Genomic DNA, 57,671 nt, shown 5'->3' on the forward strand with positions numbered 1-57,671 from the left:
AAAAATAAAATAGAAGCTTTTAAAAACAAGATTTTTTTCAAATGTTCTCCTCCCTTCATAAGTCTGAATATTTTTATTATAATACCCTAATTTAAATGTAAAGTAAACACATTTATTAAATTTAAAAAATTATTATCCTGGTTAAGTATATACCATTCCATCCATCTTTTCATCTCTTTTTTCTTAAAGACCTATTTGTTATGATATGCACGCATTCCTTATAACGTGACAACATTTTTCAGGCTGTATAATAAAAAACGGGGCATGACAGCAAAAGATGTGATGAAGAAACCGAAACATTTTCTTAAAAAAACTTCTCAACCACTGTTGTTGTGATATAATAATACCCGTTGTGTTAAAAGATCTAACATATACAGCAAAAATGACAGTAAAAGATATGTAAAAGGGAGGTTAAACATGGAGGCTTTCATCAGTGAAATCATAAATGTTCCAAATGATTTTATTTGGAAGTATCTTGTTTATATTTTAGTCGGGATCGGATTGTACTTTACGTTCCGTTTTCGCTTTATTCAATTCCAGTACTTTTTTGAAATGTTCAGAATCGTCGGGGAGAAGCCGCAAGGAAATAAAGGAGTGTCTTCAATGCAGGCATTCTTTATCTCAGCAGCTTCTCGTGTCGGAACCGGAAACTTGACCGGCGTCGCGCTGGCGATTGCAACAGGCGGTCCCGGCGCAGTATTTTGGATGTGGATCGTAGCGATTGTCGGTATGGCTTCCAGCTTTGTGGAAAGCACCTTGGCGCAGCTGTATAAAGTGCGTTCCGGTGACGAATTCCGCGGCGGTCCGGCATATTACATGGCAAAGGGACTGGGCGCCCGCTGGCTCGGTATTTTATTCGCCGTATTGATTACCGTTTCTTTCGGACTTATCTTTAACGCGGTGCAGTCAAATACGATTTCTGTGGCGTTTGACGAAGCATTCCATGTGAATAAAACAGTTATCGCAATCATTTTAGCTGTATTAACGGCTTTCATTATATTCGGCGGTCTGAAGCGTGTTGTTTCCGTCTCGCAATTAATCGTTCCGGTTATGGCGGGAATGTATATTCTGATCGCGCTGTATGTCGTGATTGTAAATATTACGGCGGTACCTGAGCTGCTTGTTACGATTGTGAAAAATGCGTTCGGTCTTGAGCAGATCGTCGGCGGAAGCTTAGGAAGCATCATTATTATCGGAGCGCAGCGCGGCCTGTTTTCAAACGAAGCGGGAATGGGAAGCGCGCCGAATGCCGCAGCAGCTGCACATGTGTCGCATCCGGCTAAGCAGGGATTAATTCAGACCCTCGGCGTGTTCTTTGATACGTTTATCGTTTGTACATCGACTGCTTTTATCATTTTATTGTACAGCGTTACGCCTAAAGGCGACGGCATCCAAGTGACGCAAGCCGCACTGCAGCACCATCTCGGCGGATGGGCGCCGACATTTATTGCGATTGCGATGTTTTTATTCGCATTCAGCTCAGTCGTCGGCAACTATTACTATGGTGAAACGAATATTGAATTTATTAAAACAAGCAAAACATGGCTTAATATTTACCGCGTATTCGTCGTAGTGATGGTGGTATACGGATGTTTGGCTGACTTCCAGATTGTCTGGGACATGGCAAACTTGTTTATGGGACTCTTGGCTCTCATTAACTTAGTGGCAATCTTACTGCTGAGTAATGTAGCCTACAAGATCTATAAGGATTATGCCGCTCAGCGCAAAAAAGGTCTTGATCCTGTATTCAAAGCCGAGAATACTCCGGAGCTCAAGCATATTGAAACATGGGCGGAAGAAGAAGGTACAAGCCCTGAACGTAAGACTGCTAACTGAGGAAACATGCATACAATTTTCAAAAAACCCCTTACATTTTGTTGTGAGGGGTTTTTTATGTGAAAAACCGGGTTATTTTTACTGAAAACAGATTTTTTTGAATTTATTGTATTTTTCTCTTGTATATGTAAGGGCTTTCATATAAAGTTTAACTAAACCGGTTTACCAAACCGATTTAGTCTTAAAGGAAAGGAGTATTGATGTGGCTTCTGATTATGGCATTTTTACGATCGGTGATGCGATGATCACCTTAAATCCCGCAAGCACAGGACCTTTGCGTTTTGTTACCCATTTTGAACGAAAAGCAGGAGGAGCTGAACTGAATTTTGCGATTGCATGCGCCAGATTGAACCTGCACTCAAAGTGGGTCAGCAGACTGGGGAAGGATGAGTTCGGCAGAGTGATTTATCAGTTTGCCAAAGGAGAAGGAATTGATGTGACTGACGTCTCCTTTGTTGAAGGCTTTCCTACATCTTTGAATGTCAAAGAGATCAGAAATGACGGTTCAGGCAAGACGTTTTATTATCGTTTCAATTCACCAATTCTGACTCTTGCACCGGAAGATATAACTGAGAATATGTTTGACGGCATTCACATCGTTCATCTTACCGGTGTGTTCCTCGCGCTTGATAAGAAAAATCTTGAAATTGCTGAAAGGGTGCTTTCTATCGCCAAAGCAAGAAAGATTCCCGTATCTTTTGATCCGAATATCAGGCTGAAGCTGTGGACGATTGAGGAGGCACGTGCGGCATTTCATCAAATCTTTCCGCATACTGATATTCTTCTGGCGGGCCGGGACGAAATGAAACAGCTGACAGGTATAGGAGAAAATGAAGCATTAGCCCGGTTTGCAGAGAGCTATTCAATCAGTCAGCTTGTCATAAAAGACGGTGAAGCGGGTTCTGCGCTGTATCATGATCATAAGTGGGTTCACAAAGAGGCTTTCCCGGTTGCGCCTGTCGACACGGTAGGAGCGGGTGACGGCTTTAATGCCGGCTACCTGTACAGTTATCTACATGGTTTTGAACCGGAAAAACGTCTGGAGTTTGCAAATGCGGTCGGTGCGCTCGTCACCACAGTTTCCGGTGACAATGAAGGGCTTCCCTGCCTAGAAGAGGTTCTGTCATTTGTAAACAAAGAGACTGTGATTGAACGGTAGCAAGCACAACTTAAAAAGCGGGTGAAAAAATGAAAGCGGTTCAAGTACGGAAAGCATATGATCTGATGGTGACGGAATGTGAGAAACCGTCTGTTGTCCACGCGGATGATGTTCTTGTCAAGGTGAAGCGGGTCGGAATTTGCGGATCAGATTTGCATATTTATCATGGGACAAATCCGTTAGCGTCCCTGCCGAGAGTAATCGGACATGAAGTCACAGGGGAAGTCGCAAAGGCCGGTTCTCATGTCCGGCGTTTCAAGCCGGGTGACCGGGTAGTGATTGAACCGATATCTTATTGCGGAACATGCTATGCCTGCCGGAAAGGACGTCCGAACGTCTGCAAAGCGCTTTCGGTGTTCGGCGTTCATGAAGATGGCGGGATGCGGGAATATATCGTGCTTCCGGAAAAGCAGCTGTATGCTGTTTCGCCCGATCTACCCTGGGAGGAAGCGGTCATGGCAGAACCATATACGATCGGCGCCCAGGCCGTTTGGAGAGGCCGTGTCGAGAAGGAAGATACCGTTTTGATTCAAGGAGCGGGGCCGATCGGAATCTGCATATTAAAAATGGCAAAGTTCAAAGGCGCTTCCGTCATGATAACCGACTTGAATGATGAACGCTTGGCCTTCGCTGAAAAAAACGGTGCGGATGTTACCGTCAACGCGCAAAAAGAAGATCCCGTTTTGCGGGTGAACGAATGGACAAAAAATGAAGGCGCTAATGTCGTCATTGATGCCGTCTGTCTCCCCTCAACGTTTGAAACGTCAATTGACGCAGTGTCTCCGGCCGGTCATGTGGTTGTGCTTGGTTTTGATGAGAGGACTGCCGGCATTTCTCAGCTTCCGATCACAAAAAAGGAAGTCACGATCACCGGTTCAAGATTGCAGACGAATCAGTTTCCGTACATTACAGACTTACTGAATAAAGGCCTGTTAACGCACGGCGGTCTTATTACACATACATTTTCAGCAGATGACGTCCATCAAGCATTTCAGTTGATCGAACAGCACCCGGGCAAGGTGGGAAAAGCAATCATTACGTTTGATTAAAGGAGGAGCGAGAATGCTGCCTAAGTACGCTATTTACGAAAAACTTCTGCATGCACAAGTGGTGGCTGTCATAAGGGGACAAAACAGCCAAGAGGCGCTTGAAGTTTCAAAAGCGGCCATTTCAGGAGGTATCAGCGCTATTGAGCTTACATACACAACTCCTGAAGTGGAAGATGTCTTTAAGGAACTCCGGCATCAAGATATTCTTCTTGGAGCCGGTTCTGTAATGGATACCGAAACAGCGAGACACGCCATTTTATCAGGCGCCTCATTTATCGTCAGCTCTCATTTTGTAAAAGAGATAGCATCTCTATGCAACCAGTACAGCGTACCGTATCTGCCGGGATGCATGAGCGTGTCTGATATGGCTTTGGCGCTCGAAGCCGGATGTGATGTGGTAAAGCTGTTCCCCGCTAATTCGTTTAATCCCTCATTTATCAAGTCGGTCAACGGACCTCTGCCGAATGTCCGCATTATGCCGACCGGGGGTATCTCATTAAACAGCATGAATGACTGGCTTTCTGCCGGAGCGGTCGCGGTCGGAGTGGGAAGCGACTTGACAAAAGCATATCAAAAGGGCGGCTATGAAGCTGCCGTATCCCTCAGCAAAGAATACGTCTGCCGAAAAAACGAATATACGGGGGTGTAACATGAATATCACGTTTCGCTGGTACGGCCAAGGTAATGATACGGTGACGCTTGAACATGTCAGACAAATTCCCGGGGTCAAAGGCATCGTCTGGGCTCTTCACCAGAAGCCCGCGGGCGAAGTATGGGAAAAGGAGGACATTGAAGCCGAAGTCAGATTCATTCAATCCTATGGGTTTCATGCAGAGGTCGTGGAAAGCGTGAATGTTCATGAAGCCATTAAACTCGGCCATGAAGAACGCGGACAATATATTGAGCACTATAAACAGACCATTCGCAATCTGTCCGAATTCGGCGTGAAAGTCATCTGTTACAATTTCATGCCGATTTTTGACTGGACGCGTACTGATATGTTCCGCGCACTGGAGGATGGGTCAACTGCTTTGTTTTTTGAAAAAGCGAAAGTGGAAAGTCTCCCTCCGGAGGAACTGATCCGCACGGTTGAAGAATCTTCTGATTTGACGCTTCCCGGGTGGGAGCCGGAGAAAATGGCCCGGATCAAGGAACTGTTTGAAGCCTATCAAACGGTCGGTGAAAAACAGCTTTGGGCCAATCTAGAATTCTTTTTACATGAAATCCTTCCTGTAGCGGAGGAACACGGCATTCAAATGGCCATTCATCCGGATGATCCGCCTTGGTCAATTTTTGGCCTGCCCCGTATTATCACCGGTGAGAAAAGTTATGAAAAGCTGCGAGAGATTTCAGATTCACCCGCCAACTGTATTACGTTGTGCACGGGTTCGATGGGAGCGGATCCCGCCAATGATATGGTGAAGATCGCCAAACACTATGCGGGAGCTGCGCCGTTTGCCCATATACGAAATGTGAAAATCTGCGATAACGGTGATTTTACGGAAACTTCGCATCTTACCAGTGATGGGTCCATTGATATTACCGGTGTGGTAAAAGAATTGCACGGCCAAGGCTACAAAGGATATGTACGGCCTGATCACGGCCGTCATATCTGGGGCGAACAATGCCGACCGGGCTATGGTTTATATGATCGTGCCTTAGGAATTATGTACTTGAGCGGACTGTGGGATGCGTTCTCGTCTCATGAGAAAGAGGTGAAGAGATGAGACCGATTCATGAACGTTTATCAGGAAGAACCGCTGTCATAACAGGCGGGAGCGGTGTTCTCTGTTCAGCAATGGCAAAGGAGCTTTCACGGCAGGGGATGAAAATTGCGATCGTCAGCCGGAATGCTGATAAAGCAGAGCGTGCGGCGGGCGAGATTGCTGATGCTGGAGGAACCGCGGTTTCTGTACCGGCTGATGTTTCAGCCCGTGATTCGCTCGAAAAGGCAAAAGACGAGATTATCAGCCGGTTCGGTTCTGTCAATCTTTTAATTAACGGAGCCGGGGGAAACCACGCTGATGCGATCACTGCCAATGAGACGTATGAAGAGGATGAGCAGGGCCCATCATTTTTTGATATGGACGAAACGGGGTTTTCCAGCGTATTTTCAAGCAACTTTACCGGTGCATTTCTGGCATCGCAAGTGTTTGGAAAAGACCTTTTGAAGGCGGAATGTCCCGCGATTATTAATATTTCTTCTATGAGCGCGTATACACCGATGACAAAGGTGCCTGCCTACAGCGCGGCTAAGGCGGCGGTTCAGAATTTTACGATGTGGATGGCTGTTCATTTCGCGAAAAAAGGGCTGCGGGTGAATGCCATCGCTCCGGGTTTCTTTTTGACTGCGCAAAACCGTGAGTTGTTATTACAGGAAGATGGAAGTCTGACAGACCGATCCAATAAGATTATGGCACATACACCGATGAAACGTTTCGGGAAACCGGAAGACCTTCTGGGAACGCTCCTGTGGCTATCGGATGATTCATGCTCAGGCTTTATCACCGGGGTCACCGTTCCCGTCGACGGAGGTTTTATGGCTTATTCGGGAGTGTGACAGAATCCAGTTCCCTGTCAGATTGTAAACTATTTACTTCTGACTTATACTAGTGAAAAATGAAGACAGACGGGGATGAGTCTATGAAAACCATTACAATTTCTGATGTGGCGAGATATGCAAACGTATCTAAAAGCACCGTATCTCAATTTTTAAATCAGCGCTATGACTATATGAGCGAGAAAACGAAACAAAAAATAGAAGCGGCCATTCATGAGCTGAACTATCAGCCGAATTTCGTCGCCCGCAGCTTAAAACAGAAATCAACATTTACGGTAGGTGTGGTGGTGGCTAATATTCTTCACACCTTTTCCACTCAGGTCATCAGGGCGGTGGAAGACTATTTTCATGAACAAGGATTTCATATTATTGTCTGCAATGCGGATGATGAACCGGAAAAAGAAAAGAAATATATTGAAATGCTCAGGGCCAAGCAGGTGGACGGAATTATTATTTTTCCGACGGGCGAAAATCTCTCCTTATATGAAAAGATGAAACGCGATACGTTTCCGGTCGTGTTTATGGACAGAACCATTGAAGAACTCGGGATTCCGACAGTAATGCTTGATAACCATCATGCAGCCGGTCTTGCCGTTGACCGGTTTATCGAGAGCGGCATTAAGAGAATCGCGATTATTACGACGTCCATTATTCGGGAAATCAGTCCGAGGGTAGAACGGATTGAAGGGTATAAAAAGGCGCTTGACCGCCACGGAATGATGGTGCGGAACGAATATATCAAAACAGCCGATGCGGCTGATATTTCTAATGTTTTGTCAGAGCTGTTCTCACTTCAGGAGCCTCCGAAAGCGATATTGGCGGCAAACGATATCGTTCTTGTTGAGGTGCTGAAGTATATGAAGGAGCATGATATGACAATCCCGGGTAAGGCAGCCGTCATCGGAATTGATGAAGTTCCTTTTGCGGGTTTTTTTACTCCTCCGATTACGACGATCGTCCAGCCTGCGGCAGAAATGGCGCGAAAAGCGGGAAGCCTTCTTCTTTGCCAGATACAAGAAAAAGATAGCGGTGAAAAACGGATTCACCGCTATAAACCGGCGCTTCTGGCAAGGCAATCCGGATAACCGGTTTCATTACATAAACCGGTTTACTCCGGCAATTTAAATTATGAAATAAGAGGGAGGGATTTTATGTTCTCAAAGGATAGATTCCCTATTATTCTTCTTTTATTTTCAGCCGGGGTGATTAACTATTTAGACCGTTCAGCGCTGTCTATTGCGGCGCCGTTCATACAGCAGGATCTCACATTGTCTGCAACCCAAATGGGGCTGATTTTCAGCAGTTTTTCTGTCGGATACGCTGTGTGTAACTTCCTTGGCGGTGTTGCATCTGACCGGTACGGGGCTAAATTGACATTGTGTACGGCGATGATCGTTTGGTCTCTTTTCAGCGGGGCGGTTGCGCTTGCTTTCGGATTTGTAAGTCTTTTGATTATCCGTGTTTTATTCGGTATGGGCGAGGGGCCGCTGTCGGCTGCCATAAGCAAAATGGTCAACAATTGGTTTCCTCCGTCTCAGCGCGCCACGGTCATCGGCCTGACAAACAGCGGCACGCCGCTCGGCGGAGCGATTTCCGGCCCGATTGTCGGGATGATTGCTGTGGCATTCAGCTGGAAGGTTTCCTTTGTCCTGATCATGATCGTCGGTTTAGTCTGGGCGTTTATCTGGTTTAAATTTGTCAAAGAACGGCCGGCACAGACGGAAGACACCCCGGCAATGAAAGCGGCGGTTCAATCGCATGAGCAGCATATCCCGATGACCTTTTATTTAAAACAAAAAACGGTTCTCTTCACGGCTTTTGCCTTTTTCGCCTACAATTACATCTTATTTTTCTTCTTAACATGGTTTCCGAGCTATCTGGTGAAAGAACGCGGATTAAGTATTGAATTTATGAGCGTGGTGACTGTTATCCCCTGGATTCTTGGATTTATCGGTTTGGCGGCAGGCGGAATGATTTCTGATTATGTATACAAAAAAACCGCCGGAAAAGGGGTTTTGTTCTCACGGAAAGTCATTCTTGTCACTTGCCTGTTCGCTTCCGCTGTACTGATCGGATTTGCCGGACTTGTTACCACTGCCGTAAGTGCCGTTATTCTCGTTGCTTTATCAGTCTTCTTTTTATATATAACGGGCTCTATCTATTGGGCGGTGATTCACGATGTGGTTGATCAAAGGAATGTCGGGTCAGTCGGCGGCTTTATGCATTTTCTTGCAAACACGGCCGGTATAATCGGGCCTGCTTTAACCGGCTTTATCGCGGATAAAAGCGGATCATTCTCGGGGGCGTTTTTGCTTGCAGGCGGATTAGCTGTTTTGGCCTCGGCTGCGGTAATCCGTTTTGTGCGTCCGATTATCATTCAAACAGTCTCTGAAGATAAAAAAGACACGATACCTTATTCATAAGTCATCAAAGCCACTGAGGCTGTCCTGCCGATAACGGGATGGCCTTTTCGTTCTCCCGCTTGATCTGTTCCTATGATAATATAGGAATTGTTTACAAAAGAAGGGAAGAGGAGGGAGCATGAAACAGAAGCCGATATATGTCGAAATCAATATTGCATCTGATATAGAAACGCTTTGGGAATATACGCAAAACCCGCATCTTCATAAAGAATGGGATCTGCGTTTTTCTGACATTACATATCTTCATAGGCTGCCAGATGAACCGCAGAGATTTCTATATGAAACACGAATCGGTTTTGGGCTGAAGGTATCCGGCACAGGCGAATCAATAGGTGACATAAGGCCTCGCTTGTCAGAAAGAGTGTCTTCGCTCGCTTTTGCCTCTGATCATCCGCTGTCACTTATAAAAGAAGGCAGGGGCTACTGGAAGTATATAGAGCGGGATAACGGACAAACCTCATTTTTGACTCAATATCAATATGAAACGGCCCGCGGTCTGCCGAGAAGTTGGATAGACCGGTTTTTATTTCGTCCTCTGCTAAGCTGGGCTACCGCATGGAGCTTTGATGCGTTGCGGCTTTGGATAGAACAAAACAGACATCCGAAGATATCGGTCCGTTTCGGATTTGTCTATGTCTGTATGTGCCTCGTATTCAGTCTGTATTGGTTTTTTCAAGGCTTTCATGATGGCTGTGCCGATGCAGAGATCGTGAGGGGAGCCTTGGAGACAGGGTTAGGGGTATTATGGCTGCTTCCCATGCGGAGAAAGTGGCTGATTCACGCCGGGCAGTCAGTCTTCTTTTGTGTAACGGCACTGTTATATTCCGGCGGCGGATTCTTGATCTCATTAGGAGTCCTTACGATAGCCGGTATGATTCTTAAGCTCAAGCTGCCGAGCGCCTGGCATACAAAACGAAAGAGAGAAGTGAAATGACGGATTCAATGTATGAAAAAACGATTACTCATTATCAATCACTGCACCCGATGCTGCAGAAACGGTACAGATTTGACGGATCACGCACGTTTTGCGGAGAAGGCGTTATGTCAGAAATAAAGGGAGGTTCTTTTCTTGTCAGAATGCTTTTAAAGACCGGTGTTTTTTTTAGATGTTTTTTCTCAGAGAGGGGAAACGATATCCCTTTTACTATCGAAAACAAAAACAGGCAAAATGGCGTGGAATGGAATCGTACCTTTTTCTTTAAAGGCAAAACGCGTTTTTTTGATGCGGTCATGGAATATGATGAGCGGGAAAACAGAATTCTTGATTACTTCGGCAAACCTCACATCCTACTGTCTGAACTGCATTTAGAAGCGTCTTCAGACGGAGGGCTTGTTATTACATCCGGAAGGCAGTGGCTCCTGATAGGCGGAAAGAAAATCCCGCTTCCGGCATGGCTGTGCGGGAATTCAACCGTTTATGAGGCTTATGATGAGGAAATGAATTGCTTCAGCATAAAGGTTCATGTGAAAAACCGGATACTCGGCACGCTTTTCTCTTACCGGGGGACTTTCCGGGAAACAGAGGGAGAAACATGCTGAAGCGTCACCTCATGGTAAGCGTTGTTTGCTTTTTGGGATTTGCGGCGGCTGAAGCTCCGCATATATCAGCGGCTGAGACGTTTGTTTTATTTTCCGTGCTTTTTTTCGTTCCCGCTGTATTCTGCTTTGCTTTTCGGCCGTCAAAGACCTTAGAGAATGTGTGGTTACGGAGTTATCCTGTTGCCGCTATATGTGCGGCGCTTGCGCTTGTCACAGGCTTCAGCTTTTTTGCCTTTGTGTGGTTCATTTATACGCTTGGACTGGCACTGTATGCTGTCCGCCGGCTGATGAAAACAAATATTCACAGAACAGAAGAGATGTCAGTTATGGCGGGTTTCATTTATTTGGCCGGGGGCGGATTCTGGTTCTTCGCATATGTCCTTGAGATTCCCGTCCTGAATTTCGGCCCGCTTATCGTTCTGCTGACGGCGGTGCACTTTCACTATTCCGCTTTTCTCATTCCGATCTTTAACGGATTGCTCGGCAGGATCATACGGGAGAAACGCGGACTTTACCGGTGGAGCACAGTCATTATTTTGATTTCGCCGGTCCTAATTGCCTTGGGGATTACATTTTCAAAGACACTTGATGTGATTGCTGTCGCTCTGTATCTTGCGGGTCTGTATGTAAATGCATATCTCGTCTTTAAGGCGCCGTTTGTTACGAAAACAGGCAGGATCTTGATCAGGAGTTCTTCGGCTGTGTTAATGATCACAATTGCTTTTTCTTTGATATATTCGTACGGTGTCTACCGCGCAGAGGCAACGCTCACGATCAGCCAGATGATTTGGATTCATGGGGCCGTCAATGCATTCGGCGTTATCCTGCCGGCTTTGGCGGGGTGGAGAATAGAAAATCCTAGACCGTTCGATGAGAACAGTGAAAGAACGTTCAGCAGAATTTACGGGAAGGGAACGATAGGCAAAGATTTTTTGACTGACATTCATGCAGCAAATGACATCCATTATACCGGCCTTCAGGATCAGCTGAGAGAACTGCATTCTGAAGACTTTTCAACTGAAAAGCTGGCGCCGGCCGTTATTTCCTTTTATGAAAAGACAATTGATTATGACATCATGGCGAAAGTAACGTGGAGCGGTTGGTTTCGTCCGTTCGCGCGCGTGTACGAGCCGTTCAGCAGAAGAGCGGGGCAGATTCATCTGTCCATGAATCCGGATTGGTATATCATGCACAGTGATATTATAGGAGTTGACTCTGACAAAGACGGCAGAAAAAATGTCCGTGCGTGGATCAGAACAAATGAAAAGCAGGAAACCGTTTTTACTGCGCTGTATTCAGCGTACAGGGCAAAAGGGGAAGGATACATGAATATCGCTCTTCCGCTGCCGTACGGCCAAATGACGGGCATTTTAAAGCCTTATGCGCGTAAGCAGAATCTTGTTTTGACAAGCAGACGGCGAAAAAGCGGAGCGGGAGATGAAGGGATTTATCTGCAGACGAAATGGGGGACGTGTCATCTTCCGCTGGCAGAGACATTTCTTATTTCAGCCCAGAGCGAAACAAGCCTGAAGGCCGTTCATCATATGTGGCTGTTCGGACTGAAATTTTTAACTGTGCATTATCGGATCACTCATGCTTCCGCAGGTAACCGAAGCAAATAATAAGCTGCAGAGCCGTCTGTTTATCAGGCGGCTTTTTCTCATGCAAAGATTCCTACATTGAGCGGCATGATGAAGGCAGCCGGGCAGATGTCCCTGCTGAAAATCTTGTTTTTGTCCATTTTAGCCCATAGCATGATTTTTACGACAATGTTTGGCTTCACGACGGCATATTGGAATGTCGATTGAGTCTGTTCTGGCGGGCATGAGAGCAACATCGATGGGGCATACCAGGCGCTTTATGCACTCGGTATTTTCGGGGGACCTTGGTTGCGGGATTTTTTTAAAAATGATTGGCTGGGCTCACAGCCGGATTTTATTTCGTGGCAGTGCTTTGGCTGGCGGCTGTTCAAGCTTGCTTTTGCGTTAGGTTTTTCAGCTGAATCAAAACTAGCGCTGTAAACATTTTTATACGTGTAACGCAATAACTGCAATAACACAATGTGCGATTATTGCAGTTATAAATTTCTCTTCTTTGTCTCAATAACTAAAGTATACTTGGTTCATGAGACTTATAATTCATTTCTCATTATAACTTCCTAGAATATATATTATGTAAACTAGAAATTGTGAAGAGAATATAAAAGTGGATCCATATATTCTAACAGCTTCCCCTTTTTGTAAGGTAATATTAAAAAACCTCTACGTCCTTAATTGGTTATAAAGGTTTTTCAGTTTGAGTATTTTCATCGGTTATGTCACTTGTTGCTGGTCTTCTTGATCAAGTCCACGCCATCGTATGCCAGACTTTCCACACCTGCAGCTTTCTGCAGGATGTAATGATCAAAAAAGTTCTTCGTATAGTCTGTAACAAGATTTCGCATCTCCGTGGCATTCCGTTCGCCTCTAAGTTCCTCATTCACACTGGTAAACACGATGTCGCAGTAATCTAAATGCGCAGCACGATCAACAGAGAAATAATCTGTCCTTAAAGATGGAATTCAGCTCTCCAGAGTCCAGTTTGACAAGATAATCGGCTGCATACCTTACATCTTCCGCCTGCAATTCACAATACTTTGTTAACTTGCCAAGAATCGGCAGTGTAAACACGTTATGGCACATCTCAATGGCAGTTTCATCGTCAGGACGCATCGCCATCTTACCAGCCAACGCCATCATCTCCGGATCTTCAGAAAACGCCATAATAACATCCGAAAAATCCTTTGATACATTAAACAGGCGCCCATCTTTACGCTTATACATCGTGCTATTCTGATGGCCGATGCTTACCACAACATATCCCACGCTTGCCAAGTCTGTACAGATCACTGTGCCCCATTCTGAAGAACCGCCCCCGCCGCAAACATAGAATAACACCGGATAGCGTTTTTCCTTCCCGGAGAGAGCAAGGCCGTCGTAACATTGGGTCTTGATATCTATAGAGTAAGCATTCTTCCGCGCAGTGAGAAGCGGCTGCTCATCAAGCATTTCGCAGACTTCAGGAAACATGTACGTTGATGTAGTCTTCCCTTCGCTGCTGTCGGACGGATAGTACACAAACGCCGTCAGTTCTCTTTTTGTATGATCTGATGCCGTGTACTCAAAATCAGTTGGGTGCGGCCGACAGTATAGCCGCCGATTGGCTCTGGAAATGCGTCATACCTTTTCATTCTCTTGTTCCTCCTTAAGTAATAAAAGTGGCGGATGTGAAATACATACATTGCGCTATAAACACTTTTCAAAACTGTAAAACGATTACATTATATGTTGAGTGAATCATATCTACTCCTTCACGTAAACCTCCATGTATTGCTGTTTAAGATAATAAAAGCGGACATCGTTGCTGATGTCCGCCTAAAGCTTAACTAATTGGGTTCTGTTCCCCAAATCAGTTTTCCTTGATGATATAATGTAATTTTTTTCGTTGTTTTAAACGTATTTGATTGAAAAAAGGAATAATCGCCGCTTTGTGCATAATTACTCCAGTCATCATTGTGAAGACGAAGCTGAATATTCCCTGTGCTTGCTCCCGGTGACAGCGTTCCTGTTTTAAAACCAAGTTCCAGATAGGTATCTGCACCTTGCTTAGGTTTATGCAGCGTCACAAATTTGTGGGTCAGATTGCCGCATCCAATCTGCGCGTAGTCACAGTCAAAGTTTTGGCCCTTGTTTTTCGCGTTATACCAGTAACGGGCAGTGACATCTTTTAAATCAACCGTCGCATTGCCGTTATTTTTTATGTGAAGCTGCGGGCGGATTTGGTTGCTGTTCACACCCCCATCCCCTGCTTTGTATTGTACAGAAATGCCGTTTTCCTGTGCGGGGTTATCTTGTGCTGGCGTTTCAGGGCGTTCTTTCGTTGAATCTTTGTTGCCGCGAATGTTTTCTCTTACGAATGTTCCTGAAGCAGTTAAATCTGTAAGCGGCCAGCCGCCTGTTTTAGATGCTCCCGGCTTTAACGCTGAGGATGATTCCTGCTTATCAGAAAGATTCCAGTTCACCCAGCTGATGTTCTTGCTGTCGAGATAATTCAGCCATTCCCGCGACTGGTCAAGGAATACACCGCCATTTCCAGACGCGTCGCTTGTTCCCCATTCCGTCACGAAAATAGGCGCTCCTTTACTGAGTGCATAGTTTGCTTTATCCCGTATAGATTGGCCGTGTGTGCCGGCATAAAAATGAAGCGCGTACATGACGTTTGCATCTTTTAGCTGATCATCGGCTGCATCATTCACATCTTGGCTCCATGTACCGGTTCCGACAATGATGATGTTGTCTGGATCATTTTTGCGGATAACGGAAATCACTTCTTCCGCATACGGTTTAATATCACGCTTCCAGTTCACGTCACCGTTTGGTTCGTTTGCAATTTCATAAATGACGTTTGGCGTGTTTCCGTAAAGACTTGACATTTCCTTAAAAAAATCTTTTGCCTTCTCTTTATTTTGGTTTGGGTTGCCATCATTTAAGATATGCCAGTCAATGATGACATATATCCCAAGTTCTTTTGCCGCTTCAACCGCTTCTTTTACTTTATTTTTCACGGACGGATTATCAATATAACCGCCATCTGCCGTATACATCGCCGCGCGGAAAACGGTTATGCCCCAATCGTCTCTCAGCCATTTTAAGCTGTCTTTATTGACAAAATCGCCATACCATTGCAATCCATGTGAACTGATCCCTTTCAATTGTACCGCTTTGCCGTCCCGGTTTACGAGCTGTGTTCCTTTTATGCTAAGCTGCCCATTCTTGGCTACTGGGGTTTTTGTCCCTGCTGCAGATGCCGGCGAAGCCTGCAAGCCGCCCATTGTCAATACCGTAATCAATAAACACGTAATAAAAATAGAAATTGACCGTTTCATATCTGATCTTTTCCTCCTTCGCATCATTTTTGGCTCTTCACTTCTTATGAGCTCGAACTCATTGTAAAAATCTTTCTCATGATTGTCTATCAACCTAATTTCTTGTTTTTGGGAGGTTTAAAAGCCTGTCAATTTGCTCTAACTCTATTGAATAAGACACACCTGACACATATAGAACAAAGAAAACTGGACTGAATCGGGACTTTACACGTTATTTTTCAATCGAATCGAAAAATTAAATGTATTTCCGACGTAGACGCGCTAAATGTGATGAGTCTCAATATGGCATTGAATCTTATGATTGTAATAAGACGAGCCCTTGCCCGTCCTTGTTAATTTAAGGTTGATGTAAGGTTCGGATTAATACGGGTTAAGGTTGGAGTTGTACAATAAGATTGTACTTCAGTGTGGGATTCAGCCAGAAGAATTCCCCCTTCAATAAATCATAGAGGTGAAAAGGTTTGAGAGAAAATAAAATTTTGTCTTCATTATGTTACTTCAGTATATTTTTTGCGCCGTTTCTGTTTCCGATTATCGTCTATTTCTTAAGCCAGGACGATGTGAAAGATCATGCGAAAAAATCTTTGTGGACGCATCTGATTCCTTATTTGATTTTTGGAATTGGCATCATCGCTTCAGGTTTACTTGGTATGAATGATATCAGACATGCCGGGCCTTTCCTGCTTGCGACTTATGCTGTTACATTCCTTGTGGCGATCTATTTTTTCATTTGGAACATTGTCAAAGGAATCAAAGTGTTTTCGGAACAATAGGAAAAAACGGTTCTGTTATTAATCAGCAGAACCGTTTTTTTTGTATAGCCATTATGATAATTGTATATCTATCGTTGTCCCTTCTCCCGCGGTGCTGTGAATGGTGATGTCCCCTCCGTGCTTTTGGATAATATCCTTTGCTATGGCCATTCCAAGACCAGAGCCTGCATGCGTCGTTCCTGTATTTGTCCCCCTGTAATAGCGATCAAACACTTTTTCCAGCTCCTCTTCTTCTATCCCTTTGCCGTTGTCCTTAATTGTCACATGAGTTCGTTCTTTTTGTTCAAGCTGTACAACGATCTTCACATCGGGATCATTGTGAACGAGGGCATTTAAAATGAGATTCGTGACCGCTCTCCGAATCAATATCGCATCAAGGTTCAGCATCAGTTTTTCCAGGTTCGTTTGAAGCTCAATGGACTTATCCGCATATCTCGAATCGTTTAAAATATCAATTAACGTTTCCCGCAGCAGCGATACAAGGTTTACCCGTTCTTTATTTAACATCACATCGTTGTTTTTCAGCCTTGTCGTTAAATTTAAATCTTCCATCACATCTTTCATATAGAGCGATTTACTCACAATGATCCGGGCGTAATCTCTGATCTGTTCGACTGTGAGATGATAATTCGGATCTTTGATGATTTCTGCATAGCCTTGAATAGATGCTAATGGTGTTTTAATGTCATGAGAAATATGACTGATCCACTCTTCACGCATTTGCTCTAATTTATCTTTTTCTTTTTTGCTTAAAGATAGTTGTTCCGATAAGTGATTGACATTATAGAACACATCTTTATAAATGCCTTTGGATTTCATTTTGATCGTATAATCTCCATTAGCTAACCGCTGGATTCCTTGAATGACACGGCCGAGCGGTTTTGTGAGCTGCCGGCTGAATAGATAGCCAATGAGTAACGCGATCAATGCATCTATTGATAATAATATGATGGTTCCTGTATTGAACTTCGTCACAAATTCCTTGGTATCATATGAGAGGACAAATTTTCCGAGAGAGGGATTTTTAAACCCTATAAAGTAACTGTACTCCTTGCCGTTTACTTTTTTTCCGCCGGCGTAAATGGTTGATAATAATTGTTCATCCTTATATTTATGTAAATTTACAATTTCAATAGGCGTATATTTTTTCTTCAGTCCTTTAGGTTCTCTATCATGATAAACATCCTGTCCGTTTTCATCTAATATTTGAATCCATGCATTCTGCTCTTTTAAAGCTTTTTGGCCCTCTTTGTTTACTGCGATACCATTGTTCGATAACGTGACATATTGTCCGAATGATCTTGTGAAAGTTTCCGGTGTACTTTCTTCGTCATGTTGGCTGTTCGCCTGTAAAACGAGCCAAAACATAAAAATAAATAAATTAATGAAGACTGTAATGATGGTCACTATGATGACAGATACCATGTATCTGCCTGTTAATCGCCAATTCATCCTTACGCATCCTTTACAACAAATTTGTAGCCTAACCCTTTCACAGTGACGAGAAAGTCTGGTTTTGATGGGATGTTTTCTATTTTCTCACGGAGCCTGCGTATATGAACCATCACCGTATTGTCAGAACCGAAAAAGTCTTCTCCCCATACAGCTTGATAGAGTGTTTCTTTACTGATCACCCGATTGGGATGCTGCAGAAAATAGGCCATAAGCATAAGTTCTTTAGGTGTTAGCTCAATAGCCGCTCCATTTTTGGTGAGCTCGGCTTGTTGTTGGTTTAATTCAAATGGCCCTTTTTTTATCACGGTTCCGGTTTGAGAAGGCTGTAAGTAAGAGACCCGTCTCAGCTGCGCTTTGACCCGGTATGCGACTTCTTTCGGGCTGAAAGGTTTTGTAATGTAGTCGTCCCCGCCGATGGCAAGTCCTACAATTTTATCCGTTTCCTCCCCCTTTGCAGACAAAAAGATAATAGGAATGTGTGAAATGTCCCTTATTTGCTTGCAGATATCATAGCCTTCACCGTCTGGCAGCATGATATCCAATATCACAAGATCGGGATTTTCTTGATGAAATTGAGCCAATCCGTCACGGGCAGTTGAAGCGGTCACTACGCGATCAATGCCTTCTCTTATTAATACGGTTTTGATCAGTTCCGAAATTTCTTTTTCATCGTCTATGATTAATATTTTGCTGTGAAGCCGTGACATATATTGATCACTCCTTGAAGTCATTGTCATTATTATACCCAATGTCCGTGTATCGTTAAAAAATCAACATTCTCTCCCACAGAAAATAAGCCAATTTTCTTTTCCGAGTAAGAAAATTGGCTTAATGCAATGCTGATGCCTTTAACGTTTTACAACAAATGTTGTCACGCTTTGAGCCGGCAGATGGGCCCAAAAATGATTATCCGTTACTTTGAGATCCGTTCCAGGTTGAAGATTGCTGCTGCTGCTCGTGATCCATCTGGATACTTGCGAAGCAGATCCATTCTGCAACACGAAGTTTTGGTTGACCCCTGTGTTATTTTTATTAATGGCAACAATCACAACTTTATTGTCTCCTTTATAGGCTGACACATAAACATTCGGCTCAGGATTTTTCGTTGCATCAATCCTTACATAGCCAGGGCGCACAAATTTTGAGAAATGAGCCATATTGTATCCGCGTTTGCTGATCGTCCCATCTTCTTTCATCGGGCCGTATGATCTGCGGATGTACCACCACACATAAGCTTGAAAATCTCCCTCTACCATTGAATGATGAATATGCTCTGAAACACCTAAAGCCTCAGGCCATCGATCCGCCGAGTTGTTATCACTGTTCGGATAGTATACTTCCGTCATCCAAAGGTCCTTCCCCGCTCCTTTTTGTTTGAAAAGAGGATAAGGAAACTGACTGACCTGAGTGCCGTACAGGTGGGTTCCGAGGATATCCATATTCCTAAGCGCCTGCGGATCGTTCAAAATGGGGTCCGATATATTTTTCAGGTATTGAAATGATTCCGGCGCAATCACACGGGCATTAATGGAACCGACATTCTCTCTCATGAAACGCAGGATTTCTTGAGGCGTCCACCATGTCCATTCGTGAGCGTAATCAGGCTCGTTCTGCATAGAAATCGCATACAGATTCACACCATTACTCTTCATGAAATTAACGAAATCGTTAAGATGCTGTGCGTATGCGGCGTACTTATCGTATCTCAGCCGCTTAGCTGATGTGTCACCATTATGATTGAAAGTCTCAACCATATCGTTTGGCGGATTCCAAGGGGAAGCAAAAACGATTGCTCCGTGTTTGATCGCACTCTTTGCAGTCTCCACTTCCTTGTACCAATTATTTCTATTCTCATCTACATGAATTCTTAAGACCGAAAAACCTAACTGATTCTGTCCATTGCCAAAAGCGGTCTCCCGTTGAGCCGCAGTCAAGTCTCCAATCCAAGCCGGGTGATTCATTCCTCCAAAACCGCGAATCACTTGTCTTTCTGCAGATATATTAACTGTTGCATCACTTGCTGCTGAAACTTCAGTAACTCCCGGTCCTAACAGCATGACGGACAGCATTGTGAAACATACCAATAATACACAAAATGGTTTTTTTACGCTCGACATCATTTTTTCCTCCCCTTCATTTATCTTTTATAGACTTAGAAAACGTACCTTTGCTTATCTTTGTGTAAACTGCCAGTAATCAACATTAAACAAGTTTCCTGTACCAGTTCCGGTAAATACAAAGAATACGTTGTGAACACCGGATGCGCCGCTTACCGCAGTTTCTATTTCTCTCCAGGATTGCGTTCCGCCTGTGGAAGGGACATTCAAGGTTCCGACAAGCTTACCGTTTGCACTGTCTAGTCGCACTTCTATTTTTCCGCCGAGAGCGGACGCTACATTTGCTTTAAACGTCCTGGCACCGCCTGACCCGAAATCTGCATTTCCTACAGCAATCCAGTCTCCGTTATGAATGTTTGTGACATGTTGATTATTGACCGGCCCGCCGGGTGCTGAGGATGCCTCTGTCAAAATCCGTCCGTTCCAGGCAAACGTTTCCGCTTCTACCCGGTTATATGGATTCAAGTTGGATAGCTGTTTGACACCTGCAAAATTTGCCGCTACCTCTTGCAGGGAGCCATCTGGATTATGCACAAGCTTATTTATATGGGGAGAACGGTATCCTTTGCCGGCCCCGTAAAGAGCGGAGCTGACAGTTTGAGTATGATACACCACATACCACTCGTTTTTAAAATTGAAAACAGCATGGTGATTGTTCCCGCCGCCTCCGAAAAATGCTCCCGGATTTTTCAGAAAGTGCCCTCTATACGAAAAAGAATTCATAGGACTTGAGCTGGTCATATAACCGATCTCACCTGGAGGTTTATCGGCCGGGTGCGCGCCCCCGAAATTGATACAATAGGAATAGTAATATTTTCCGTTATACTTATGCATTCCCGAATCTTCAAACATAAAAGGCGCATCAATCGTAGATGCACTTCCGGCAACACTGGTCATATCAGGCCCTAATTTCATGACTCTTGCTGTTTTAGGATTGGCCCATTGTCCCTGCGTTGGATTTGAACCGCCCGGAACGCCTCCGCCGGCATATAGGTAACCGGTACCGTCATCATCTACGAATACTGCCGGATCAAAAAGCCATACAACACCGGACATTCCTGGTGTACTTGGCGTCACCAGCGGTTTTCCGATCGGATCTGTCCACGGACCGGTCGGGCTGTCTGCGGTGAGAACCCCGATACCTCCGCCGCCGTTTGCGAAATAAAGGAAAAATTTATCCTTACCGTTGATCTTTTTCACCGCGGCTGACGGGGCCCATGATGCTCCTGCCCATTTGGCAATCCCCCGGCCGCCATTCACCCCATTGGCACCCGCTGCGGGAATCGCTCCGTGATCTGTCCAGTTCACCATATCCGCTGAAGATATGACGGATATTTTATTCAAATTGGCAAATGAATTATCCTTAATCGTGCCGTCGCTATTATATTCATAGTCATCGCTTGACATATAGATGTAGACTCTTCCGTTATAGGTCAGCGCAAACGGATCCGCGCCCAGATGATGGTCGATAAGCGGATTTGAATTCCCAACATGTTTTGCAATTGGAGTGCTGGCAGCATACGCAGACTTCCCAGTGAAGCAACTCAATAATAAAGCAAGGACCCATAGGCATACGCAACATTTTTTACACATAACTTAACGCTCCTCCTTTTTCTTTAAATTCGGGGAACTTTTACCATTTGAGAACAAATTGCAGTACCGGCAGTAAAAAGCAGACTCCGCAGTTAAGAAACTCAATAATAGAGCTAGTACCCATAAACATACGCTACACTTTTTTCTAATAACTTGACATCCTTCTTTTTCCTTAAAATGTATGATGATTTTTTTACCATTTGATGACAACCGGTCATGGAGAACGGCTCTGGAGTAAGCCTTGCGAACACAGGAGTATGACTCTCGCCTTTTTAATAAAAAACGCCGCTGAGTGCCAGGCCAGCGGCGTTTTACACTTGATCATTTACATTTTGTCAAACTTCGTGTCGCCAGCAAACGATCCTATTGACAGTTGTTCTTCAAGAACAAGTCCGTGATGATGCCGTTCTTCAATCCGTTTAATAATAGATCGAATTGCATCCGTATTTTCTTCGATATTGTGAGGTTCAAAGATCGTCACGTGATCTCCTTTTAATTTGTACTCAAGATAATGCTGTGCTGTTGATTGTGTCCAGCCCCTATCATCGGTTACATCGCCGCATAGCAAATGATGGATGTTGGCGTTAACGGCGCCGGAATTGATCAGTTCATTGTGATACGCAAGATAGCCTCTGATTTTATCCTTAATCGAAGGAATGGTTAATATTTCTCTGTAGTAGTCCGGAATAATGTCCATATTCAGATGGACGATCTCTTGGATTTCCTCTTCCGATAAATGAGTTACCGAATCGGTGATTTTAGAATCCAGCATAATCACATCAGATACGGTGCGCCCCCGCTTTTCTAAGGCTTTGGCAACCTCAAAAGCCAAATTCGATCCGGAAGAGTAACCAAGCAGAACAAAAGGCCCTTGTTCTTGAATGCTTATCATGCTCTCTGCATACCGGTCAACGATCTCTTTCCCATGAGACGGATCTTCTAAGAAATCAGCGGCATAGATGGTGCTGACGCCGTCAAGTCTTTTCGCCATTTCATTATAAACGAGTCCATACCCGATTAAAGGCGGGAAACAGAACACAGGGATTGAATCTTCCTGATTCAGCTTGACGAATACGTTATCCGTCTCGGATTCGAAAACGGCCGCTTGAATGGCGCGTGCCATTGTTTCGATGGTAGGAAAATCGTATACGGCTTGATAATGCATGTTGATTCCCATACTGGCGTTAATTTGATGAATGAGCTGCAATACTTTAAGTGAATGGCCGCCAACGTCAAAGAAGTGATCTTTAATCCCGGGGTCAGGCAGAGCTAAAATATCCTTCCATATATCGGCCAGCTGCTTTTCAATTAACGTTCCTGGCGCTGCGTATTCGGTTCCGGTAAGCCTATTTCCCTCAGGAGCCGGCAACGCTTTTCGATCGATTTTTCCATTAGCGGTTATCGGCATCTTCTCTACTTGTACAAAATAAGCCGGAATCATATACGTGGGCAGATTGTTCAGCAAATGACGCTTCAGCTGCGCCGTATTTAATGACTCGTCTCCTGACAAGTAAGCGCACAGCTGTTTTGAGCCCTCTTTTTCAATCGCGATGACGACCGCTTCTTTGACAGCATCGAGTTGTAGTAAAGATGCTTCGATCTCGCCGAGTTCTATCCGGTAGCCTCGGATTTTCACTTGATGATCAATTCTTCCCAAATACTCGATATTGCCGTCAGGCAGCCATCTTGCCAAGTCGCCTGTACGGTACATCAGCTTCCCTGCTTCATATGGGTGAGCTGCAAACTTCTCAGCCGTCAGCTCCGGGCGGTTCAAATAGCCCCGTGCGAGCCCGTCTCCGGCGATACACAGCTCTCCTGCCACACCGAGCGGTTGAAAATATTCCGATTCGGGGTGTACGATATACAATTGAATGTTGGAAATCGGTTTACCTATCGGAACTGAGTTAAGCGTTTCTCCCGCTTCGCATTCAAAATACGATACATCGATCGTCGCTTCGGTCGGCCCGTATAAATTGATGATTTGAGCCTCACCCGCCGGTGTGATCAAGCGATGAAACCCGGCAACGTGCGCAGGCGTCAAAGCCTCGCCGCTTGCAAATACATATTTTAATGACGCCAGCTTTCTCTTTAATTCCTCTTCGAATTTCTGCTCCATGGACTCAAGAAAAGCATGCAGCATCGCAGGCACAAAATGCATAACGGTGACATTTTTCTGCGCAATCGTATCTAAGATGACGTCAGGGTTCTTTTCTCCTCCGTTTGGAAGCAATACTGCTTTAGAACCAGTCATCGACCACCAGAACAATTCCCACACCGATACATCAAAGGTGATTGGGGTTTTTTGCAGAATGACATCCTGCTTATCCAGCGGGTAATGTTTCTGCATCCAAACGAGACGGTTGATTACGGATCGGTGTTCCACCATAACCCCTTTCGGTCGGCCTGTTGATCCCGAAGTATAGATAACATAAGCTAAGTGATTCGGTCCGGCCGTCTGTTTCAAGTTTGAACCATCTTCCCAAGAGAATCGCGGATCTTCCAGGTCAAGCACTTTTCCCGTAAAAGGCACGCTTTTCCTCAAGTGACTCTGTACTAACAACAGCTTCGTATCCGAATCCTCCAATATATAGTGAATCCGTTCTTCCGGATAGCTCGGATCGATCGGCACATACGCGCCGCCGGCTTTTAAGATTCCGAAGAGTCCTACGATCATTTCCAAGGAACGTTCGGCCATAATCCCGACCGGCTGATCCGGCTGCACGCCTTCTGATTGCAATGTCCGGGCAAGTTGATTGGCTCTTTCATTCAGTTCCCGGTATGTCAGCTGGCTTTCCCCGTATACGACAGCCGTTTGATCAGGCGTACGCTGTGCTTGTTCCTCAAACAATTTATGAAGCGTCTTTTCCTTTGGATAATCTGCTTCCGTATCATTAAATGCCTCTATAAGGAGCAAACGTTCATCCCCCGTAAGTATATCCAAGTCTTGGACGCGAATCGCCTGATTGTTCACCATCTGCTTAATGATTTGCATAAAATGCTCTTCCATCCGCTTGACACTTGCATGATCATAGACGTTGCTATTGTATACAAAATGAATGTCGATTTCTCCCGCGGGCATGACAATGAAATTGAAATCGTAATGGGTATGCTCTTCCATATGGAAATTGATAATGTCCAGCGCGTCACGATTCGGTTTCATATGCTCCATTTGTTTCTCGACCGGATAATTTTCAAATACCATGATATGACTGATCAGCTGCTGCTTTTGTTCGGTTTGAGCCTGAATTTCATATAACGGAAATGTATCATACCCTTGAGAAGCCAATGCCTGCTCCTGGCTCATTTTCAACACTTGTTCCACAGTCATTCCAGGCTGAGCGGTAATACGGACGGGAATGGTGTTGATAAATAAGCCGACCATGGACTCGATACCCGGAATTTCTGCCGGGCGGCCGGATACAACCGACCCGAAAACGACATCCTGACTGTTGTTGTACCTTTGCAGCAATAGTCCCCACGCACTTTGAATGAACGTATTCACGGTGACGTGATGCTTGCTTGCAGTCTGTCTGATTTCTTCTGACAGCTGTTTTCCGAGCCGGCATGCAAGCCTTTGTTTTTGATATCCCTTGGCTTGGTTTGAGACAGGTTCTTTCAGTAAAACAGTTTGTCCTTCATAACCGTCCAAATATTTTTGCCAATAGGCTGAAGCGTGCTTATGATCCTGGTCTTCCAGCCATTCGATATATCGGCTGTACGGGGTGACGACTTCCCGCTCCGCTTTTCTTCTATCAAGAATCGCATAATAGGTTTCAAATACTTCATTCGTAATAAGAGGCAGACACCAGCCATCCATTAAAATATGATGGAAGCTCCATATCAATCGGACTTGGTCATCCTCTGTACGAAGGATTGATACGCGCATTAATGCATCTTGGGTAAGGTCGAATCCTCTTGCCTTATCTTTTTGTACAAAGCCGGCAATGAACTCGTTTCGTTGTTTATTCTTCATGCTTCGAATATCTTCAACAGTTATTTCGATCGGTTTTTTTCGGAATACGATCTGCAAAGGCTGATCTTTCCATTCCGTATAAAAATGAGTCCGGAGAATCTCATGTCTTTCCGCCAGCTGCGACAAACTCATTGTAAATGCCTCGATATCCAAGTCGCCTTTGAGATCAAAAACGGCTTGTTCAAAGTAAGCTCTGGAAGCCGAATCGATTAAACTATGGAACAGCATACCTTTCTGCATGGGAGTTAATGGATATATATTTTCAATCTCGCCGATATGCTGTGTTTGCTGAACAAATTGATCTAATTCCTCGATTGTTATGTCCTTCAGTGAGATATCGCTTGGCGTCAGGTGAATGTCTTCTTGAGCTGCGCAATGTTCGATGACTTCTTTTAGGCTGTTCTTTAAGAGAGCTGCACATGTTTCCATCGTTTCTCTTCGATATTGTTTACCGCTGTAACTGATGGCCAATGACAGCCGGCCGTCTGAGATCATGCCGTTAATGTCAAGCGTATAGGCAATGGGATGTCTGTCGCTTGCAATTTTCCCTCCGGAGTAAGGAGATACTTCGATTCCTCCATTTTCGAAATCTTGATCAAATTGTCCGAGGTAATTGAAGCTGATTTCCGGATGTCCGGTCCATTCTGATGCCTTCGGATGATCGGACGAATATTTCATCAGGCCATATCCTATTCCTTTTTGGGGAATCTGACGCAGCTGTTCTTTCACCGTCCTAATCCGCTGGGAGATGTCCCGGTCTGCCTGGATTTGAAAAGAAACCGGGTATTGGGTTGTGAACCAGCCCACTGTACGTGAAATATCAACGTCTTGAAAAATAGATTCCCTGCCGTGTCCTTCCAGATGAACATGAATTTCTTCATGCCCCGTCCAGCGATGAACAGCCATTCCGAGTCCGGTCAGCAATAAATCATTAATGTCAGTCGTATAGGCCCGGTTCGATTTTTTTAATAAATGCTCGGTTTCTTCCTCTGTCCATTGGACGATGATTGTTTCCCGGTCTTCGGCCAGACCGGTCTCCTGCTCATTATCCTTTGGCAATTTGTGTTGCGAGATATGTTTCTGCTCAAGCCAATATTGATTTTCTGCTTCAAATTCCGGAGTTTCTGCATAATGTTTCAATCGTTCAGCCCATAACAGATAGGAATCCGTCTTCTTAGGGAGCGTGAGCGCTTCTCCGTTTTGGAGCTGCTCATAAGCTGACGTTATATCCTCAAGTAAAATCCTCCACGATACGCCATCTACAACCAGATGATGAATCGCAATCAGCAAATGATCGCCATCCTGACATTGAAACAATCCCAGTTTCATGAGCGGTCCATCGGCTAAATGGATGGATTGCTGAATGTCATTTGCTATCGTTTCTATCGTTTCGGCAGGGTTGTTTTCTTCGAGTAAAGAGAACACGTCGAGGCTGAATAATTCTCCTTCACTGATCCCGCGGGTTCTGGCTTCGTATTCATGATCTCCCTGAACATAGACCATGCGCAAAGCATCGTGATGCTCGGCAATCTTCTTCATGACTTTCTGAAGCTTCGATTCGTCCAAACCCCCTTTAAAATAAAGCATGACAGATTGATTATAATGATGCGGATCAGGGTATTGCCGGGCGAAAAACCAATGCTGAATCGGCGTCAATAAGGTACGGCCTTTGATCTCCCCTTGTTCTGCGATTCGGGTAACGGGCTCAATAAAAGGAGCAAGCCCGGAGATCGTCGGGTGTTTGAACAAGTGTTTGATGTCAAGCTTATACCCGGCTTGATATAAGCTTGAGGTCACCTGAATCGACTTAATCGAATCTCCTCCTAGCTCAAAGAAATGATCATCGATTCCGACCTGTTCTGCGCCTAATACCGATTCCCACACCCCGGCCAGTATTTTTTCCAGTTCTGTCCGCGGAGCTGTATAAGGATTTCCAGTGAGATTTCCCGTTGGAGCAGGCAGAGCCTGACGATCTATTTTTCCGTTGGAAGTAAGCGGCATCGCTGCCAGCTGTACAAAATAAGCAGGGATCATATAGGACGGAAGTTGCCGGGACAGGCGCTCCCGAATTTCGCCTGCGGTTAAAGAATGCTGTGCGGTATAATAGGCGCACAAGGATGTTTCCCCGTTGGTTTCTTGTGCCGTAACGAGAGCTTCTTGAATCGGCGGTATTTGGAAAAATGCGGATTCGACTTCCCCGATTTCAATGCGGTAACCGCGGATTTTCACCTGGTGGTCGATCCGGCCTAAATATTCAATATTTCCATCCGGGAGCCGCCTTGCTAAATCTCCCGTCCGGTACATTTTCACCTCTGGCACAAAGGGGTGCTGCAAAAATCTTTCTGCTGTTAATTCCGCTCTGTTCAAGTATCCTCTGGCGATGCCGTCCCCGCTGATATAGATTTCTCCCGGAACGCCGGCCGGCACCGGCTTCATGCTCTTATCCAGCACGAAAATGTTCATGTTGTCCGCGGCGGTTCCGATCGGCACTGATTCCCGTCTGTCGTTTTGCGGATCAAAGGAATAAATCATACAGCCGACGACTGTCTCTGTAGGCCCATATTCGTTAAAAATTTCGATTTTTCCGCCGAATTTCCCGCTGATGCTACGGGCGAGCCGCGTGCTTAAATTGTCACCGCCGACAATCAATTTCCGAATGGTGCACTCAGCAGGGATATTCATCTCTTTCAATAACTGCAAGTGCGCCGGGGTCAGCTTGATAATATCCGTCCTTGAATCCTGAATAATGCAATCAAGCAAGGCAGCACTGTTTTCTCCTCCGTAGACAATAATGGAATTTCCTGTAATGAGCGGAGTGAAAACAGACGTTATCGTCAGATCAAAAGCGATGGACGAATATAGGGGAAAGTTGGTTTTTTCCCCTTTGACATAGACCCGGCGGGCCCACCAAATATAATTGGTTAAGCCCTGATGCTCAATTGCCACTCCTTTAGGCTTGCCTGTGGAGCCTGACGTATAAATGACATAAGCCAAATCCTTCGTACTGCTGATCGGTTCCAGGTCAGAGCCGTCTTCGTGGTAAGAGCTTTCCTGATCGAGGAAAACCATTGTGCCCGCAAGTTCCAACTGTTTTTGAAGATGGCTCTGCGTCAGGATGATATCAGCTTGGGAGTCTTCTACTATATACTGTATGCGATGCTTCGGATAATCCGGATCAATTGGCACATAGGCCCCTCCCGCTTTTAAAACGGCCAGTATTCCCACGACCAGTTCGATCTCATGCTCGCAAATAATTGCAGTGAGCCGGTCCGTCTTTACCCACTTTTTCCTTAACGTTCGGGCTAATTGATTGGCACGTTCATTGAGCTGACGATATGTGAATTGCTTTTCTCCGTAAATAACGGCTGCTTGATCCGGTGTTCGTTTCATCTGTTCTTCGAATAACTGATAAACCGTCTTATCCCGCGGATATTCAGTTTTCGCAGTTTGAATGTCAACGAGAAGTGTATGTGTCTCCGATTCTGGCAAAATATCCACTTGGCCGAGGGGGAGGTCAGGCTGAAATAATATGACAGAAAATAGCCGGTTTAAATGTCCGAGCACCTGCATCATATACTGACGGTCATAGACTTGTTCATTAAAACATAATTTTAGGTCAATCAAGTCTTCACCCATAGCAAACTGAAATAAAGCATCTGCAGCAGCCGTTTCTATGAAACCATCAGAATGAATTTGCTCTAGTGAAACAACTGTATGGATGATCGGCAAATGATTTGCATTGTAGTTCAGCCTCAGCTGTCCGGCCATTTTATCAAAGGGAACGTCCTGATATAAGATCGCTTCGTCCAACGTATGTTTCAATTCATGGAAAATTGATTTAAACGTACTGCCGGAATTGATATGCTGTTTGATTAACATGAGCTGGTCTGAACGAAGATCTTCATCAGTTTCGTCTTCAAAGGTTGGAACCCCTGTAATCACTCCCTCATCCCCCGTGTATTTGTATAAAAGGGATTCAATTCCGACCAGGAGAACCAGATAGACGGCCATTGGCGTTTGGTTCGTCATGGTCAGGATGCGCCGTGATACCTCCGCACTCAATGAACTGTGAATACAGTCAGATCCGCTTGTTATATCACGCTTTACTGTTGAGTCGGACACTTGAAACGAAGGGAATGCACCGGGACGGTCTTCCGTGTGAAACATTCGGCCCCAGAACAACTCCTGTTGTTTGAATTCTGACATTCATATCCCTCCAGTTGGTTTCATTCCTGTTTTCAGGCAGCTGGCGGCAGCCGCGGCATTCATGCCGGGACAGCCGCTGCCCCCGTGATTAGAAATCCAATTCGATTGTGCTTGCGAGATGTTTACTTTTGTTTACTTTTTCGCTTAATTGAATGTCTTTTAAAGGAATGGATGGGTTTCTCATAATCGCCGAAAGGATCATGACGTAATCCTTGGCCAATACAGCAATGGTTTTCTTTTTAAACAGTTTTGTACAGTAATCAAAACTGCCCTGAATCTCATCTTGATCTATTAAGAAGTTCAGCTGTAAATCAAACTTGGCTGCCGTCTCTGTTTGTTCATAAGGCCTGACTGCGAGAGAGTCCACTTCAATATCCGTTTGTTCCGTATTTTGCAGGACAAACATCGTATCAAACAATGGATTGCGGCTTAAGTCCCGTTTTACACCCAGTTTTTCAACTAATTCTTCAAAAGGATACTCTTGATGTTCAAAAGCCTTCAGCATGGTTTCTTTCGTTTCCGTTATATAATCCAAAAATGTCTTTTCCGCCATCGGAGCGGTGCGGATGGCTAATGTATTGACAAACATTCCGATAATAGGTTCCAAATCCGCATGCGGTCTCCCCGCAATAGGTGTGCCGACGACGATATCACCCTGACCGCTGTATTTAGCCAGCAGTATGGAATAGGCCGAGAACAAAATCATGTAAGCGGTCGTTCCGGTCAATTCTTCCAGCTGCTTTATCCCTTGGGTGACAGTCTTATCGAGCGTAAAATTGTGCCTTTTCCCATCAAAGCTTCTAACCGGCGGTCTCGCAAAATCTTTCGGCAGCTCAAATGAAGGCAGCTCTTCATGAAATACACCAAGCCAATACCCTTCCTGCTTCTTGATTCGTTCTCTTTGCTCTTTTTGATGTTTCCATTCCGTAAAGTCTTTGTACTGAATACGGAGCGGAGCTAACTCTTTGCCGTCATACAATTGAATCAGTTCTTCGACAAAAATATTCATGGAGGCGCCGTCCGTGATGATGTGGTGCATGTCAAACATGAAAATATGCAGGTCTTGTTCTAACTCGATGAGTCCGGCCCTGAGTAATGGAGCCTGGCTGAGATCGAACGGCCGCACGAAGGTGCGGAAACATTCCTCAACCTCGTCAGCTGTTGCCTTGTATCTTTCCATCGAAAACTCCGCTTGCGGTTTGATCACCTGCACCGGTTCTCCGCGGACCAGCTCAAAACCGGTACGCAGTGATTCATGACGCTGGATCAGTCTTTGGAAAGCGGTTTGCAAGCGATTTATGTCGAGTTTTCCTTCTAATGTAAGGATTCCCGGCATATTGTAGCTCAGTTCTCCGCCTTCTATTTGTGTTGACAGGTAAACCATCTTCTGCACGGAAGATACAGGATAGACATCTTTTGCTTTGGCTTTCGGAATGTAATCCGGCCCGTTGGTTTCAGCTCCTGCAATTGCCTTTGCCATTTCCTCAACTGTCGGACATTGAAAGACCTCTCTTAATGAAATGTTTTTGCTGAATTGCTTATGAATTTTGGCGATGAGCGTCATCCCCCGCAACGAGTGGCCGCCCAAATCGAAAAAGTTATCTTTTACACCTATTTCTTTTACCTTCAAAACGTCTTGCCAGATGCATATCAGCTGCTCTTCCATATTCGTCCGCGGAGCAACGTAGTCGGTTCCCGTTTGTAAACCTGCTTCAGGCATCGGTAATGCTCTTCGATTTACTTTTCCATTGCCGGTTAGCGGCAGTTTCTCAAGCTGGATGAAGTATGAAGGGATCATGTATCCCGGTATTTGGCCAGCAAGTTTTTCTTTCAGCTGACTGATCGAGAGTGATTGCTCCGCTGTAAAATAGGCATATAAATCGATTTGGCCATCGGTATTTTCTTTTGATAGGACAACTGCTTCCTGTACGTGCTTGAGAAGAGCGGCCTCCACCTCACCGAGTTCAATCCGGTAACCGCGGATTTTGACCTGGTGGTCTCTCCTTCCCGCATATTCAATGTTTCCGTCAGGAAGGTAACGGGCCAGATCGCCTGTTTTATACATCCGCTGATTCGAGTCATATGGGTGCGGAACAAAAGTTTCGAGTGTCAAAGGCTCCCTGTTATGATAGCCTCTGGCAAGGCTCGCTCCTGAAATACAAAGTTCACCGACGATTCCGACAGGCTGAAGCGTTCCGGCTTCATTCAAAATGAAAATCTCCGTATTTGAAATCGGTTTGCCGATCGGCTGAAGCTCCTGATCTGTATCAGGATCGACGGTATACATGGTCACAACATGCGTCTCCGACGGGCCATAATGATTATGCAATGTGACTTGATGGCGTGCCAGCATGTCACGCAGCATACTTGTTACGATGAGCTGTTCTCCCGCAGCGATGATGTGATCCACGCACGCGGCAAACGGTTCGAAATATTGTTTCTCTGAGGCAAGGAGCTTAAGGAACGCTGTCGGGAGGAATGCTGTTTGTATCCCGTGCGTTCTGACAAAATCATTGAGCTGACGTATGTCACGTTTTGCCTCATTGCCGATGATAAAGAGTGTTCCTCCGCTTGAAAGCGCGGAGAACATTTCTTGATAGCAGACATCAAAGCTCATCGCGGCAAATTGCAGCACTCTGTCAAAGCGAAGCTGCGTATGATCCTGCTCATAAGCGAGCAGATTCGTCATCGTCTTGTGCTCCAGCTGAACTCCTTTCGGCTGCCCCGTTGTGCCTGACGTGTAAATAACATACATTAAATCATTTTCCGAGCAGGAAAGATTAAGATTGTCTGCTCTGCCTTGATATATCATCGGATCATCAAGCTGAAGCGCTTCTCCTTCAAAGCGCGGCGGAATAGCGTGGCCTGCACAAGTCAAAAGCACACCGGCACCGCTGTCTTTCAGCATAAAAGCCCGCCGTTTTTCGGGAAGCTCCGGATCAATAGGAAGAAATGCTGCGCCGGCCTTTAATATGGCTAAAATGCCGATGATCATATGTGGTGAGCGATCCGTGAGAACGGCAACAACCTGATCAGTGCAGGCCCCCTTATCTTGAAGGATGCGCGCCAGCTGATTGGAACGCTCATTCAGCTGACGATAAGTCAGTGTCTGAATTCCAAACATGACGGCTTCATGATCCGGGTTAAGCTCAGCCTGCTGCTCAAAAAGCTGATGAATCGTTGTCGGAATTCGTTTTTCCGCAACTGCAGTATCGTTAAAGAGTTGCTGAATGTCTCCTTCCTCTTCCTTGGTCATCATATTCAAACGAGCCAGCTCGGCATCAGGCTGTTTAATAATCGAATCAATCAGCTGCACAAAATGCCCCATCATGCGTTCGATCGTTTCCGGTTTAAACAGAGCCGTCAAGTATTCCATTGTGAACTGAATACCCGACTCTTCTTCCACAGCCGTTAAGGTTAAATCAAATTTAGCCATCGTATGTTCGCTTGGATATGGTTTGAAAGTGACGTCATTTATCTCTAACTGTTCCTGCTCCGTGTTTTGAAGCACAAACATGGTGTCAAACAATGGATTACGGCTCAAGTCTCTGGCGATATTCAGTTGATCGATCAGCGCTTCGAACGGATAATCTTGATGCTCATAAGCTTTTAATGCATTCTCCTTTACCTCGGACAGATACTGAGAGAACGTCTTCCCTTTTTCAGGGTAATTTCTCATGGCCAATGTATTCACAAACATTCCGATAATCGGTTCCAAATCGGCGTGCGGTCTTCCCGCTATAGGACTGCCGACAATTATGTCTTCCTGGCCGCTGTATTTTGAAAGCAATAATGTATAAGACGCAAGGAGCACCATATATAAAGTCGATTCAGTTTGGGATGCCAGCTGCTTTAACCCGGCGCTTTTTTGCTTATCAAGCGTAAACTGCATTGTGGCTCCCGCAAAATCCCGTGCCGACGGCCGGATATAATCGGTCGGCAGATGAAGGACAGGAACGTCGCCGCTGTACAGCTCTAACCAATAGGCTTCTTGATTTTGGATCTGTTTTAACCGCGCTTCGCCGGTCTGCCATACTGCGTAGTCCTTGTACTGGATGCGCAAAGGCGGTAATGTTTCTCCTTCATAAATGCGGATAAATTCTTTAATCAATACACTCATGGATGTTCCGTCAGAAATAATATGGTGCATATCAAACATCAGAATTCCGCGGTCAGGTTGAAGTTCAATCAGCCCCACGCGAAGCAGCGGCGGCTCATCCAGATGAAATGGACGAATAAATTTGCGGATATAAAGGTCCGCATCATTTTCTTCTGCCTGATACCACTCTGCTTCGAACTTTGCGTGATCTAAGACATACTGAACGGGTTCTCCGTCAGCCATTTTAAAACCGGTGCGCAAAGATTCATGGCGCAAAATCAGCGTGCGGAAGGCTTGCTGCAGCTTGTCGCGGTCAAGCTTGCCTTCGACAGCCATCAGTCCCAGCATGTTGTAACTGAGTTCTCCGCCTTCCAAGTGATTCAGGATGTACAACCGTTTTTGTGCTGAGGATACCGGATAATAAGGTCTTTTTTCAATTGCAGGAATCGCAGCATATCCGGTCAGCTCCGTCTTCGTGATCGTCTGTGCGAGCTGTTCAATGGTTGGGAGACGGAAGACGTCCCGCAAAGGAATTTGGACATGCAATTGCTTTTGTATTTTTGCAATCAGCGCCGTTGCCCGCAGGGAGTGTCCGCCGATCTCAAAAAAGTGATCTCTGATCCCCACCTGCTCTAATCCGAGGACATCTTCCCAAATTGCTGTCAGCTGGATTTCTTCCGAAGTTTGCGGCGGGACGTACTCTATGCCGCCGTCACGCTTTTTGACCGGAGCCGGCAATAACTGACGATTCAACTTCCCGTTTGGCGTCAGCGGCATCTTATCCAGCTGCACAAATTGAGCCGGGATCATATATCCCGGTAAATGCCGGGCCATTCTTTCGCGAAGTTCACTGATCTGTATTGTCTTATCCGCAGCAAAGTATCCGCACAAGTAATATTCATCATCTGCATCTTTAAGGGCAGCTGCGGCGGCTTCTTGAATATCAGGAACGTTAAGCATCACCGATTCGATTTCACCGAGTTCAATCCGAAAACCTTGAATTTTCACCTGATGATCAATCCGGCCGATATATTCAATATTTCCATCCGGCAGAAGGCGGGCCAGATCACCGGTTCTGTACATTCGGTCCTCCGGTACAAACGGATCGGCAACAAATTTTTCGTCCGTCAGTTCCGGCAGGTTCAAGTAACCCCGCCCGACACCGTCCCCTGCAATATACAGCTCGCCTTGGACGCCCGCCGGCTGCAGCCGTTTTTTTGAATCAAGAATGTACATGCGGTTTCTGCCTAACGGCTTGCCTATAGGGACATAGTTTTGGCTGCGTGCCCACGCATTGGAAGAACATTCAATGTTGAACAGAGACGCGTCTACGCAAGTCTCCGTAGGCCCGTATACATTGGTAATCCCAGGTGAAGCGCCATGATCGCCGAATAATTGCATGAGCTTATTTACCGTCGTTTTGGAAAGAGCCTCTCCTCCGATTAAAAGATGCTGAAGCGGAACTCCCTGCAAATCACCTGCAGCTATCAAAAGCTTTAAGTGGGCAGGTGTTCCGTCGGTGATGTCAATCGAATGCTGCCGATAATAACGGCATAAGGCAGCACCGTCTGACACAATCTCTTTCGGAACAATAAACAAGGTATGTCCTGACAGCAAGGAAGCATACATTTGCTGAACAGAAGCATCGAAATAATATGGAGCGAGCATGGCTACATTCAGCTCCGCATCGTAGGCAGAGTAAATTTGGCGTCGAAGTCCTTCAATCAGGTGAATGACCTGGCGATGTTCAATTAACGTGCCTTTAGGCTTGCCTGTCGTACCGGAAGTATAAATGGCATAGGCCAGTTGACTGGACTGATAAGAGAGTGCAAGACTGCTGTCTTTTTCGTGATAGAAATGTTCCTCCATGAGATCGATACATGTTCCTGAGAAGCCGATGTCATCCTGCAGCTTCCCGCGGTAAAGCAATACGCTGATGCTTGAATCATTTAAAATATAACTGATGCGTTCAGACGGAGAATCAGGATCTATCGGCAAATATGCGCCGCCCGCTTTTAAAACTCCCAAGATGCCTACAATCATCTCAAGCGAGCGTTCAGTCATAATACCGACAAGCTTATCGTTCCGCACACCTTTTGCCTGCAAGGTTCGCGCAAGCTGATTGGCACGCCGGTTCAGTTCTCCGTAGGTGAGTTGTGTACCCTCGAATACAACCGCTGTATTGTCTGGAGTACGATGCGCCTGTTCCTCAAACAGCTCATGTATCGTTTGTTCAAGCGGGTAATGCATGTCATTAGACTGAAAGCGGCTGAGCAAATGTTCTTTTTCTTGCCGAGAGAGAAGCTCCAATTCTTCTATTTTGACAGACGGCTGCTGTAATACTTGCTGCATGAGCTGTTCAAAATGTCCGCAGATCCGCTCCACTTCTGATTTTTCATATTCGTTTTCATTAAAACCGAAATGAACGGCCAGCTGTTTGCCAGGTATGACAACTACATTCAAATCATAGTGGGAGTGTTCCAGCATATGAAAATTCGTAATGTTCAGCTCCGTACTATGATGTCCCGTCTCTTCGACCTGCTGACCGATCGGATAGTTTTCAAAAATCATGATATGGTCAATCAGGTTCTGCTTTTGTTCCGTTTGGGTCTGAATTTCGTATAAAGGATAGGTATCGTATGATTGGGAAGCCAGAGCGTTTTGTTGAACCATTTGCACCGTATCAGCAAAAGTGCTGTCCTCATCGCAGCGGATGCGAACCGGAATGGTATTGATGAACAGGCCGATCATCTGTTCTGCATCAGGAATTTCCGCCGGTCTTCCCGACACGACACTGCCGAAGACAACGTCTGCGGACCCGCTGTATTTCTGTAATAAAACTCCCCATAACGTTTGGATCAACGTATTTAATGTAACCTGATGCTGATTTGCGATCTGCTGTAATTGTTTTGTCTGTTCGTGATCAAATCGGCAGATCACATTGGCATAGGCGTATTCTTTTTGTTCATGCTGCTCTATTTTATGAAGAAGCGTGGTTTCACCTTTATATCCTTCGAGATACCCGCTCCAGTACCGCTTTGCCGCTCCCTGATCTTGGCGGTCAAGCCACTCGATATAGTTGCTGTAAGGAGCTGCCGATGACGGTTCTGGTTCCCTGCCTTCTTGTAAGGCGCGATAATGATCAAACACTTCCTTCGTGATAAGAGACAGGCACCAGCCATCCATCACAATATGATGGAAGCTCCAAATCAAATGATATTTGCGGTCTTCCATACGGAAAATCGCTATGCGCATCAGCGGATCCCGAGCCAAGTCAAATCCTTTTGCCTTATCTTCTCTTTGATAGGCTGCGATTGCATCCTCTCTCAGGTGCTCCTCTATATCACGCAAATCTGCAAAATGAATTTGCGGTGTTTGCGTTTTATAGACAATTTGTAAAGGAGTATCGTTCCAGCCGCTGTAAAAACGGGTTCTGAGCACGGCGTATGTTTCAAATAATCGTTCAAGGCTTGCTTTAAACCAATCAATCTTTAATTCTCCCTGCAAATCGAACGATGCTTGTTCAAAATAAGAACTTGAGGCCTCGTCCAGCAGGCTGTGGAAGAGCATTCCTTTCTGCATCGGAGTGAGCGGATACACGTTTTCAACCTCACCTGCATGCGGCAGTTGAATGAGGAGCTGATCCAATTCGTCAATCGACATGCCTTTTAACAAAATATCGCTTGGCGTCAGTTCCGATTGTTCTCTATGGACGCAATGCGTAATGATTGTCCGCAGGCGGCTTTGAATCGTTTCCGATAACCGCATGATCGTTTCTTTTGCGTACTGTTTGCTGCTGTAGCTGATCGTAAGCTTCAGCCGGCCGTCGGTGATCATTCCGTTTATATTCAATACATACGGTCTTTCTTGATTTCCGCTAGAGTCTGAACCGCAAGAATAAGAAGATAATTGAACCCCATGCTGCTGTAAATCTTGGTCAAACTGTCCCAGGTAGTTAAAGCTGATCTCAGGATTGAGTTTCGATGGCATTCCGCCGCTTAAGTACCTTGCTATTCCATATCCGATCCCTTTATGCGGAATTTGGCGCAATCCTTCTTTGGTCGTCTTGATATAATCAGAGATCTCTTTGCCCGGCTGCGCGTGCAGCACAACCGGATACAGACTTGTAAACCATCCGACCGTGCGGGAGATATCTATATCTTGTATAATCTGTTCTCGGCCGTGTCCCTCTAAATGAATCGGAATTTGTTTCAGTCCTGACCAATGCGATATGGAAAGACCGAGAGAAGTTAAAAGCAAATCGTTTATCTCCGTGTTATAAGCGCGATTCGCTTGTTTTAATAGCAGCTCCGTTTCCTCTTTCGTCCATTCCACAGTTGCTGTTTCACTGTCTTTTGCAGTTGTATGGGTTTCATGAAAATCTTTAGGCAGCGGTTTGACTTCGGTTTGTTCGATCTTTGTCCAATATTCCTGTTCCTGTTTTATGGTTTCACTTTTCGCATATTCTGAAAGTCTCTTAGCCCATAATTGGAAAGAGTCTGTTTTTTGCGGCAGTTGAATCACTCGCCCATTCTCGGCTTGCTTGTAGCCGCTAACGATATCTTCCAGTAAAATGCGCCATGAAATCCCGTCTATAATCAAATGATGGATGGCGATGAGCAGATGATCTCCATTTGCGCATTGAAACAACCCGGCTTTCATTAACGGCCCATCACTTAAACGCATACTGCTTTGTATCTCATCAGCTTTGGCTTCAATTGTCCGTCCCGGATCGGAATCTTCTTTCAGATTCAGGACTTCTAAGCGGTACAGTCCGCTTTGGGCGATTTCTTCATTCTGTGCCTCGCAGTCATTTTCCGTAGTCCGGAACGTCATGCGGAGCGCATCGTGATGTTCAGCAAGTTTTTGCAGGGTTTGACGAAGCTGCGTTTCCTGAAAACCTTCCGGCGCATACAGCATGACGGCTTGATTATAATAATGCTGATCTGTCGTTATTTGTTCGAAAAACCAATGCTGAATAGGAGTCAGGCTGACTTTTCCTTTGACCTCACCTTGATCGGCTATACGCAGATTCTGCTTGATATGCGGACTCAATTCTGCAATTGTTGCATATTGAAACAAGTCTTTGATTTCCATTTTGTATCCTTGCTGATTTAATCTGGAGGATACTTGAATGGATTTAATGGAATCTCCGCCAAGGTCAAAGAAATTATCAAGAATACTGACGTTTTCAGCGCCTAATACCGATTCCCAGGCAGAAACTAATATTTCTTCCGCTTTTGTTCGGGGAGCTTTATACTCTGCTCTGTCCTGCAGCTCGAAATCCGGAGCCGGCAGCCCTTTTTTGTTTATTTTTCCGTTAGAAGTTAAAGGCATTTCATCAAGCTCGATAAAATAAGCCGGAACCATATAACTTGCAAGGGTATGAGACAATTGTTTCCGGAGCCGGGCAGCCGTTGTTTGCCCGCCGCTTACGTAATATGCACACAATTGTTTAAACCCGTGGACATCCTCTCTGGCTGTAACGACAGCTTCCTTGATCGCTTCTTCTTGAAGCAGTGCCGCCTCGATCTCGCCTAATTCGATACGATAGCCTCTGATTTTCACTTGTTCATCTATTCTGCCCGCATATTCAATGTTTCCGTCCGCCAGCCACTTCGCCAAATCTCCGGTCTTATACATCTTCGCTCTGGGTTCAAACGGGTCATCGACAAATTTCTCTGCCGTTAATTCAGGACGGTTCAAATATCCTCTTGCCACACCGGCGCCGCTGATATAGATTTCTCCCGGCACTCCGATCGGCGCGGGTTTCATATTCTCATCAAGAACGTAAATGCTCGTGTTTGCCGCAGCGGTTCCGATCGGTACCGATTCCCGTCTGTCCTTTACGGCATCATAACGGTAAATCATGCAGCCGACAACGGTTTCCGTCGGTCCGTACTCATTGCATATTTCAACCCGGCCTTCGAACTGTTCATGAATGCTGCGGGCTAACCGGGTGCTTAAGTTTTCCCCGCCCACAATCATTCTTCGGACAGCCGTTTGATCGGCAATGTTCATTTCTTTCAAAACCTGCAAATGGGCCGGAGTCAATTTAATGATATCCACCCTCGGGTCCCTCACAATCGATTCAAGCAGAGCGGTTTTATCTTCTCCGTCATAGACGATGATTGCATTTCCTGTGACAAGCGGTGTGAAAATAGAAGTCACCGTCAGATCAAAAGAAATTGACGAATACAATGGGAAGTTGGCTTTCTCGCCTTTTACATAAACCTCTTTCGCCCACCAAATATAATTGGTCAAGCCTTGGTGCTCGATTAGTACGCCTTTCGGCAGGCCTGTGGAACCTGACGTATAAATGACATATGCCAAATGGCTCACATCATTTATCGGAGCAAGGTCAGAGCCATCTTGGTGATAAGAACTTTCATCGTCAAGTAAAACCGTGACGCCTTCATAGGCAAGCTGTTTCCTGACGTCCCGCTGCATTAAAACGATTCCGGCTTGGGAGTCATCCAGCATATACCGTATGCGGTCTTGCGGATATTCCGGATCTATAGGGACATAGGCTCCCCCTGATTTTAAAACGGCAAGGATTCCGACCACCGATTCGATGCTGTTTCTCGTGATGATGGCTACAGGCTGATCCGTCTGGACTCCTTTCGCTCTTAACGTTCGCGCGAGTCGGTTGGCCCGCTTATTGAGCTCTCCGTACGTGAGCTGCCTGTCCTTATCAATGACGGCTGCTTGATCGGGCGTACGCTGCGATTGCTCTTCAAATAATTGATGAACCGGCGTCTGCGGAAACGGCGCGGCCGTGTCGTTAAGCGTCTGCAGAAGGGTTCTTCTTTCGCCTTCCGTTAACAATTCCGCTTGATCCACCCGGATATCCGCATTTGTCACGACTTGTTGCAGGATTTGCATGAAATGTTCCCGAACCCGCTCTATGCTTGCCCGATCATACACATTTGCATTGTATTCAAAAGAGATGGTCATCTCGTCGCCCGGTATAACGGTCAAATTAAAATCGTAGTTGGTCTGTTCTTCCATTTGCACGTTGGAGATCGTGATGGATGTTCCGTTCTGGCGGCCTATACTTTCCATATACTGATCAACCGGATAATTTTCGAATATCATTAAATGTGTAATTAAATCTTGTTTTTGCCTTGTACGCGCTTGAATATCGTACAGCGGGTGCGTCTCAAATTGTTGAGACGCTACAGCCCTTTCCTGCGCCTCTTTCATAAGCTCGGCAAACGTTGTCCCGGCTTCGCACCGGAACCGGACAGGAATGGTGTTAATGAATAAGCCGATCATGGTTTCCACGTTTGGAATTCCAGCAGGTCTTCCGGATACAACACTTCCAAACACAACGTCCCGGCTGCGGTTATATTTCTGCAGCAAAACCGCCCATGCCGTCTGCAGCAGCGTATTCAGCGTGACATGATGCTCGCCTGCCGTCCGCTTCATTTTCGAAGTGAGATCGGAGCTTATGTCACACGTCACTTTTTCAGGAACGTATCGTCCGTCTTCCGCTGCATGATGATCCTTAGGAAGGCCGGTTTGCTCCTCATATCCCTCCAAGTACTGATCCCAATAAGCCGTGGCCTCTTTCGCATCTTGCCGGCCGAGCCATTCAATATATTGACTGTACGGAGTAATTGATGATTGTTCAGGCTGCTTTTGCTGAAGCAAGGCAAAGTAATTCTCGAATATTTCTTTTGTAATCAGCGGCAGGCACCAGCCGTCCATCAAAATATGGTGGAAGCTCCAGATAAAACGGTATGTCTTTTCATCCGTACGAAGGATGAATAGCCGCATTAACGCGCCTTTTTCTAAGTCGAACCCCCGCATCTTATCTTCTCGGGCATACTGCTGAATCATCGCTTCTTTTTGTGATTCCTTCATCTCTCGTAAGTCATTGAATTGAAAACCGATTTTTTTCGTTTTGAATATGATTTGGAGCGGCTGATCCTTCCAGCCTCTGTAAAAATTCGTGCGGAAAATATCATATTTTTGCGATAAGCCGTCCAAGCTTTTTGAAAATGAATCAATCTCCAGATCTCCATGCAGATCAAACATCGTTTGCTGAAAATAAGCACCTGAATTCGGATCAAATAAGCTGTGAAACAGCATGCCCTTCTGCATCGGCGTTAATGGATAAATATTTTCCGCTTCGCCTAATTCACGCGTCTGCTCCAAAAGCTGTTCCAGTTCGTCGATTGAGATATCTTTTAACAGGATGTCACTTGGTGTGAGAGAAGTCTGCTGCCGGCTTACGCAATGCGCAATGACTTCTTGCAGACTTTCTTTCAACCCTTGGGCAAATTGCGCCATAGTAGATCTTTCGTATTGTTTGCTGCTGTAGCTCAGTGTCAGTGATAATGTCCCTTCGGTAATCATGCCGTTCAAATCAAGCACGGCCGTTCTCTCTTGGTTTTCGTTCATCGATAACCCTGTGGAATATGGCGATATGTGCAAAGCCTGATGCTTCAGGTTTTGGTCAAATTGTCCCAAATAGTTAAACGATATCTCCGGATTCAGCTGCAGGCTGTCGGCTTCCGGATGCCCGGATATATATTTGATGATGCTGTAATTCATTCCTTTATCAGGGATCCGGCGCAGCCCTTCTTTCACGATCTTGATCCGCTGCGACAGGTTTTTTCCGGCTTCCATTCTCAGGACGACAGGGTACTGGCTTGTGAACCATCCTATCGTGCGGGAAATGTCAGCATCCGGAATAATCGGTTCTCTCCCGTGGCCTTCTAAATTCACGACAATGTCTTCCGTGCCTGTCCACTTGTGAACGGCCAGCCCTAACGAAGTCAGCAGCAGATCGTTGATATCCGTGTTGTAGGCGCGGTTCGCTTGTTTTAATAATTGCTCCGTTTCCTCTTTTGTCCATTGAATCGTCACTTCTTCGCTGTCTCTTAATAACGATCCTTCGCTGATAGTGTCTTTAGGCAATGGCTGAGGCTTTATGCTTGAAAGCTCAGTCCAATACGCAATCTCCTCTTCCATATCGGTTTCCGCCGCATACTTGGACAATTGATCGGCCCAGAATGGAAACGAATCTGTTTTTTGCGGGAGCTGGATCGTTTGTCCGCGTTCTGCCTGCTCATAACCGCTTGCAAAATCCTCGAGTAAAATACGCCAGGATACTCCGTCAATCAGCAAATGATGAATTGCAATCAGCAAATGATCTCCGTCCGGACATTGGAACAAACCGAGCTTCATCAATGGCCCTTTGTCTAATACCATACTGCTTTGAATTTCATTCGCTTTATCAGCAATCGCTTGAGCCGGATCGGTTTTCCCTTTATAATTCATCACTTCCAGATGGTATAGTTCACTTTCATCTGTTCCTGTAATTCGCGGAGCGTATCCATCCGGCGTTTTTTCAAAAATCATCCTCAAGGCATCGTGATGCGACGCGATCTGTTCTATCGTCCGGCGAAGCGGAGCCTCTTTAAAGCATTCCGCCGAATATAACATGACGGCCTGATTGTAATGGTGTGCATGCGGCATGTTTTGTTCAAAAAACCAATGCTGTATCGGGGTCAGCTTGGTTCCGCCATTCACTTCTCCTTGATCAGCCACCCTGCTGACCGGCGCTACAAACTGACTAAGTTCAGCAATCGAGGGGTGTTTAAACAAATGCTTCATATCAACCTTGTATCCGGCTTGATACAATCTGGATGATACCTGAATTGATTTAATCGAATCTCCGCCAAAATCAAAGAAATTATCCAAAATTCCTATACGTTCTGCCCCTAATACTTCTTGCCAGATGGACGCCAGCAGTTCTTCTATTGTGTTCCGCGGGGCTATGTATTCGTATTCCGCCCGCGTATTTTCGTCAGCAGCAGGCAAAGCTTTCAGATCAATCTTCCCATTGGAAGTGAGCGGAATGCGTTCCAATGGGATAAAGCGGGAGGGAATCATATAATTGGGCAGTTCCCGGGATAATTCTTTTCTGAACTGCGCTGCTGTCAAAGAAGGCCCGCCGACATAATAGGCATACAATTGTTTGGACCCGTCTGCGTCTTCCCGCGCGACGACTGCGGCTTCACGAACGTTTTCCAGATTGAACATGGCTGCCTCTACCTCGCCGATCTCAATCCGGTAGCCGCGAATTTTTACTTGATGATCAATCCGGCCTAAATATTCGATTCTTCCATCCGGCAGCCATCTGGCGAGATCCCCCGTTTTATACATCTTTTGACCAGGGACATGCAGATGCTCCACAAATTTTTCCTCCGTCAATTCAGGGCGATTGAGGTAGCCGCGGGCCACTCCCGCTCCTCCGACATACAGCTCTCCCGGTACGCCGATCGGCTGGATTTGATGGTGCGCTCCTAAAATATAAGCTTGATGGTTGGCCACCGGGCTGCCGATTGTGATCTGTTCATCAGCGGACTGAACAGGGTGAAATGTAGATACCACGCTGTTTTCTGTCGGTCCGTATTCATTATTGATCCGAATGCGAGGCTGCAGAGAATGCAGCTTCTCAATTGTATCTGTTTCCAGCTGCTCACCGCCTACAACAACATGCTGAACATGGATGAAGTCCTCTGCATTCATCTGTTCGATCATCGTTTTCAGAAGACGGGGAGAGGTTGAGAAATGAGTAATTCTCTCTTGTTTTATGGCATTTTGAATGGCGAAAGTTTCTTTATTCTCTTCATTAGGCAATAGGTGCAAAGTTGCCCCCGAGATGAGCGGGCCGAAGAAATTTAAAATGAACGCATCAAAAACATACGGGTACAAGACAAGCACGCGATCCGCCGGAGAATGCTTAAAAAACGCCTTCTTCCATTGGAGCGAATTCACAATGCCGCCGTGTTCAACCATGACTCCTTTCGGCTTTCCTGTTGTACCCGACGTATAAATGACATAGGCTAAATGGCTGTGTCCCGCTGCTGGTGATAACAATGAGCTATCGGCATGGTATGATGTTTCATCATTCAAATCAATCACCGGGCCGTCAAAGGTGAGACTGTTTTTTAAATGACGCTGAACAAGGAGAACGTCTGCATCCGCATCATGAAGCAAATATTGAAGCCGCTCTTTTGGATATTCAGGATCCAGGGGCACATAAGCGCCCCCTGCCTTCCAAACGGCTATAATGGATACGATCATCTCTAATGAACGATCAGCGAGAATGGCGACTAACGTATCGGGTTGAACCCCGCAATTACGCAATGTTCTTGCCAAACGGTTCGCCTTCTCATTCAGTTCCCTGTACGTCAAATGGTCGTTTTTAAACTTGACGGCCGCATGCTCAGGCGTTCTTTCTGCTTGCTCTTCAAATAATTGATAGACTGTTCTGCTCCCGGAGAAATCTCTGACGGTGTCGTTAAAATCAAACAATAGCTTCTGTTTTTCCGCTTCCGGTAAAATCTCTGCCGTATGGATCGCGGCTTGAGGCTGAAACAGGATCACAGACAGCAGCTGATCCAAATGGGATACAATTTGATTGATATAGCGCTCATCGTACAGATTGCCGTTATAAAAAAGCTTCAAATGAACCCCGTTGTTCTCCAAATCAAAGTGAAACAGCGTATCGGCTGCAGTATCTTCTTTAAATTGCAAGGAATGAATTTCGTTAAGCGAAACGACGGTATGAATCAACGGCAGATGCTCGTCATTGTATTGCACGCTCAGATGCTGAACCATTTTTCTAAACGGCAGGTTTTGATTTTTCAGAGAATCATTAACGGCTTCTTTCAGCTGCCCGAATACGGTTTTAAATGTACTCTCGTTTGAAAGCGTATTTTTTAAGAGGACAATGTTGTTAACGGCTGACTGGCCGGCTTTTTGCTTCGATACCGTCGGAATGCCAAGAATCAGGCTCGTTTGATCCGTATATTTATATAACAAGCATTCAATACCCGCCAATAAAATCAGATAGGCCGCCATATCGGAATGATTCGCCATTGTCATGATTCTTTGAGATACTTCCGGAGATAAGGAACGGCAGATGCATTTTTCCTGGTAGCCGGTACGGGCCAACGACGCTTTATCCGCTGCTTTAAAGTAAGGGAATGCGCTTAGTCCGTCTTCTTCATCAAACAGGTTTTCCCAGTACGTTTCTTGGTTTTTAAATACCGACATTGGAGCACCTCATTTTATATAATTTAAAGAAATAATGCTTTTCCCTAAAAGTTCAATTGAATAGAATCAAGCGCGTTCTCTTTTTCCTCATTGCTGCCGCTCAATCCGATATGTTCAATTAGAATGCTTGGCTGTTCCAAAATCGCCGATAGAATGTGTAAGTAGTCGTTTGATAAAACCTCGATTCTGCTTTTCTTAAACAGTTTTTTCGAATATTCAAACAGTCCGTGAAAGTTGTCTTGGTCCGCCTGAATCGACAAGGTCAAATCGAATTTGGCAACCGGATGATGAAATGGATACGGCTTGAGTTGAAGAGAATCGAAAGTCAATTCAGCATGATCGAGATTTTGCAGCACAAACATCGTATCGAATAAAGGATTGCGGCTTGAATCTTTTGGAAGATGCAGATGCTGAATTAATTCTTCCAATGGATAGTCTTGATTTTTATAGGCGTTCAGCATGTTTTCTTTTACTTCGTTTAAGTAGGCATCAAATGTTTTACGGCCCGCCGGGTGATTGCGAATGACTAACGTATTGACGAACATTCCCACGACCGGCTCTACATCCAAATGAGTCCGCCCGGCAGATGGCGTTCCTACGATAATATCTTCTTGTCCGCTGTACTTGGATAAAAGAATCGTATAGGCCGCCAATAAAATCATATACAGTGTTGCTCCTGTGTCTTCTTCCATTTGGCTTAAACGCTGTTTCAAGTGTTCGGGTATAAGAAATTCAAATGATTCGCCTTCGTAATCGCGTATGGCAGGTCTCTCATAATCCGCAGGCATATCCAGTACAGGAATATCACTGTGAAACTGATCCAGCCAATACGCTTCCTGGCTCTTGATGTTCCGTTTCTGAATGTCCGATTGCTGCCAAACTGCAAAGTCTTTATATTGAATAGAGAGCGGGTCCGGTTCGTTCCCCTCGTAGATTCGGCTTAAATCTTTCATCAGAATATTGACGGACACGCCGTCAGAAATGATATGATGCATATCAACCACAAGCACGTGCCGTGCAGGTTCAATTTCAATCAGTCCGGCCCGCATCAGCGGCGGTTTGGCTAAGTCAAACGCTTTGATGAAATCAAGCACACGGTCTTCCGCTACTTCTTCGCTTGCTTGAATCCGTTCTATCGTAAAGTCGACGTTCTGATGAATACGCTGTGCCGGCTCGCCTTCATATAAATCAAAGCTGGTCCGCAACGCTTCATGACGCGCGATTAATTTTCGGAAAGCGGCGTTTAACCGTTCGGGATCGATCGTCCCTTCCACATTCATGGCACCCGTCATATTGTAAGTCAGCTCGCCGCCTTCTGTGTGACTTAACAAATACATACGCCTCTGAGCTGAAGAAACCGGATAATATGGCATTTCCTTTGCAGCCGGAATCGGTACATATCGGTTTTTGTCCATGTGTAACGCCTTGTCAGCCAATTGTTCAATGGTAGGAAACTTGAATATGTCTTTTAGAGACAGATTCACATCCAGCTCTTTGTGAATTCTGGCGGCTAAGGCAGCCGCTCGGATGGAGTTGCCTCCGAGATCAAAGAAATTATGTTTGATCCCCGCATGGCTTATTCCGAGCACTTCCTTCCATAAATCTGTCAGTTTGGACTCCGTCTCATTACCCGGCGGAACATATTCAGCTGTCAGCTGCAGACTCGCTTCTGGTGCTGGCAGTGCCTTACGGTTTATTTTCCCGTTGGACGTTAACGGCATATGCTCCAGTTGGACAAAATAGGTCGGAACCATGTAGTCCGGAAGCTCCGATGACAATTGTTTCCTAAGCTGCGCAGCCGCTATAGGCTTGTCGCTTACGTAATACGCGCATAATTGTTTTAAGCCGTCTTCTTCTTCTTTCACTGTAACCGCGGCTTTTTGCACCGCTTCCGCGTTATGCATTGCTGCTTCAATTTCACCAAGCTCGATTCGGTGTCCCCTGATTTTGACTTGTTCATCAATGCGCCCGATATATACAAGATTTCCATCCTTCAACCGCTTAGCCAAATCCCCTGATTTGTACATCTTCGCTCCCGGGACATACGGGTTTTCAACAAATTTCTCTGCCGTTAAATCCGGACGGTTCCAATACCCTCTGGCAACACCCGGTCCGCTGATATATATTTCGCCGATTACCCCGATCGGAACCAGATTTCTGCTTGCATCGGCCACATAAATATCCGTATTGGCAGCCGGAGTGCCGATCGGTACAAATTCCCGCTTGTCCCGTTCTGCGTCGAAGTGATAAATCATACATCCGACGACAGCTTCCGTCGGTCCGTATTCATTAAAAATGTCCAGCCGGCCTTTAAACTGCTCGCTGACACTTTTGGCCAGACGGGTGCTTAAATTTTCTCCGCCGACAATCATTTTCCGTATTGCGGTGCCGCCAGCGATATTCATCTCCTTGATGACGTGCAGATGTGCCGGGGTCAACTTGATCATGTCTATTCTTGAGTCCCGCATAATCTCAGAAAGCACAGCGCTTTTGTCTTCGCCGTCAAAGACAATGATGGTATTTCCCGTAACCAGCGGCGTAAATATCGAGGTCACAGTCAGATCGAAAGAGATGGAAGAGTATAATGGGAAGTTGGTTTTCTCACCTCTTACATAGACCTCTTTCGCCCACCAAATATAATCAGCCAGTCCCTGATGCTCAATGAGGACACCTTTTGGATTTCCCGTGGAACCTGACGTATAGATCATGTAGGCCAAATCATGCGCATCGCTGTCCGATTCAAGATTCGAGTGATCCTCATGGTATGAGTTTTCCTCATCCAAAAGCACAACGTCACCATCATACGGTAATTGATCCAGCAGGCTGCGCTGTGTCAACACAACCTCCGCCCTTGAATCTCTCAGCATATATTGGATCCGATCTTCCGGATATTCAGGATCAATAGGCACGTATGCGCCGCCTGATTTCAGAACAGCCAAAATACCAACAATCAACTCGATGCGATGCGGAGAGATGATGGCAACGAATTGATCCGCTTGTACGCCTTTTGTCCGTAACGTCCGCGCCAATCGGTTCGCCCGTTCATTGAGCTGTCTGTACGTATACCGCTCATTGCCAAAAATAACGGCTTCATGATCGGGACTCTGTTCCGCCTGCATTTCAAACCATCGGGTTACTGTTTCGTTATGCGGATACGGCGTCTTTGTGCCGTTACACTCCGTCAGCAGTTGATGCCGTTCGGTTTCAGACAGCATAGGAACGGAAGACAATGTCATCTCCGGCTGCTCAACAAGACTGTTTAAGATGCCGGTATAGTGTCTGGTGATCTGTTCAATGGTGTCTTTTGTGAATCGTCCCGGTTTATAATCAAAATGCATCTCTATCTGTTGACCGGCATCTTCGATCGTGAGCATCAAATCATACAAAGAGACCCCTGGATTTCGTTCTTTCACTTTAAATGTACATTCATTGTGCCGGATTTCATGAAATTCAATGTTTTGAAACACAAACATCGTGTTAAACAGAGACTTTCCGGTTGTTTCCCGCTGCACATTTAATTTCTCCACAAGCCGGTCAAATGGATAGTCTTGGTTTTCGAAAGCGTCAAGCGTCTGCCGCTTTACTTCTTCCAGATAATCCGTGAACGTTCTATTGGCGTGCGGCTTCGTCCGGATTCCGATGGTTTGTATGAAAATACCGATGATCTTTTCGATATCCGGATGATTTCTTCCTGAAGCAGGCGTGCCTACGACAATGTCTTCTTGTCCGGTATATTTATGAAGCAGCACATTATAGGCGGCCAGGAGCACTGTATAGAGAGTGGTTTCCGCCTTTTGCGCCAAATCTTGAAGCGAACGGATGACATCCGGCTGTAAGGAGCATGTCACACGCTGTCCCTCAGAAGACCGTTCTACCGCTTTTGAACCGTCTGTCGGCAGGTCAAGGATGGGAATTTCGTCTTGAAATTGTTCCAGCCAATATGTCTCCTGCCGCTTCATGGCATCCTCATTCAGCCGTTGGTTTTGCCATTCTGCGAAATCTTTATATTCAAATTCAATGTCCGGTAATGGTTTCTGATGATATAAAGCCAGCAATTCATTTGTAAGGATGTTGACGGAATAACCATCCGAAATGATATGATGCATATCGATGAGCAGTTCGGCCTGCTCGTTTTCAATCTTGATCAGCTCCGCACGAACTAACGGAGCTTGGTCCAGGCGGAACGGTTTTACAAACCGGTCTGAATAGGCATCAAATTCGTCCCGGCTCATTGTCCGGACATGAACGTTAAAATCAACTTCGTTTTCAAGTTTCTGAACGATATCGCCATCTATAATGTCGAAATACGTGCGAAACGCTTCGTGCCGCTGCATCACTTGTTGAAGAGATGAGATCAGGGCTTGCTCATCGTACTTCCCTGTTATTGATATTTGGCCGAACATATTTTGCGCCAGCTGATCCGGTTCCAGTTGGTGCAGGAAATATACTCTTTGCTGCGCCGGCGATGTCGGGTAATACGCTTTTTTCTCGGCAGCCTTCATCGGGAGGTGCACGACTTTTGTTTCGTTCTGAATGAAATGTGCTAATTCTTTAACAGTCTGGTGATTGAAAAATTGTCCGATGGAAACCTTTTGATGAAATGTCTTCTGAACTTTGGAAAGCATAAGCGTCGCCTGGAGCGAGTTTCCTCCCAGAGCCAGGAAGCGATCTGATCTGCCGACCCGTTCAAGGCCGAAAAGTTCCTCCCAAATCCGCGCCAGCTGCCGCTCCGTTTCATTTATCGGCGCCTCGTAGGCTTCAGTGAAATTTGCTGTATTGCTTCGTATTGAAGAGACCCGCTTCTGGTGTTCGGCATAAAGTGCTTGTAAATCATGCTGTTCTTCATCGGAAAACAGCATCATGGCGTCAAGAGGGATTGAATCTCCCTCAACCATTTTTTGCAGCAATTTTGTAAAACCCGCTCCCCACTTTTTCATGATTTCCGGACTGATGACGTTCGTATTAAAGTCGAAATCAAGAACATATTCTTGATGCGCGTCTGTTATGTTAAGAAATAAATCGTACAGGGTGCATTTTACCGGGTATGCAACGGGCTCCGCTTCCGCCTTTCCGAAATGCAGCTTTCGAAAAGGCCTGTCTAAATTAAAGATAATACGCATATCCGGCACTTGATCGTGCGGAAGCTCTCTGGCCACCAGTGTCATCGGGACGGCTTGGTGCCGCATTGCAAGATTCACGCTTTCTTTCATACTGCCAAGATAACCGGTTAAAGTGCTTTCTGAAGTAGACGTGTTCTTCACCGGAATCATATTGACGCAATTTCCAATCAGATCATGCTGTTTTATATGCGATTGACCTGCTGCGGGGATCCCGATCACAAGGCCTGACTGTTTGGTAAGCCGGTGCAGAAAAAGATGAAATGCACCCAGCATTGTCACAAATACGCTATTTTTCATCTGAATGCTTAATGACCTTAAAGCCTCGCTCAATGGCCGTCCAAGCCTGACGGTACACCGGTCTCCCTCATACCCGTTCGGATAACGGACAGAACCTGTGCTCGGCAGAATTGGCTGCTGAATCGGTTCAGAGAAATGACGCCGCCAATAACGGACCCCTTCTTCATAATGGCCGCTGTCAATCTGTGCCTGCTGCCAGTCTAAGTATTGGCGAAACGAAACATCTGCCTCTTTCGGTGAAATCGGTTTTCCTTGTACGATTGCCGCGTAGTTGCTCTCCAGTTCTTGAACAAAAACGGCGATTGACCATCCATCGGCAATGATATGATGGAACGTGAGCACAATCAGATGTTCATTGTGAGCCGCAGTAAGCACATGGATTCTAAACAAAGGCTTTTGTTCATGGAAATGAAACGGCCGCTTGGCATCTTCTGTCAGCCATTTTTGAATTTCCGACTCCCGATGTTCATGTCGGTGACCGCTAAAATCAATGACTGGTATTTCTATATTCATCCGTTCCTGCACTTGCTGTACCTCGTCATCGGGATGAATCACTGTACGTAAAGCTTCATGACGGTCAACGATATGCCGGACGGCTTGTTTTAATGGCGTATGCTGCAGTTCGCCCTCCACTTTCAGCATAATGGACTGGTTTAAAGCGGCGGACGCTTCATTCCCGTAATGGGATGCCATAACCAACTGCTTTTGTTCAGGTGAAAGCTCGCGCGTCCCGGACTTTTTACGGCCTCCGCCATCAGGGGAGTCCGGGCCTTCCGGAATAAATCCGCCTCGGCGAAGATCCTCCACCGTGTCTTTCACCGCTTGAATAATCTTTTCTATATCATCAGCGGTATGCGCCGCAGACAAGAAGCAGTTGCGTCCTTCCCACACATAGACACCTTTATAGTTGAGATGGTAAAAGAACAAGTCATTATCAAGCGATGAGACAAACCGGAATAAAGAACCGAATCGAACCATGCGGATAGGCACTTGCGCTTGTTCGAAGCAGCGATTCAGCTCATCGACCAAGTAGGCTGTTTTTTGATTAAGCTGCTCATACAGATGTTCTCCCTCGGTTTGTAAATGACGAAGCACGGCTAATGACATTCTCATGGTAAGCGGATGAGTATTGAAGGTTCCGGCCACAAACGTGCGTTTCGCCTCGTCTTGCGGGTAGGAATCGTCCCCATACTGCCAGGTACCCCCGTCGATCGTATTCATGAACTCAGCTTTTCCGGCAACTACCCCTAACGGCTGTCCGCCGCCGATGATTTTTCCGTAGGTCACTAAATCAGCCTGAATGCCGAACCATTCCTGTGCGCCGCCGAGACCGATCCGAAATCCGGTAATAATTTCATCCATAATCAGAGCTGTTCCGGATTGCTGCGTGATCGCCCGCAATTCTTTCAAAAATGCCCGCGGCTGCAAATCCGGTCTGCGGCTTTGTACCGGTTCCACCAGTACGGCTGCCAATTCATCACCAAGACTGCGGATCACGTCCAGAGAATCGGGATTGTTGTAATGTAAAATAATCAAATCATCCATAAAGCTCTGCAGTATACCAGGAGCCAGCGGATTCGCAGACGCAGCTCCGCCTTTTGTGCCGGCAACCCCTAATACGCCGTCAAACGTGCCGTGATAAGAGCCCGAGAACGCCACCACTTTCTTTCTTCCTGTTGCCGCCCGCGCCAAACGCAGGGCAACCATGACGGCCTCTGTTCCGGAATTATAGAAAGCGACCCTTTCTACCCCGGTACATGTGCGGATCCGGTCGGCAACTTCACCGGCGACATCTGACATCGGTCCGAGCGGAGGCAATGATGAACGGGCTGAATCATCGATAACCTGTGTAATAAAGGAAGGATGATGCCCGAAAAGGTTAACCCCGAATCCCATGGTGACATCGATATATTCATTTCCGTCAATATCCCACATTTTAGAACCGTCAGAACGTTCGGCGATAATCGGGTATACGATTTCCTTCCAATATGAACGGAAGCTGGACAAGTTGCGGTTGTTTGCATGAGCAAATCGGGTGTTGTCCGTATATTGTTTGGAACCTTTCGTTTTATCTGCGTATTTCTTGATGAAATCTTCTAAGTATTGTTTTTGCCGTGCGGTATAGTGTCCCTGTTCATGCAGGTTCTGAGACTGGAAAGGAACATAGGGTTTCGCTTCTTGAGCCGCTTTCTTTTCTGCAGTGACGGCCGGAGGCCCCTGTTGGACAGAAGGAATTGATCTCTCTTGCGCTTTAGCGTATTCTTTCTCATCGGAATGATGTCCGCTGTTTCTCAACAAATTAAAGCTATTTAATTGAGCTTGCAAGGTATCCTGAATTAATTGATTCTGAGAAGCGATTATTTTTTCGAGCATATGCTCTTGATGACCTTCTCTGCGATCCGATTCAGACTGTGCTTCTGAAATGACCTGCATTTCCTGCGCCGGAACATTCTCTTGAGGCGGAGCGGATGCAAAGGACGATGGAACGGTCTCAGCCAAGTAATCTATGACACTTTGAAGGTTGTTCATCGTATCAAAAAAACGATCCATCGGGATGTCTGCCCCAAATTCGTCCGCGATGGCTTTTTTGACCTGTGACAGCATGATAGAATCCATTCCGAGTCCGATAAAATGAGCATTCAGATCGAGTTCCTCCGCTCTGATCCCCGAAGCATTGCTGATTACAGTTTTCAGGAAGGATTCAATGTGCGACTTCGATTGATTGATATTCAATGCTGCTTCTCCTCTCTTTTCGTCCTCGTTTAAGCGCAATTGGTCAGCTTCAGCCCAGCATCGGCTCCGTTCAAACGGATACACGGGCAATGGCGTCTTTTGTACAGTTTCACCTGAATAAAGCGCGCGCCAATCGATAACGGCTCCTTGCACAAATAATTCGGCGGCGCGATGCAGCCATGTGATCCGTTCATCTTGCGTACGTAAACGCTGCTTAATCAGTGCGGCTGCTTGTTTATTCAGCTCTTCTTTATGAGCGGGCAGCATTTCCTTCATATTCTTGTAGCCGATGTATACACCGGGAAGGTTTCTGTCTCCCTGAATCAGGCGGGTCAGCTTATCCGATAGTTCTTGTTTACCGGATACAATCATGGCAATGCCATGATCCAAATGAGCCCTGCCCGTACTGGCTGTATAGCAAATGGACTTTAATGAAGCTTGGCTGTCATCCGATACATATTGCCGGTACTGCTGTGCGAGTTCATAGAGTGATTTTTCAGTATGAGCGGATAAAACAAATAGGTGCGGCCCATGTTCATCCTCGGGCGCATACTCACTTTGAGAAATATATTCTTCCAATACCACATGAGCGTTCGTTCCGCTAAAGCCAAATGAGCTGACTCCGCCTCGCAGCGGCTCATCACCGGATGGGAACGCTGCAGCTTCCTGGTTTACGTAAAATGGTGAAGAGTGAAAATGAATGAGCGGATTAGGTTCATTAAAGTGCACTAACGGCGGATTTTTCTTGTGATTCAGCATGAGGACAGATTTGATCAGCCCGACGATGCCTGCCGCTTCAAACAAATGACCGATGTTCGATTTAACAGAACCAATCGCACAAAATTGTTTTTTTGCCGTATACTTTTCAAACGCTTTACAAAGCCCGTTAAATTCAACCGGATCGCCGAGCTTCGTTCCGGTGCCATGCGCTTCGATGAAAGACAGTGTTTCAGGGGCAATGCCCGCGTCTTTCCAGGCCGTCTCAATGACCTCAGTCTGAGCTGCCGGATTCGGTGCTGTAATCCCGGCGGTTGTTCCGTCTTGATTCAACGCGCTTCCCTTGATTACGCCGTAAATATGGTCTCCGTCGCGAACAGCATCCTGCAGAGGTTTCAGCAGGACTGCGGCCGCGCCTTCACCTGTGCCAGTACCGTCTGAATCTTTGCTGAACGTTTTCGTGTACCCGTCCGAAGATTCCATATCAAGTCCGATACAGATCGGCAAGAGCGATGTCCGGATACCGCCGGCAAGAGCCATTTCACAATCGCCGGATATTAAAGATTTACATGCCATATGAACGGCGGCAAGCGATGAGGAGCACGCCGTATCGACTGTGACCGCCGGCCCTTTTAAATTTAAGAAATAAGCGATTCGGCTGGCTAACACGGAAGGGAGATTGCCCACGATATATTGATGAAGCTCCTCCGGATAATTCGCAGAAAGGAGACGTTCATAATCGTAGCCCACCTTCGAGTACCCTGCATATACCCCGACACGGCTCCCGTTCATGCTGCCGCCGGCATAGCCCGCATCTTCAATCGCATGCCATGCAGACTGCAAAAACAGTCTTTGGTTAGGGTCCATAAACTGAGCCGTTTTAGGAGCTAAACCGAAGAACGAGAAATCAAAGCGGTCGATTTCATCTAAATAGCCGCCCTTCACAAACTGATTCTCATTGATTTCGCTTTGGATGGACTTTAAATAATCCGCCGCATCTTTCAGCCGGGATGCAGGGTATTCTCGAATGCTGTGCTCACCTTTTTCAAGCAGATTCCAAAAATCATTTTTAGTTGATGCTCCAGGGACATTGAGCGACATCCCGATAATGGCGATATCTTTCGGTGTCACATGGCTTGGTTTCGCTGCCACGTCCTGCTTGATTTCAGCCCGGCTTTCAGACAGATACGCCGCTAAATCAGTGATAGAAGGATACGTAAAGAGATCTGAAACGGCAAGCTCGCGTCCGAATTTCTGTTCTATGCGCTCGGCAATCTGCGATAACTGTAATGAATTTGCTCCCATATCAAAATAACTGTCAGCGAGGTGAACCTTTTTCCCATTGAGTACATCGGAAAAGATAGACAGTAATTCCGTTTCAATTTCATGAATGGGAGTCTGTCCGGACGTTTCCGGGCTGCTCTCCAAATATTCATTGATGGCGGCAGACTCTGTTGAAAAATTCCCTGCCTCATACTGTCTGGCAAGTTCGTAGCGTTTAACCTTTCCGCTGGTTGTTTTAGGGAGTTTTCGGATCGGAAGGACATCTTTTATGCTCCAGCCGCCCCGCTTGAGCAAATGCTTTTTTATCTCTTTGACAAGCGGTGCGAATTTTTCAGGTGATTTTTTGTAAACAACAAAGAGCACGATTTCTCCGCTTTGTGTCTTTTGATCATATACACCGCAGGCGGCAACCCTTCCTAAGTCAACCTCTTCCATTTCAATCGCGACCCGTTCAATATCGTGCGGGTAGATATTTTTTCCGTTCACGAAAATAATGTCCTTTTCTCTTCCCGTTACGACTAAGTTACCACTTTCACTAATGAATCCGAGGTCTCCCGTTTTTACCCAGCCGTCAGAAGTCAGCGCTTTTTCCGTACTCTCGGGGTTGTTATAATACCCTTGAGTCACATTGTCTCCTTTGATCTGGATATGGCCGATGATTCCGTCTTCTACTCTTTCATTTGCTTCATCGGAGATCCGAAGCTGACAATAGTCAATAGGTCGTCCCACTTCGACGAATGAAGCGCAATTTTGATCCTCTTTGCTGACGTTTACAGCTCTTTCACCGAGATTTAAATGATCGCGATGCAAATAAACGGGAACGAATTCTTTACCTAATTTAGAGAATGCTGCGCCGACCGAAGCTTCCGCTAAACCGTAAACATTCAAAATGGCGGATCTTTTCAGATTGAATGCTGCGCATCTTTTCAAAAATTCGTCACATAGCTCCGGCAATATCGGTTCTGCACCGTTTGCGATGACCTTGATGTGGGATAAATCCCAGTCTGGTTCGTTTTTCAGAAATTTAAGGAAGTAGTTGTATCCGAAATTAGGAGAGGATAGAATACTGGCTTTATGTTCATGAGCTTTTTTCATCCAAAGGATAGGTCTGCGAATAAATAATTCTGTAGGCATCAGATTTTGATTGATTCCGGTTATGAAGGGAACAAGGTGGCAGGCGATGAGCCCCATATCATGCGTTAAAGGCATCCATGATAAGAAAGAGTCTTTCGAATGAACGGCTAGGGCATTCCCAATGGCGCACGTGTTATGTATTAAGTTGTGATGCGTTAACATGACTCCTTTTGGATCTCCTGTCGATCCTGAAGAAAATTGGATAAAGGCGAGTTCATCCGCATCAGGTTCATAAAACGAAGCGGGGTAATCGTAGGTTTGATCTTGAATGATGTCAGATTTTTCGTTTAATTGATGATGGAAATCCTGTAAATCGTGTTCTGCAGCGTATTTCTTTATTTTGTCCAATACTTTTTCAGAGGCAATCAGAAACGGGTGATTTAATATGTTCCAAATGCGCCAGACCTTCAGCTTATGGTCATCATCTTCTCCGATACTGACCGGCACCGGGATCATTCCTCCTAATATACAAGCCCAAAAAGCAACGACAAATGATTTGTTTTCTTGGATTTGAAATACAATTTCCTGCTTCGGCTGAATGCCGATATGCTGTAAATAGCCAAGATATCCTTGCGCCTCTTCAAACAATTGGCGATAAGAGA

At 45.7% G+C, this 57,671-nt stretch carries 21 protein-coding genes and 1 pseudogene (2 of these 22 only partly in view); 12 read left to right on the forward strand and 10 right to left on the reverse strand.

Going from position 1 to position 57,671, the window contains the following annotated elements; all coding sequences use genetic code 11:
• Positions 1 to 41, reverse strand: the 5' end (the start) of a protein-coding gene (locus L3V45_RS08910) for a hypothetical protein (protein ID WP_003153956.1). It extends 313 nt beyond the left edge of the window; 41 of the gene's 354 nt are visible here — the first part of the coding sequence; it begins with the start codon at positions 39 to 41; the stop codon falls past the left edge of the window.
• Between the two features lie 376 nt (positions 42 to 417).
• On the opposite strand from L3V45_RS08910, the gene L3V45_RS08915 reads away from it, so the two are divergent.
• The 11 genes from L3V45_RS08915 to L3V45_RS08965 all read left to right on the forward strand — a co-directional run bounded on the left by L3V45_RS08915 (position 418) and on the right by L3V45_RS08965 (position 12,188).
• Entirely contained in the window at positions 418 to 1,836 is a 1,419-nt protein-coding gene (locus L3V45_RS08915) for an alanine/glycine:cation symporter family protein (RefSeq protein ID WP_032858584.1), read from the forward strand.
• 202 nt (positions 1,837 to 2,038) lie between these two features.
• Positions 2,039 to 2,995 (forward strand): sugar kinase, encoded by a 957-nt coding sequence (locus tag L3V45_RS08920; protein WP_057080740.1) that lies wholly within the window; start codon positions 2,039 to 2,041, stop codon positions 2,993 to 2,995.
• 29 nt (positions 2,996 to 3,024) lie between these two features.
• The gene (locus tag L3V45_RS08925) at positions 3,025 to 4,044 is read left to right on the forward strand and encodes a zinc-binding alcohol dehydrogenase family protein (protein ID WP_236837353.1); all 1,020 of its coding nucleotides are present in this window, start codon (positions 3,025 to 3,027) and stop codon (positions 4,042 to 4,044) included.
• A 13-nt stretch (positions 4,045 to 4,057) separates the two neighbouring features.
• The gene (locus L3V45_RS08930; protein ID WP_003153952.1) at positions 4,058 to 4,693 is read left to right on the forward strand and encodes a bifunctional 2-keto-4-hydroxyglutarate aldolase/2-keto-3-deoxy-6-phosphogluconate aldolase; all 636 of its coding nucleotides are present in this window, start codon (positions 4,058 to 4,060) and stop codon (positions 4,691 to 4,693) included.
• Position 4,694: 1 nt separating this feature from the next.
• Positions 4,695 to 5,771, forward strand: a complete 1,077-nt coding sequence (gene uxuA / locus L3V45_RS08935) for a mannonate dehydratase (RefSeq protein ID WP_057080742.1) — start codon at positions 4,695 to 4,697, stop codon at positions 5,769 to 5,771.
• Complete coding sequence (locus L3V45_RS08940) at positions 5,768 to 6,604, forward strand: SDR family oxidoreductase (RefSeq protein WP_046559609.1); 837 nt, start codon at positions 5,768 to 5,770, stop codon at positions 6,602 to 6,604. The genes uxuA and L3V45_RS08940 overlap by 4 nt, the downstream gene beginning before the upstream one ends.
• An 83-nt stretch (positions 6,605 to 6,687) precedes the next feature.
• Positions 6,688 to 7,689, forward strand: coding sequence for a substrate-binding domain-containing protein (locus L3V45_RS08945; protein ID WP_043867163.1), 1,002 nt, complete (start codon positions 6,688 to 6,690; stop codon positions 7,687 to 7,689).
• Between the two features lie 66 nt (positions 7,690 to 7,755).
• A complete protein-coding gene (locus L3V45_RS08950; protein WP_014305081.1) occupies positions 7,756 to 9,027 on the forward strand; it encodes an MFS transporter in 1,272 nt (423 codons plus the stop codon).
• Between the two features lie 118 nt (positions 9,028 to 9,145).
• On the forward strand, positions 9,146 to 9,961 hold the full coding sequence (locus tag L3V45_RS08955) for a hypothetical protein (protein ID WP_236837354.1): 816 nt from the start codon (positions 9,146 to 9,148) through the stop codon (positions 9,959 to 9,961).
• Positions 9,958 to 10,566, forward strand: coding sequence for a DUF4166 domain-containing protein (locus L3V45_RS08960; protein WP_060674247.1), 609 nt, complete (start codon positions 9,958 to 9,960; stop codon positions 10,564 to 10,566). The genes L3V45_RS08955 and L3V45_RS08960 overlap by 4 nt, the downstream gene beginning before the upstream one ends.
• Positions 10,560 to 12,188: a YndJ family protein gene (locus L3V45_RS08965; protein WP_236837355.1), complete on the forward strand. Its 1,629-nt coding sequence runs from the start codon at positions 10,560 to 10,562 to the stop codon at positions 12,186 to 12,188. The genes L3V45_RS08960 and L3V45_RS08965 overlap by 7 nt, the downstream gene beginning before the upstream one ends.
• A gap of 695 nt (positions 12,189 to 12,883) precedes the next feature.
• Here the strand turns inward: L3V45_RS08965 and L3V45_RS08970 are convergent.
• Positions 12,884 to 13,795: pseudogene (locus L3V45_RS08970) on the reverse strand (alpha/beta hydrolase).
• A gap of 195 nt (positions 13,796 to 13,990) precedes the next feature.
• Positions 13,991 to 15,490, reverse strand: a complete 1,500-nt coding sequence (locus L3V45_RS08975; protein ID WP_236837356.1) for a cellulase family glycosylhydrolase — start codon at positions 15,488 to 15,490, stop codon at positions 13,991 to 13,993.
• 461 nt (positions 15,491 to 15,951) lie between these two features.
• Here L3V45_RS08975 and L3V45_RS08980 point away from each other — a divergent pair, with 461 nt between their 5' ends.
• The gene (locus L3V45_RS08980) at positions 15,952 to 16,263 is read left to right on the forward strand and encodes a magnetosome magnetite crystal formation protein family (protein ID WP_070081898.1); all 312 of its coding nucleotides are present in this window, start codon (positions 15,952 to 15,954) and stop codon (positions 16,261 to 16,263) included.
• 51 nt (positions 16,264 to 16,314) lie between these two features.
• On the opposite strand, the gene L3V45_RS08985 is transcribed toward L3V45_RS08980, so the two are convergent.
• From L3V45_RS08985 to bamA, 7 genes are all read right to left on the reverse strand, one after another.
• Complete coding sequence (locus L3V45_RS08985; protein WP_014305089.1) at positions 16,315 to 17,715, reverse strand: sensor histidine kinase; 1,401 nt, start codon at positions 17,713 to 17,715, stop codon at positions 16,315 to 16,317.
• 2 nt (positions 17,716 to 17,717) lie between these two features.
• Complete coding sequence (locus tag L3V45_RS08990; RefSeq protein ID WP_073982052.1) at positions 17,718 to 18,425, reverse strand: response regulator transcription factor; 708 nt, start codon at positions 18,423 to 18,425, stop codon at positions 17,718 to 17,720.
• Positions 18,426 to 18,566: 141 nt separating this feature from the next.
• Complete coding sequence (locus L3V45_RS08995; protein ID WP_236837357.1) at positions 18,567 to 19,838, reverse strand: glucuronoarabinoxylan endo-1,4-beta-xylanase XynC; 1,272 nt, start codon at positions 19,836 to 19,838, stop codon at positions 18,567 to 18,569.
• Between the two features lie 51 nt (positions 19,839 to 19,889).
• Positions 19,890 to 21,428, reverse strand: a complete 1,539-nt coding sequence (locus tag L3V45_RS09000; protein WP_003153930.1) for a glycoside hydrolase family 43 protein — start codon at positions 21,426 to 21,428, stop codon at positions 19,890 to 19,892.
• Between the two features lie 325 nt (positions 21,429 to 21,753).
• Positions 21,754 to 29,607, reverse strand: coding sequence for a non-ribosomal peptide synthetase (locus L3V45_RS09005; RefSeq protein ID WP_236837358.1), 7,854 nt, complete (start codon positions 29,605 to 29,607; stop codon positions 21,754 to 21,756).
• An 88-nt stretch (positions 29,608 to 29,695) separates the two neighbouring features.
• Entirely contained in the window at positions 29,696 to 45,784 is a 16,089-nt protein-coding gene (locus L3V45_RS09010; protein WP_236837359.1) for a non-ribosomal peptide synthetase, read from the reverse strand.
• Between the two features lie 44 nt (positions 45,785 to 45,828).
• Positions 45,829 to 57,671, reverse strand: the 3' portion of a protein-coding gene (bamA, locus tag L3V45_RS09015) for a bacillomycin D hybrid PKS/NRPS BamA (RefSeq protein WP_236837360.1). It continues 106 nt past the right edge of the window; only the last 11,843 of its 11,949 coding nucleotides appear in the window; its start codon lies beyond the right edge, outside the window; its stop codon occupies positions 45,829 to 45,831.

This window comes from Bacillus sp. R45 (assembly GCF_021729365.1).
Classification (GTDB): Bacteria; Bacillota; Bacilli; order Bacillales; family Bacillaceae; genus Bacillus; species Bacillus velezensis.

Bases quoted from the DNA above. Each gene is read 5' to 3' on its own strand.
- L3V45_RS08965 (WP_236837355.1), top strand. From the start codon at position 10,560: ATGCTGAAGCGTCACCTCATGGTAAGCGTTGTTTGCTTTTTGGGATTT.
- L3V45_RS09005 (WP_236837358.1), bottom strand. From the start codon at position 29,607: ATGTCAGAATTCAAACAACAGGAGTTGTTCTGGGGCCGAATGTTTCAC.
- L3V45_RS09000 (WP_003153930.1), bottom strand. From the start codon at position 21,428: ATGTGTAAAAAATGTTGCGTATGCCTATGGGTCCTTGCTTTATTATTG.
- L3V45_RS08955 (WP_236837354.1), top strand. From the start codon at position 9,146: ATGAAACAGAAGCCGATATATGTCGAAATCAATATTGCATCTGATATA.
- L3V45_RS08925 (WP_236837353.1), top strand. From the start codon at position 3,025: ATGAAAGCGGTTCAAGTACGGAAAGCATATGATCTGATGGTGACGGAA.
- L3V45_RS08985 (WP_014305089.1), bottom strand. From the start codon at position 17,715: ATGAATTGGCGATTAACAGGCAGATACATGGTATCTGTCATCATAGTG.
- L3V45_RS08975 (WP_236837356.1), bottom strand. From the start codon at position 15,490: ATGAAACGGTCAATTTCTATTTTTATTACGTGTTTATTGATTACGGTA.
- L3V45_RS08995 (WP_236837357.1), bottom strand. From the start codon at position 19,838: ATGATGTCGAGCGTAAAAAAACCATTTTGTGTATTATTGGTATGTTTC.
- L3V45_RS08940 (WP_046559609.1), top strand. From the start codon at position 5,768: ATGAGACCGATTCATGAACGTTTATCAGGAAGAACCGCTGTCATAACA.
- L3V45_RS08990 (WP_073982052.1), bottom strand. From the start codon at position 18,425: ATGTCACGGCTTCACAGCAAAATATTAATCATAGACGATGAAAAAGAA.
- uxuA (WP_057080742.1), top strand. From the start codon at position 4,695: ATGAATATCACGTTTCGCTGGTACGGCCAAGGTAATGATACGGTGACG.
- L3V45_RS08930 (WP_003153952.1), top strand. From the start codon at position 4,058: ATGCTGCCTAAGTACGCTATTTACGAAAAACTTCTGCATGCACAAGTG.
- L3V45_RS09010 (WP_236837359.1), bottom strand. From the start codon at position 45,784: ATGTCGGTATTTAAAAACCAAGAAACGTACTGGGAAAACCTGTTTGAT.
- L3V45_RS08915 (WP_032858584.1), top strand. From the start codon at position 418: ATGGAGGCTTTCATCAGTGAAATCATAAATGTTCCAAATGATTTTATT.
- L3V45_RS08960 (WP_060674247.1), top strand. From the start codon at position 9,958: ATGACGGATTCAATGTATGAAAAAACGATTACTCATTATCAATCACTG.
- L3V45_RS08945 (WP_043867163.1), top strand. From the start codon at position 6,688: ATGAAAACCATTACAATTTCTGATGTGGCGAGATATGCAAACGTATCT.
- L3V45_RS08950 (WP_014305081.1), top strand. From the start codon at position 7,756: ATGTTCTCAAAGGATAGATTCCCTATTATTCTTCTTTTATTTTCAGCC.